Origin of the sequence: Paramagnetospirillum marisnigri (genome assembly GCF_001650715.1) — a bacterium.
GTDB classification, from domain to species: domain Bacteria; phylum Pseudomonadota; class Alphaproteobacteria; order Rhodospirillales; family Magnetospirillaceae; genus Phaeospirillum; species Phaeospirillum marisnigri.
The window spans coordinates 57,672-114,916 of sequence record NZ_LWQT01000109.1 but is presented as its reverse complement, the minus strand read 5'-3'; the positions used below and the strand labels follow the sequence as shown (position 1 = coordinate 114,916).

At 65.4% G+C, this 57,245-nt stretch carries 49 protein-coding genes and 1 pseudogene (2 of these 50 cut by a window edge); 24 read left to right on the top strand and 26 right to left on the bottom strand.

Annotated elements, in window-relative coordinates:
- The 3 genes in view from A6A04_RS18975 to A6A04_RS18965 are tightly spaced (at most 44 nt apart) and all read right to left on the bottom strand, a layout consistent with a single transcriptional unit that may run on beyond the window.
- Positions 1-295, bottom strand: partial view of a CobW family GTP-binding protein gene (locus tag A6A04_RS18975; RefSeq protein WP_068495584.1) — the 5' end (the start) only. It extends 746 nt beyond the left edge of the window; 295 of the gene's 1,041 nt are visible here — the first part of the coding sequence; its start codon is at positions 293-295; its stop codon lies off the left edge, out of view.
- A complete protein-coding gene (gene hisI / locus A6A04_RS18970) occupies positions 292-690 on the bottom strand; it encodes a phosphoribosyl-AMP cyclohydrolase (RefSeq protein ID WP_068495583.1) in 399 nt (132 codons plus the stop codon). Before hisI ends, A6A04_RS18975 begins: the two co-directional genes overlap by 4 nt.
- A gap of 44 nt (positions 691-734) precedes the next feature.
- A complete protein-coding gene (locus A6A04_RS18965; protein WP_068495582.1) occupies positions 735-1,658 on the bottom strand; it encodes a zinc ABC transporter substrate-binding protein in 924 nt (307 codons plus the stop codon).
- Positions 1,659-1,726: 68 nt separating this feature from the next.
- Here A6A04_RS18965 and A6A04_RS18960 point away from each other — a divergent pair, with 68 nt between their 5' ends.
- The 5 genes from A6A04_RS18960 (at position 1,727) to A6A04_RS18940 (ending at position 7,106) form a co-directional block, all read left to right on the top strand.
- Complete coding sequence (locus tag A6A04_RS18960; RefSeq protein WP_068495581.1) at positions 1,727-2,209, top strand: Fur family transcriptional regulator; 483 nt, start codon at positions 1,727-1,729, stop codon at positions 2,207-2,209.
- Positions 2,206-2,991 carry an ATP-binding cassette domain-containing protein gene (locus A6A04_RS18955; RefSeq protein ID WP_068495580.1) on the top strand — a complete coding sequence of 262 codons (786 nt, stop codon included), beginning with the start codon at positions 2,206-2,208 and terminating at the stop codon, positions 2,989-2,991. The genes A6A04_RS18960 and A6A04_RS18955 overlap by 4 nt, the downstream gene beginning before the upstream one ends.
- Positions 2,984-3,772 carry an iron chelate uptake ABC transporter family permease subunit gene (locus A6A04_RS18950; RefSeq protein WP_068495683.1) on the top strand — a complete coding sequence of 263 codons (789 nt, stop codon included), beginning with the start codon at positions 2,984-2,986 and terminating at the stop codon, positions 3,770-3,772. Before A6A04_RS18955 ends, A6A04_RS18950 begins: the two co-directional genes overlap by 8 nt.
- A 90-nt stretch (positions 3,773-3,862) precedes the next feature.
- Positions 3,863-5,020: a hypothetical protein gene (locus tag A6A04_RS18945; protein WP_068495579.1), complete on the top strand. Its 1,158-nt coding sequence runs from the start codon at positions 3,863-3,865 to the stop codon at positions 5,018-5,020.
- Between the two features lie 118 nt (positions 5,021-5,138).
- Positions 5,139-7,106: an ATP-binding protein gene (locus A6A04_RS18940; protein ID WP_156612693.1), complete on the top strand. Its 1,968-nt coding sequence runs from the start codon at positions 5,139-5,141 to the stop codon at positions 7,104-7,106.
- A 21-nt stretch (positions 7,107-7,127) separates the two neighbouring features.
- Here the strand turns inward: A6A04_RS18940 and A6A04_RS18935 are convergent, their stop codons facing one another.
- Complete coding sequence (locus tag A6A04_RS18935) at positions 7,128-8,966, bottom strand: efflux transporter outer membrane subunit (protein ID WP_082915067.1); 1,839 nt, start codon at positions 8,964-8,966, stop codon at positions 7,128-7,130.
- Between the two features lie 67 nt (positions 8,967-9,033).
- Entirely contained in the window at positions 9,034-9,489 is a 456-nt protein-coding gene (locus A6A04_RS18930; protein ID WP_245651297.1) for a hypothetical protein, read from the bottom strand.
- 95 nt (positions 9,490-9,584) lie between these two features.
- Between A6A04_RS18930 and A6A04_RS18925 the strand changes: the two genes are divergently transcribed.
- Positions 9,585-10,568, top strand: coding sequence for a bile acid:sodium symporter family protein (locus A6A04_RS18925; RefSeq protein WP_068495576.1), 984 nt, complete (start codon positions 9,585-9,587; stop codon positions 10,566-10,568).
- Here the strand turns inward: A6A04_RS18925 and A6A04_RS18920 are convergent.
- Complete coding sequence (locus A6A04_RS18920; protein ID WP_068495575.1) at positions 10,565-11,803, bottom strand: MFS transporter; 1,239 nt, start codon at positions 11,801-11,803, stop codon at positions 10,565-10,567. The genes A6A04_RS18925 and A6A04_RS18920 overlap by 4 nt on opposite strands.
- Before the next feature lie 124 nt (positions 11,804-11,927).
- Between A6A04_RS18920 and gor the strand changes: the two genes are divergently transcribed.
- Together gor and A6A04_RS18910 are read left to right on the top strand one after the other, a co-directional pair.
- Positions 11,928-13,280 (top strand): glutathione-disulfide reductase, encoded by a 1,353-nt coding sequence (gor, locus tag A6A04_RS18915; RefSeq protein ID WP_068495574.1) that lies wholly within the window; start codon positions 11,928-11,930, stop codon positions 13,278-13,280.
- Positions 13,277-14,152 (top strand): radical SAM protein, encoded by an 876-nt coding sequence (locus A6A04_RS18910; protein WP_068495573.1) that lies wholly within the window; start codon positions 13,277-13,279, stop codon positions 14,150-14,152. Before gor ends, A6A04_RS18910 begins: the two co-directional genes overlap by 4 nt.
- 135 nt (positions 14,153-14,287) lie before the next feature.
- On the opposite strand, the gene A6A04_RS18905 is transcribed toward A6A04_RS18910, so the two are convergent.
- On the bottom strand, positions 14,288-15,463 hold the full coding sequence (locus tag A6A04_RS18905; RefSeq protein WP_068495572.1) for an amidase: 1,176 nt from the start codon (positions 15,461-15,463) through the stop codon (positions 14,288-14,290).
- A gap of 123 nt (positions 15,464-15,586) precedes the next feature.
- Positions 15,587-17,263 carry a sensor domain-containing phosphodiesterase gene (locus A6A04_RS18900; RefSeq protein WP_068495571.1) on the bottom strand — a complete coding sequence of 559 codons (1,677 nt, stop codon included), beginning with the start codon at positions 17,261-17,263 and terminating at the stop codon, positions 15,587-15,589.
- A gap of 258 nt (positions 17,264-17,521) precedes the next feature.
- On the opposite strand from A6A04_RS18900, the gene A6A04_RS18895 reads away from it, so the two are divergent.
- From A6A04_RS18895 to A6A04_RS18870, 6 genes are all read left to right on the top strand, one after another.
- Positions 17,522-18,676 (top strand): ABC transporter substrate-binding protein, encoded by a 1,155-nt coding sequence (locus A6A04_RS18895; RefSeq protein WP_068495570.1) that lies wholly within the window; start codon positions 17,522-17,524, stop codon positions 18,674-18,676.
- A 96-nt stretch (positions 18,677-18,772) separates the two neighbouring features.
- Positions 18,773-19,648, top strand: a complete 876-nt coding sequence (locus A6A04_RS18890; protein WP_068495569.1) for a branched-chain amino acid ABC transporter permease — start codon at positions 18,773-18,775, stop codon at positions 19,646-19,648.
- Between the two features lie 4 nt (positions 19,649-19,652).
- On the top strand, positions 19,653-20,600 hold the full coding sequence (locus A6A04_RS18885; RefSeq protein WP_068495568.1) for a branched-chain amino acid ABC transporter permease: 948 nt from the start codon (positions 19,653-19,655) through the stop codon (positions 20,598-20,600).
- The gene (locus A6A04_RS18880) at positions 20,597-21,358 is read left to right on the top strand and encodes an ABC transporter ATP-binding protein (RefSeq protein ID WP_068495567.1); all 762 of its coding nucleotides are present in this window, start codon (positions 20,597-20,599) and stop codon (positions 21,356-21,358) included. Before A6A04_RS18885 ends, A6A04_RS18880 begins: the two co-directional genes overlap by 4 nt.
- The gene (locus A6A04_RS18875; RefSeq protein WP_068495566.1) at positions 21,358-22,068 is read left to right on the top strand and encodes an ABC transporter ATP-binding protein; all 711 of its coding nucleotides are present in this window, start codon (positions 21,358-21,360) and stop codon (positions 22,066-22,068) included. The genes A6A04_RS18880 and A6A04_RS18875 overlap by 1 nt, the downstream gene beginning before the upstream one ends.
- Positions 22,069-22,211: 143 nt before the next feature.
- Complete coding sequence (locus tag A6A04_RS18870; protein ID WP_068495565.1) at positions 22,212-23,036, top strand: FTR1 family iron permease; 825 nt, start codon at positions 22,212-22,214, stop codon at positions 23,034-23,036.
- Between the two features lie 135 nt (positions 23,037-23,171).
- Here A6A04_RS18870 and padI read toward each other — a convergent pair whose 3' ends face one another.
- The 5 genes from padI to padE all read right to left on the bottom strand — a co-directional run bounded on the left by padI (position 23,172) and on the right by padE (position 28,013).
- The gene (gene padI, locus A6A04_RS18865; RefSeq protein WP_068495681.1) at positions 23,172-24,584 is read right to left on the bottom strand and encodes an NADH-dependent phenylglyoxylate dehydrogenase subunit beta; all 1,413 of its coding nucleotides are present in this window, start codon (positions 24,582-24,584) and stop codon (positions 23,172-23,174) included.
- Positions 24,585-24,589: 5 nt separating this feature from the next.
- Positions 24,590-25,840: an NADH-dependent phenylglyoxylate dehydrogenase subunit epsilon gene (gene padH, locus A6A04_RS18860; protein ID WP_068495564.1), complete on the bottom strand. Its 1,251-nt coding sequence runs from the start codon at positions 25,838-25,840 to the stop codon at positions 24,590-24,592.
- A gap of 8 nt (positions 25,841-25,848) precedes the next feature.
- The gene (gene padG / locus A6A04_RS18855; RefSeq protein ID WP_068495563.1) at positions 25,849-27,051 is read right to left on the bottom strand and encodes an NADH-dependent phenylglyoxylate dehydrogenase subunit alpha; all 1,203 of its coding nucleotides are present in this window, start codon (positions 27,049-27,051) and stop codon (positions 25,849-25,851) included.
- 111 nt (positions 27,052-27,162) lie between these two features.
- A complete protein-coding gene (gene padF / locus A6A04_RS18850) occupies positions 27,163-27,444 on the bottom strand; it encodes an NADH-dependent phenylglyoxylate dehydrogenase subunit delta (RefSeq protein WP_068495562.1) in 282 nt (93 codons plus the stop codon).
- Entirely contained in the window at positions 27,441-28,013 is a 573-nt protein-coding gene (gene padE, locus A6A04_RS18845) for an NADH-dependent phenylglyoxylate dehydrogenase subunit gamma (RefSeq protein WP_068495561.1), read from the bottom strand. Before padE ends, padF begins: the two co-directional genes overlap by 4 nt.
- Before the next feature lie 540 nt (positions 28,014-28,553).
- Between padE and A6A04_RS18840 the strand changes: the two genes are divergently transcribed.
- On the top strand, positions 28,554-31,169 hold the full coding sequence (locus tag A6A04_RS18840) for a bacteriohemerythrin (RefSeq protein ID WP_068495680.1): 2,616 nt from the start codon (positions 28,554-28,556) through the stop codon (positions 31,167-31,169).
- Here A6A04_RS18840 and A6A04_RS18835 read toward each other — a convergent pair.
- The 9 genes and pseudogenes from A6A04_RS18835 to A6A04_RS18795 all read right to left on the bottom strand — a co-directional run bounded on the left by A6A04_RS18835 (position 31,166) and on the right by A6A04_RS18795 (position 41,430).
- Positions 31,166-32,008: a hypothetical protein gene (locus A6A04_RS18835; RefSeq protein WP_068495560.1), complete on the bottom strand. Its 843-nt coding sequence runs from the start codon at positions 32,006-32,008 to the stop codon at positions 31,166-31,168. The genes A6A04_RS18840 and A6A04_RS18835 overlap by 4 nt on opposite strands.
- On the bottom strand, positions 32,005-32,658 hold the full coding sequence (locus A6A04_RS18830) for a 4Fe-4S dicluster domain-containing protein (protein ID WP_068495559.1): 654 nt from the start codon (positions 32,656-32,658) through the stop codon (positions 32,005-32,007). Before A6A04_RS18830 ends, A6A04_RS18835 begins: the two co-directional genes overlap by 4 nt.
- On the bottom strand, positions 32,655-33,518 hold the full coding sequence (fdhD, locus tag A6A04_RS18825) for a formate dehydrogenase accessory sulfurtransferase FdhD (RefSeq protein ID WP_068495558.1): 864 nt from the start codon (positions 33,516-33,518) through the stop codon (positions 32,655-32,657). Before fdhD ends, A6A04_RS18830 begins: the two co-directional genes overlap by 4 nt.
- Positions 33,515-36,259 carry a molybdopterin-dependent oxidoreductase gene (locus A6A04_RS18820; protein WP_068495557.1) on the bottom strand — a complete coding sequence of 915 codons (2,745 nt, stop codon included), beginning with the start codon at positions 36,257-36,259 and terminating at the stop codon, positions 33,515-33,517. The genes fdhD and A6A04_RS18820 overlap by 4 nt, the downstream gene beginning before the upstream one ends.
- A 255-nt stretch (positions 36,260-36,514) precedes the next feature.
- Entirely contained in the window at positions 36,515-37,447 is a 933-nt protein-coding gene (gene paaX, locus A6A04_RS18815; RefSeq protein ID WP_068495556.1) for a phenylacetic acid degradation operon negative regulatory protein PaaX, read from the bottom strand.
- Positions 37,448-37,546: 99 nt separating this feature from the next.
- The gene (locus A6A04_RS18810) at positions 37,547-38,341 is read right to left on the bottom strand and encodes an ABC transporter permease subunit (protein ID WP_068495555.1); all 795 of its coding nucleotides are present in this window, start codon (positions 38,339-38,341) and stop codon (positions 37,547-37,549) included.
- Positions 38,338-39,243: an ABC transporter permease subunit gene (locus A6A04_RS18805; protein WP_068495554.1), complete on the bottom strand. Its 906-nt coding sequence runs from the start codon at positions 39,241-39,243 to the stop codon at positions 38,338-38,340. The genes A6A04_RS18810 and A6A04_RS18805 overlap by 4 nt, the downstream gene beginning before the upstream one ends.
- Positions 39,240-40,370 (bottom strand): ABC transporter ATP-binding protein, encoded by a 1,131-nt coding sequence (locus A6A04_RS18800; protein WP_068495553.1) that lies wholly within the window; start codon positions 40,368-40,370, stop codon positions 39,240-39,242. Before A6A04_RS18800 ends, A6A04_RS18805 begins: the two co-directional genes overlap by 4 nt.
- Positions 40,370-41,430, bottom strand: a pseudogene (locus A6A04_RS18795) (polyamine ABC transporter substrate-binding protein). The gene A6A04_RS18800 and the pseudogene A6A04_RS18795 overlap by 1 nt, the downstream one beginning before the upstream one ends.
- A 217-nt stretch (positions 41,431-41,647) precedes the next feature.
- On the opposite strand from A6A04_RS18795, the gene A6A04_RS18790 reads away from it, so the two are divergent.
- From A6A04_RS18790 to A6A04_RS18770, 5 genes are read left to right on the top strand one after another with little or no spacing between them, the layout of a single operon-like run.
- Positions 41,648-42,115, top strand: a complete 468-nt coding sequence (locus A6A04_RS18790) for a MarR family winged helix-turn-helix transcriptional regulator (protein WP_068495552.1) — start codon at positions 41,648-41,650, stop codon at positions 42,113-42,115.
- A 36-nt stretch (positions 42,116-42,151) separates the two neighbouring features.
- The gene (gene hcrC / locus A6A04_RS18785) at positions 42,152-42,634 is read left to right on the top strand and encodes a 4-hydroxybenzoyl-CoA reductase subunit gamma (protein WP_068495551.1); all 483 of its coding nucleotides are present in this window, start codon (positions 42,152-42,154) and stop codon (positions 42,632-42,634) included.
- Positions 42,631-44,943, top strand: a complete 2,313-nt coding sequence (hcrA, locus tag A6A04_RS18780) for a 4-hydroxybenzoyl-CoA reductase subunit alpha (RefSeq protein WP_068495550.1) — start codon at positions 42,631-42,633, stop codon at positions 44,941-44,943. Before hcrC ends, hcrA begins: the two co-directional genes overlap by 4 nt.
- Positions 44,940-45,914, top strand: a complete 975-nt coding sequence (gene hcrB, locus A6A04_RS18775) for a 4-hydroxybenzoyl-CoA reductase subunit beta (RefSeq protein ID WP_068495549.1) — start codon at positions 44,940-44,942, stop codon at positions 45,912-45,914. Before hcrA ends, hcrB begins: the two co-directional genes overlap by 4 nt.
- A gap of 3 nt (positions 45,915-45,917) precedes the next feature.
- Positions 45,918-46,931, top strand: coding sequence for an XdhC family protein (locus A6A04_RS18770; RefSeq protein WP_156612692.1), 1,014 nt, complete (start codon positions 45,918-45,920; stop codon positions 46,929-46,931).
- On the opposite strand, the gene A6A04_RS23500 is transcribed toward A6A04_RS18770, so the two are convergent.
- Positions 46,897-48,798 carry a methyl-accepting chemotaxis protein gene (locus tag A6A04_RS23500; protein WP_068495548.1) on the bottom strand — a complete coding sequence of 634 codons (1,902 nt, stop codon included), beginning with the start codon at positions 48,796-48,798 and terminating at the stop codon, positions 46,897-46,899. The genes A6A04_RS18770 and A6A04_RS23500 overlap by 35 nt on opposite strands.
- Before the next feature lie 163 nt (positions 48,799-48,961).
- Here A6A04_RS23500 and A6A04_RS18760 point away from each other — a divergent pair, with 163 nt between their 5' ends.
- From A6A04_RS18760 to A6A04_RS18750, 3 genes are all read left to right on the top strand, one after another.
- On the top strand, positions 48,962-50,173 hold the full coding sequence (locus A6A04_RS18760) for an NnrS family protein (protein ID WP_068495547.1): 1,212 nt from the start codon (positions 48,962-48,964) through the stop codon (positions 50,171-50,173).
- A gap of 17 nt (positions 50,174-50,190) precedes the next feature.
- A complete protein-coding gene (locus tag A6A04_RS18755; RefSeq protein ID WP_322096826.1) occupies positions 50,191-50,916 on the top strand; it encodes an SAM hydrolase/SAM-dependent halogenase family protein in 726 nt (241 codons plus the stop codon).
- Positions 50,917-51,020: 104 nt separating this feature from the next.
- Positions 51,021-51,848, top strand: a complete 828-nt coding sequence (locus tag A6A04_RS18750) for an MBL fold metallo-hydrolase (protein WP_068495677.1) — start codon at positions 51,021-51,023, stop codon at positions 51,846-51,848.
- Positions 51,849-51,854: 6 nt separating this feature from the next.
- Here the strand turns inward: A6A04_RS18750 and A6A04_RS18745 are convergent, their stop codons facing one another.
- The 3 genes from A6A04_RS18745 to A6A04_RS18735 form a co-directional block, all read right to left on the bottom strand.
- On the bottom strand, positions 51,855-52,514 hold the full coding sequence (locus A6A04_RS18745) for an OmpA/MotB family protein (protein WP_068495546.1): 660 nt from the start codon (positions 52,512-52,514) through the stop codon (positions 51,855-51,857).
- Positions 52,515-52,527: 13 nt separating this feature from the next.
- Positions 52,528-53,325 carry a motility protein A gene (locus A6A04_RS18740; RefSeq protein ID WP_068495545.1) on the bottom strand — a complete coding sequence of 266 codons (798 nt, stop codon included), beginning with the start codon at positions 53,323-53,325 and terminating at the stop codon, positions 52,528-52,530.
- Positions 53,326-53,580: 255 nt separating this feature from the next.
- A complete protein-coding gene (locus A6A04_RS18735) occupies positions 53,581-56,295 on the bottom strand; it encodes a bifunctional acetate--CoA ligase family protein/GNAT family N-acetyltransferase (protein ID WP_068495544.1) in 2,715 nt (904 codons plus the stop codon).
- A 204-nt stretch (positions 56,296-56,499) separates the two neighbouring features.
- Here A6A04_RS18735 and A6A04_RS18730 point away from each other — a divergent pair, with 204 nt between their 5' ends.
- Positions 56,500-57,245, top strand: the 5' portion of a protein-coding gene (locus A6A04_RS18730) for a bifunctional enoyl-CoA hydratase/phosphate acetyltransferase (RefSeq protein ID WP_082915065.1). 649 nt of this gene lie beyond the right edge of the window; only the first 746 of its 1,395 coding nucleotides appear in the window; it begins with the start codon at positions 56,500-56,502; the stop codon falls past the right edge of the window.

The window sequence follows — 57,245 nt, the reverse complement described above, 5'->3', positions numbered from 1 at the left end:
TTTCGATCACCACCCTGCCGAACTCCGGCACCTCGCCCTTGACCCGCTTGATGAACAGGTCGCGCATGCCCTCCACCAGATCACCGCGCACGGTGCAGCAGAGGCAGCCCGATTGCAGCAGGACCACATCCTCGGCGACCTCGCGCACCAGCAGATGGTCCAGGCCGACGGCACCGAATTCATTGATCAGGACGGCGGTATCGGACAAACCCGGCTGGGCCAGCAGATGGTTGAGCAGGGTGGTCTTGCCGCTGCCCAGGAAGCCGGTCAGGACGGTGACGGGGATGAGGCTCACTTCTTGTACAGCTCCTCGGGGGAGACCTGGACCATCGCCACCTCGGTCAGGCCGTCGGGGCGGGCGGCGGTGTAAAAGCAGGTGCGGCGGCCGGTGTGACAGGCGACGCCATCCTGGTCGACCTTCAGCAAGATGGTGTCGCCGTCGCAATCGATCAGGAAATCCACCAGCCGCTGCTGCTGGCCCGAGGTCTCGCCCTTGCGCCACAGGCCCTGGCGCGAGCGCGACCAGTAGCAGACCCGACCGGTGGCCAGGGTCTCGGCCACCGCTTCGCGGTTCATCCAGGCCATCATCAATACTTCACCGGTATCGAATTGCTGGGCGATGGCCGGAACCAATCCGTCGGCGTTGAAAGCGAGCTGTTGCAGGGTGGCGGCGGGGTCGACGGCGGACATGGGGGCTACCTCGTGATTCTGTTGCCCCTGATATAGTGCATCCCTCAGCGGCCGGAAAGGCAATCGGCGATCGCATTGCCCAAGCCGGTCATCAGGGCCACATAGGCGTCGGGGCCTGGCTCGATCCGGGTTCCCTCGGGGTCAAGCTCGCCGATACGGACCCCGGCGGCGTCAGCCAGGGTCTTGGCAGCCTCGGCCCCGTATCCTGGCTCGCGGAAGACACAGGCGGCATTGGCGGTTTTCAGGCGATCGCGCAGGCTGGCCAGCCGCTTGGCGCTCAAGGGGCGCTCGGGATCGACGGTCATGGCTCCCGCCGGGGACAGGCCGTAACGCTTCTCGAAATACTGCTGGGCGTCGTGGAACACCACATAGGGCTTCGAGGCCACCGGGATCAGGCGCGCGGCCAATTCGGAATCCAGCCGTGTCAGGCGGGAGCGGGTCTCGGCGGCATTGGCGTCGTACAGGGCGGCATGGGCGGGGTCCAGACTCTTCAGCCGGATGGCGACGGCATCCACCAGCCGGGCGGCATTGTCGGGATCGAGCCAGACATGGCTGTCGGTTTCGTCATGGTCGTCATGGTGGTGATGCTTGGGCTTGGCATGGCCGTGGGCCTCCCACACGCCGCCCTCGCGGCTGTCCAGTACCAGCATGCCGGGCAAGTCGCGCATGGAAATGCGGTTCCTGACCTTGGCCAAGGGCTTGGCTAGCCAGGTCTCGAAGTCCTTGCCGACCCAGACCACCAGGTCAGCCTGTTCCAGTGCTCGCAGATCCGACGGCTTCATGGCGTAGCCATGGGGGGAATTGACCCCAGCCACGATCAGGCCGGGCTCGGCCACCCCCTTCATGACCGAGGCCACCAGACCGTGCAGCGGCTTGATGCTGACCAGAACCCGCGGCGAGGGCTCGGCCATGGCCGGGGTGGCGGCCATCAGGGCCATCAGGGCGGCGGTGATCAGGCTCTTTCGCATTGGGCGGCTCCATGCGATGATGGGGACTTGTCGATATGTTATAATATAACAGTCCGGACTTGCCAAGCATGAGCTTTCCCCTTGCCCAGCACGACCATGGCGCCTGCATCCGCGCCGCGCTCGACGCGGCCGAGGCCGAATGCCGCCGCCAGGGCGCGCGGCTGACCCTTATCCGCCGCCGGGTCCTGGAACTGGTGTGGAGCAGCCACCAGCCGGTAGGGGCCTATGCCCTGTTGGAAAGCCTGGCCCGGGAAGGCTGGTCGGCGGCGCCGCCGACGGTTTACCGGGCGCTGGACTTTCTGCTGCGTCATGGATTGGTTCATCGCATCGCCCTGCTGAACGCTTTTGTCGGCTGCACCCATCCCGGCCAGCCCCATGCCGGGGCATTCCTGTTGTGTAAGGTCTGTGGTGCCGCCGCCGAACTGGATGACGCGCCGGTGGTCAAGGCCATCGCCGAGGCGGCGGCGGGCCTGGGATTCTCGGTGTCTCGCCAGACCATCGAGGTTGAAGGCGTCTGCCCTGGCTGCCGGGACAAGGACCCGGCACCATGAGTTCCGCGGCACTGGTGACGTTGCGCGGAGTCTCGGTGGCCTATGGCGGCCATGTGGTTCTCGATGCCGTCGACCTGACGGTGGAGCGGGGACGGATCGTGACGGTGGTGGGCCCCAACGGGGCGGGCAAGTCGACCTTGCTCAAGGTGGCCCTGGGCTTGATCCTGCCTGATGCCGGAATGGTGGAGCGCCCGGCGGCCTGCATCGGCTATGTGCCGCAGCGGCTTCAGGTGGAACGCATCCTGCCCCTGTCGGTCCGGCGGTTCCTGGCCATGGGGGTGGGGCAGGGGGGCATGAACTCCGTGCTGGAGGCTGGGCTGGAGCGCGTCGGGGCCGGGCATGTGCTCGGCAGGCAGGTCGCCGATCTGTCGGGCGGTGAGCTGCAGCGGGTGTTGCTGGCCCGCGCCTTGCTGCGCAAGCCGGACCTGCTGGTTCTGGACGAGCCGGTGGGCGGCGTCGACATGGCGGGGCAGGCGGAACTCTATGACCTGATCGCCGGGGTTGCCCGCGACGAAGGCGTGGGGGTGTTGATGGTGTCGCATGATCTGCATGTGGTGATGGCCGCCACCGACGAGGTGGTATGTCTCAACCGCCATGTCTGCTGTGCCGGCCATCCCGAGACGGTCAGCCGCCACCCCGAATATCTGGCGCTGTTCGGGCCCCGGGTGGCGGGCAGCCTGGCCATCTATACCCATGCCCATGACCATGGCCATTCCGCCGACGGCTCCATCCTGCCCCTGGATGGCGGGCATCGCCACGGCCCGGAGTGCCGCCATGGATGAATTCCTGATCCGTGCCCTCGCGGCCGGGCTCGGGCTTGCCGCCGTCGCCGGGCCGCTGGGCTGTTTCGTGGTCTGGCGCCGCATGGCCTATTTCGGCGATGCCCTGGCCCACTCGGCCTTGCTGGGCATCGTGGCCGGATTGCTGCTCGGAATCGTGCCCCTGTTGGGGGTGATTGCGGTCTGCGTCGCCGTGGCCCTGATCCTGGCGGCCCAGGGCAAGGATGGGTCCATCGCCTCGGATAGCCTGTTGGGAATTCTCGCCCATGGCGCCCTGGCGCTGGGGCTGGTGCTGCTGTCCACCCTGGACAAGGTGCGGCTCGACCTGATGGGCTGGCTGTTCGGGGATATCCTGGCGGTGGACTGGCCCGACGTGGGACTGGTCTGGGCGGGAGGCCTGGCTGTCCTGGCGCTGTTGGCCCGCCACTGGCGCTGTCTGGTGGCCATCGCGGTGGATGAGGATTTGGCCCGGGTGGATGGTCACGACGTCAGGCGCGGGCGTCTGGTGCTGATGCTGATGGTCGCCCTTTCGGTGGCGGCGGCCATCAAGGTGGTCGGTGTCATGCTGGTCACCGCCATGTTGGTGATTCCCGCCGCCGCCGCCCGGGGAGCGGCCCGCACCCCCGAGCAGATGGCCCTGGGCGCCGCCCTGATCGGGGGGCTTGCGGTGGCGGGCGGACTTGCCATCAGCTGGCAATGGGACACCCCTTCGGGCCCCAGCATCGTCACCGTGGCCGCCGCCTTGTTCGGAGTGTCGAGAATAATGAGCGCAAGTTGTCGCTAATCCAGCCGAGCGACCGGCGGCGACTTGCCGAAGGCCTTCGGCAGTGCCAATATCCATTCAAGTTTATTGGGCTGGGGCGTGCATCGGACGATGACTGACGAGAACCGCAAGGCGAAATTCGAAAGTAAGGTTGCGGAGCTGTTGGCGGTGACGTCGGGCCTGTCAGTCACTCATATCTTCATGCTGCGCCGTATGACCCAGGCCGATCCCGAAACCAGTTCCTGGGCCAATGAGCGCGAACTGGGGGTGGTGTTCGACACCATTCTCGACCGGGCCGTCGCCGCCATGGATGTCGAGGTCCTGGGGGCCGCCGCCGATCAGCAGTTCGATACGCTGCTGCCTCCCGGCGATGAGGACCAGCGCGACAAGGAGCGCTGGCAGCTTTTCGACATCACCAAGAAATACCTGGGCAAGCGCAAGAAGGTCGAGGTGGTGGTGGAGGTGCCCCCTCCGGTCACCGAGGAAGAGGTCGAGGAACCCATCGACCACAGCAGCTTCAAGTCCATGTTCGACGAGACCATCGCCCGCTATACCCGCCGGTCGCTTCTATGTCTGGTGGTCGGTCCCAATCATGGCAGCCTGCGCCCCTTCATCCCGGTTCCCTTCATCGCCGCGCCCGGTTTCGCCGCCTGTTACGAGACCCTGCTGCGGAAGTTCGTCCTGCCGGATCTGCGGGCCACCAAGCGCATCCTTGCCCTGCAGCAAAGCCGCACCTGGGACGAGACCGGCAGCAACCGTCTGATCGGCATGATCCAGTCGGGTGGCGCGGGCAATCCCATCCTGGATACCTGGGATTCCCGTTGGGCCGCCTATGGCTCGGAAGGCATCGGCACCAAGCACAAGAAGGGCGAGAATCCCTGGGAGGTCTTTACCGAGGCCGCCAAGGCGGGAAATTACACGCCGCCCAATATTTCCGACATTCCGCTGCTGCATTCGGTGATCCGCTGGGAACCCGAGTCCATGCTGGACGCGTGGCGCGAACTGACCTTGCTGTACCAGCAGGAATTCCACCCCAAGAGTCGCCACGATCAGGCCCGTGAAGGCGCTGTGCGCGACTGCATCGTGCGCCGCATTCGCGAATTGCCCAAGCGGGCGGGCGACATGCTGGCCATCAAGGCATTTTTCGAATTGCCCAAATGCGATCGAATGTTCTTGCGAAAGTTGATGCATTCGGTGGGTGGGACAGATACCGAGCGAAATCGTGTGGCGCCGGGTCTGGTGCATTTCTACAATAATCTGCCGCCGTGATTCCTATACTGAAGTGGCGCGCATAATCCCTATCGGAGCTTTGTTCCCTCGGGTAGAATTGCTCTGCTTCCTGGGCGCGGTGGGGTTTTCCATCCATGGGTTATCGTAAGGTGATGTGGTGAGGGGACAGCGTGTCTGGACCTTGCTTCCCTTTGCTGTGGCTGCTGTCGTTACGGCACTGGCCTCTCTTGCCCTGATCGAGGTTTATCGGCTTCAGGTGGAGCGCCGGGCCGAAACGGCGCGGGCCGAAGTGGTTGAAAGGCTGGGGGGACTGCGGGCCAGGCTCGAAAGCGCCCTGACCGAGCCCTTGCTGGTGACGCGGGGCTTGCAGGCCGATCTGGTCGAGCATGGCGACATGTCCGACGAAGAGTTCTCGCGGCTGGCGGCGGTGCTGCTGGCCGATTATCCCGCCATCCGCAATCTGACCCTGGCGCGGGGAACCGTGATTGCGGCGGTTTACCCCGAAGCCGGCAACCGCGCCGCCTTGGGGGTGGATTATCGCTCGCGCCCCGACCAGTGGGGCACGGTGGAGCGGGCCATCAAGACGCGCCGGCCGGTGCTGGCTGGGCCGGTCACCCTGGTGCAGGGTGGCGTGGCCCTGATCGGCCGGGTTCCGGTGTATCTGCCGCGTGCCGACAAAACGGAGTCGGACTTCTTTGGCCTGATCAGTGTGGTGATCGATGTTCCCGTGGCTTTTGCCACCGCAGGCGTCGACCAGGAGACTCTTCCCATCCGTCTCGCCATTCGCGGGCGCGACGGTCTTGGCGCCGCCGGTGGCATGATCTGGGGGGACGAGGCGATCTTCTCCGACAGTCCCATCGAGATGGACGTGATGCTACCCGGCGGCAGTTGGCAGTTGGCGGCCCTGCCCAAGGGCGGCTGGGACGCCGACCATGCCGAACTCCAGGTGACACGCCTGCTTGGCATCATCTTGGCGCTGATCGTCGGCTTGGCTTCGTTCGGGACGGCCTTCTATATCCGTTCGCTGCGGTCGGCCCGCTGGAGGGCCGCCGAGAGCGAGGAGCGCTATCGTGCCCTGGTGGAAACCTCTCCCATGGCGGTCTGCGTCCATCGCGACGGCGTCATCATCTTCGCCAATGAGGCGGCGGTGCGGATGGCGGCGGCCAGATCGGCCGAAGACTTCGTCGGCGTGAACATCTTCGAACAGGTCCATCCCGATTTCCGGCCGCAGGCCCTGTCCCGGGTGCAGGCGCTGATGTCCGATGGCGGGGCGCTGCCCAGCATGGAAACCAGATTGCTGACTCTCGATGGGCGCGGCATCGATGTCGAGATCGTATCGGCGCGGGTGACCATGGATGGCCGTCCGGCCGTGCTGTCACTGATCAACGACATCACCCTTCGCCACCAGGCCGAGGCCGAGCGCGAGAGTCTGGTGCAGAATCTGCGGCGATCCAACGAGGATTTGCTGCAATTCGCCTATATCGCCAGCCATGACCTGCAAGAGCCGCTGCGTAATGTCTCGGGCTATGTGCAATTGCTGGGGCGGCGCTATCGCGGGAAATTGGACAAGGATGCCGACCAGTTCATCGATTTCGCGGTGGATGGGGTCAAGCGCATGCAGGAGATGATCTCGAGCCTGCTGGACTATTCACGGCTGAATTCCGAGATGGATGCCCGGCGGCCCATCGAGAGCGACGCGGTGCTGGAGCGGGTGCTGAGCGACATGAGCGCCGCCATTGCCCGACAAGGCGGCAGGGTTGAGGCAAGAGGCCTGCCTCGGGTTCTCGCCCACGAATCGGAACTGGCCCGGATTTTCCAGAACCTGATCGGCAATGGTCTCAAATACGCCCGTTCTGGCGTGCCTCCGGTCATTGCCATATCGGCGCGGCGATCCGGTCCCGAATGGACCATCTCGGTGGCTGATAATGGAATTGGTATCTCCGAGGAATACCACGACCGGATCTTCACTATGTTCCAGCGCCTGCATGCCCGCGATGCCTATGGTGGCACCGGGATCGGTCTGGCCATCTGCCGCAAGCTGGTACAGCACAATGGCGGCCGCATTTGGGTGGAATCGCGGGAAGGCGAGGGCAGTACCTTCCACTTCACCCTTCCGGCGGCGTGATCCTCCGGCCATTGGCCGTAATCAGTTGGCTTCCGAGGTGAAGGTCGGCTTGCTGCTTTCCACGGCAGGCCCGATGGGGGCGGCGGTCGCCGTCACCGCCGGGGCCTTGACCGGCGCGATCGGGGACGATGACGGGGCCGGTGGTGGGGTGATGAGTTCCAGGGTCATCGGCCCCTGGGGGAGCTGCTTCGGAGCCACCGGCTGCTGTGGCGCCGGGATGCTCAGTTGCAGGGGGGCGGGAGCGGCCACGGGTGCCGGAGCGGGAGCGGCCACGGGAGCCGAAGCGGGAGTAGCCACGGGCGCCGGAGCGGGAGCGGCCACCGGAAGAGCGATGGGCTCCCGCGCGGGAACCATTGAAACCGCAGGAGCCGCGACGGGAATGGAAGTGGTCGGTTCCTTGGCTGTGCCCTCGGCGGTCGGCGCGGGTTCCTCGGGGCGTTCCATGCCGCCGCCAAGGGCCTTGTACAAGGCCACCACGGAACTGAGGCGGCCGAAGCGGGACTGGACCTGGGCATCCTGGGCCTGGAAGCGGGTGCGTTGGGTCTCCAGCACGTTCAGATAGTCCACCATGCCCAGGCGGAACGCCTCCGAGCTGAGACGGTAGGCATCCATGGAGGCCTGCAGCACTTCCTGCTGCGCCACTTCCAGATCGCCCTGGAGGCGGATGGACGCCAGGGCATCCTCGACGTCGCGCAAGCTGGTCAGGATGGTCTGCTGATAGGTTTCCGCCAGTTCGCCATAGCGGGCCTTGGCATAGGCAATGTCAGCCTCGGTCTTGCCGCCGTCGAAGATGGTGGTGGCGACGGTTCCCGCGATGGTCCAGTAGATGGCGGCGGGCGAGGCGATGCTGTCGAACAGCTGGCTGGCCCAGCCACGATCGCCGCTGAGCGAGAAGGTCGGCAGCATCTTGGCGCGCGCCACGCCGATATTGGCATTGGCGGCTACCAGATTGGCCTCGGCCTTCTTGATGTCGGGGCGGCGCAGCAACAGGTCCGATGGCAGGCCTGGCACCAGTTCCGGCAGCGACAGGCTCATCAGGCTGTTGCCCTTGATCTTCAGCGTGGCCGGAGGCTTACCCAGCAGGATGGCGATCTTGTTGAAGGCACGTTCCCGCTGCAGGGTGATGGGCGGAATGGTGGCCTCGCCCTGGGCCAGCACGTTGCGCTGCTGCGCCAGTTCCAGTTCCGAGCTTTCGCCCAGGCGGACCCGCTCGCGCACGGCGGCGTGCATGGTCTTCATGTTTGCGATGTTGTTCCGGGCCACTTCCTCGCGGTCCAGGCTTTCCAGATACTGGAGATAGGTACCCACCAGGTCCGAGACCATGGTGATGGCCAGTGCCTCGCGGTCATGGACGTTGGACAGGGCGGTGGCAAGGGCGGAGGCCTCGGAGGCGCGCAGCTTGCCCCACAGATCCACTTCATAACTGGCGGAAAGGCCGATGGAGGTCAGGCGGTGGGTGCGATTGGTATTGCCGGTGATCAGGGTGCCTTGGCCGCCGGTGGGGGAATCGGCGCTGCGCTTAGCGTTCAAGGTCACGGACGGAAACAGCGACGCGGCGGTGCTGCCCGCTTGGGCCTCGGCCTGGAGAATGCGTTGGGTGGCGGCCTTGATGTCGCGGTTATTGGCCAGCGCTTCGTCCACCAGGGCGTTCAATTCGTCCGAGCCGAACGACTTCCACCATTCCGAGAGCGGACGGGGAAGATCGGGCGAGGGATCGGGGAGCGGGTTGCGATAGTTCGCGGGAATGTCCTGCTTGGGCCGCTCATAGGTCGGAGTCAGGTTGCAGGCGGACGGCACCAGGACCGCCGCCGTCAGCAGCGCCCATCGTCCCACCCGATACATGACCCTGTCGCCGCCCATCCTGTCCCCTGGCTTCCGGCTTGCGCACCGTTCGTACCACACCCTGGCCGAGGCCGAAAGAGGTCAGTCATTTCGGGCTTACATCCTTGCACTTGGCCCGCAGCACGTTGGAGACCAGGCATTCCGTGGTGGTGTTCCACACTCGCAGGATCAGGAAGGTCCCCTTCTCGCGATAGTCGAGGATCAAATTCTGGAAGGCAAAGCGCTCCAGGACCGGCTTCTTGGTGATGTCGCGGAAGACCAGAAGTGGGCAGCCCTTGGCCCTTTCGCAGATGGCGACCGATTCCAGGCTGATCAGGATGGTGCTATCGCTTCGCGCCACCCGGGCGGTGAGCGGTCGGCCCGCCGCCTTGGCCTTGGTGAAGTAAGTCGCGCCATAGCGTTCGGCCGCCGCCAGTTCACTGGTGGACAGGTCGAAGGCGAATTCCACGAAAATCCGCTGGCCCAGGATGGTTTCGGCCCGGGCGGTCGCGGGAAGCAAAGTCATGGCGGCGAGCGCCAGCATGGGCAGGATGCGTGACACGCGGCTTGACCTCGACAGCAAACGGGTAATGATCGCACGGGCCGGTTGGCGCCGCCAGCCTCCGGTACTGGCGTCATCCATCATCGAGGTCGGCCGTGCTCCGTCTGCTTGCCCGCATCGGCATCGATGCCTTCCTGATCGGTCTGGTCGGCATGGTCGGGCTGGCTTGGCTGCTGCCCGATCTGGGGCGTAGCGGCGGCTGGCTGGCCATGGATGTGGTCGCCACCTGGGGCGTGGCGCTGGTGTTCCTGCTCTATGGCCTGACCCTGCCGCCGGAACGGCTGAAGGCCGGCATGCTGAACTGGCGGCTGCATCTGCTGGTCCAGCTCTCCACCTTCGTCCTGTTCCCGGTGCTGATGCTGGCTGTGGCCAAGGCCCTGGATCAGCGGGTTCATGCCGATCTGCTGCTGGGCTTCTTCTTCCTGGCGGCGCTGCCGTCCACCATCTCGTCCTCGGTGGCCATGACCTCCATCGCCGGGGGCAACGTGGCGGGCGCCATCTTCAACGCCACCCTGTCCAGCCTGATCGGGGTGGTGGCGACGCCGCTCTGGGTCAACTGGTACCTGTCCACCAGCGGCGGCTCCCTCGATCTTTCCCTGGTGCTGACCAAGATCGTGCTGCTGGTGCTGCTGCCCATCGCCCTGGGCCAAGCCCTGCGGCCCTGGCTGCATGGCTGGGTCGGGCGCAATATGGGCTGGCTCAAGCCCCTGGACCGCATCACCATCTTGCTGATCGTGCTGAACTCCTTCGCCGATTCGGTGGCGGGGGGTATCTGGGAGCGTCACGGTCCCGATACCCTGGCCTGGGTGGCGGGGGGCGCGGCCGCCTTGTTCTTCCTGGTGTTCGGCTTGCTGAGCCTGGTCTGCCGCCTGCTGGGCTTCAATCGCGAGGACGTCATCGCCGGGGTGTTCTGCGGCACCAAGAAGTCATTGGCCACCGGTGTCCCCATGGCCAAGATCATGTTCGGCGCCAGCCCCATCCTGGGCATGGTGATCGCGCCCACCATCCTCTACCACCTGATCCAACTGGTGGCGGCGGGCATGATCGCGCGCCGGTATCAGCGCCAGCATCAGGGCTAATGTTTCTGGCCCGCTGGCAGCAGGGCCGCGCCGCCGACCGCGAGAGCCGCCACCACCGTAGCCATGGCGAAACTTCCCGAGAAGCTGCCCCAGGCATCGGCCATCAGCCCGGCCAGGGCGGGGCCGACGATCTGGCCCAGGGCGAAGGCCACGGTGATGGTGCCGAAGGCCGAGGCCGCCTGGTCCGGCCCCAGATAGTCGCCCACGGCGGCGGCCATGATGGAGGGAATCGCCCACAGCGCCAGACCGAACAGGATGGTGGAGGCGTAGAGGAAGGGCTCGGGCAGCGGCAACGCCACCATCAGGTAGGACAGGGCCTGGAACGAAAAGACTACCATCATGCCGCGCCCCCGGCCGAAACGGTCGGACAGGCCGCCGAACACCGGCCCCGAGGCCAGGGACAGCAGGCCGATCCAGGACCAGAACTGCCCGGCGGTGGATTCGGGAAAGCCGCGTTCCTGCACCAGGGCGGTGACGATGAAGGTGGCGTAGATCACATAGGTGAAGCCGAAGGCGGCATAGAGTGCTCCGAGATGGGCCAGGATGCGGGTGCGCGATACCATCGGCTGAGCGGCGCAGGCCGGCGCTCCCGGTATGACGCCCACCCCTCCGACCGGCTCTAGCCCCAACTCCGAGGGGTGGTTGCGCAGGGCGATGGCGTCGATCACGGCGGCCACCAGCACGATGCCTCCGATCACCATCCACGACATGCGCCAGCCCTCTGCCCCCTGGGCGGCGTTGATGGCGGGAACCATGACTCCGGTGGCCATGATGGCGACGCCCGAGCCGATCACCACGAATCCGGCGGCGCGGCCGCGCACGCGGCGGCCGAACCAGTGGGCGATCAATCCCATCACCGGCACATTGGCGGTGCCGCTGCCGAAGCCGGTCAGCAGGTACAGCGCCAACACGGCGACAAAGCCCTCGGCACGGGACACCAGGATCATGGAAGCGCCCACCAGGGCCAGTCCCAGCGCCACCGCCCGGCGCGCTCCCAGGTGGCGGACCATCAGCCCGCCCATGGAGACGGCGGCCATGTAGCCGATGAAATTGCCGGTGGAAATCCAGCCCATCTCGGACCGGGTCAGCGGCAGCGATAGGCCCATGGAGGGCAGCAGCATGCCGAGCGCGAAGCGGCCCATGCCCAGGCAGGCGAAGGTCGTCACCGCCCCCGCCAGCACGACCAGCCAGCCGTAATGGAACGGCAGTCGCGCCGCCAGCCCCTGTTTGGGCATTGTTGAGCCTCCCAACAATTTTTCCAAGCTTGGCACGGCGGCGAGCCACTGCCAAGCCGCATTGAGCTTCCCGGAATTGGCCCCACTTGATAGCCTGTAACCGCCACCGCCGGAGAGACGCATCATGCCCACCAGTTCATTCGACCTGATCGTCCTTGGGGCCGGTTCGGGGGGCGTGCGCGCCGCCCGGATGGCGTCCCAGGCCGGGCGCAAGGTGGCGGTGGTGGAGGAAAGCCGCCTGGGCGGCACCTGCGTCATGCGCGGCTGCGTGCCCAAGAAGCTGCTGGTGTTCGGATCGCGCTTCGCCGACGACTTGGCCGATGCTCAGGGCTATGGCTGGGACATCGACAATGCCCGCTTCGACTGGGCCCGTCTGGTGGCGGCCAAGAATGCCGAGCTCAACCGGCTGGAAACCATCTATGGCCGCATCCTGCGCGACAGCGGCGTCACGGTGGTGGAGGGGCGGGGCCGCCTGCTTGATCCCCATACCGTCGAGGTCGGCAACCGCAGACTGACGGCGCCCCATCTGCTGATCGCCACCGGCGGCCATCCCTCGCTGCCCCGGCTGCCGGGCATCGAGCACGCGGTGACCTCCAACGAGGCGCTGGACCTGATGCAACTGCCCGAGCGCATGGTGGTGGTGGGCGGCGGCTATATCGCGGTGGAATTCGCCGGCATCTTCAGCACCCTGGGAGTCGCCGTCACCCTGGTGCTGCGCGGCGATGGGGTGCTGCGCGGCTTCGACCAGGACTTGCGCGCCGCCCTGGCCGAGGAGATGGCCCGGCGCGGCGTCGCCATTCGCGCCGAGACCCAGGTGCGCTCCATCGAGCGGACGGGCAAGGGATACAGCCTGCGCCTGTCCGAGGATGAGGTGATGGAGACCGATCTGGTGCTTTACGCCACCGGCCGCCGTCCCAATACCGCCGGTCTGGGCCTTGAGGAGGCCGGAGTGGTGCTGGACGGGCAGGGCGCGGTGGTGGTGGATGCCTATTCCCGCACCAGCGTCGACCATATCTGGGCGGTGGGCGACGTCACCGACCGCATGAATCTGACTCCGGTGGCCATTCACGAGGCCATGGCCTTCGTGCGCACCGCCTTCCAGGGCCAGCCCACCGCCATGGACTACGCCAATGTGCCCTCGGCGGTGTTCAGCCAGCCGCCCCTGGCGACGGTGGGACTGACCGAGGCCGACGCCCACGAGAAATTCGGCGCGGTGGATGTCTATCTGTCGCGCTTCAAGCCCATGCGCAACATCCTGGCCGGGCGCGAGGAACGCACGCTGATGAAGCTGGTGGTGGACCCCGAGTCCGACCGGGTGCTGGGGGTGCACATGCTGGGGCCGGATGCGCCCGAGATCATCCAGGGCTTCGCGGTGGCGCTGAAATGCGGCGCCACCAAGGCCCAGTTCGACGCCACCGTCGGCATCCATCCCACGGCGGCGGAGGAGTTGGTGACCATGCGGGACAAGCGGCCGTGATCGACTACGATTTCCCCCTGTGGCGGCCGCCCTCGGAAGGCGACAACCTGATCATCCAGGCCACATTGGGGTGTCGCTACAACCAGTGCAGCTTCTGCTCCATGTACAAGACCAAGGACTACCGCGCCCGGCCGCTGGGCGAGGTCTTCGCCGACATGGACGAAGCCGCCCGCGACTGGCCCGAGGCCCATCGGGTATTCCTGGCCGATGGCGACGCCTATTGCCTGCCCACCGAGACATTGGTGGCGCTGTGCGACGGGCTGGCGGACCGGTTTCCCGCCCTGCAACGCATTTCGGCCTATGCCACGCCCTTCGATATCCTGAAGAAGTCCGACGAGGACATCGCCCTGCTGAAGTCCAAGCGGCTGGGTCTGGTCTATCTCGGCATCGAATCCGGCTCCGACGCCTTGCTGAAGCGCATCGCCAAGGGCTCGTCGCGACAGATGGAGGATGCCCTGGCCAAGGCGCGGGCCAATGGGCTCAAGGTCTCGGCCACCGTCATCCTCGGCCTGGGCGGCCAGCGCGACTGGCAGGATCACATCGATGCCACCGCCGACCTGGTCAACCGGGCGCCGCCGGTCTATCTCTCCACCTTGCAACTGGGCCTCGAAAGCAGCGTGGCGCCGCGCTTTTTCGAGCGGTGGGGCGACGGCTTCCAGTGGCAGGACGACCGGGCGGTGATGCTGGAACTGCGCCGCCTGATCGAGCGCCTCGACCCCCCGGCGCCGGTGATCTTCCGCTCCAACCATGCCAGCAATACCTTGCCCCTGGCCGGAACCCTGCCCCGGGACAAGCCTAAACTCCTGGCGCAGTTGGATGCCGCCCTGGCGGGGCAGGTGGCGTTGCGGCCGCGCTGGATCAGGGGGCTGTAGGAAGGCCCCCACCCCGACCCTCCCCCGGCTTGGCCGGGGGAGGGGGTAAATCGAAGCGGCCCCCACCCCAAACCCTCCCCCGGCCGGGCCGGGGGAGGGGGGACCCGCGTAGCGGGTGGGAGGGGGCTTGGTGACTCAGGCCTTCCCGATGCGCTTCGCCGCCGCCAGCAGGAGAGCATCGCCGCCACGCGGGCCGATCAGCGAAATGCCCAGCGGCAGGCCGCCCACCGTGCACAGCGGCAGGGTGATCTGGGGGCAACCGGCCATGCCGGCGATGGCGGTCAGCGCCACCATGCGACTGCGGACTTCCCACAGCACCGAGCGCGGGCTGTGCAGCGGCGGCGCGGTGACGGGCGTGGTGGGCAGGGCGAGGACGGCATTTCCCTCCAGCGCCTCGGCGATCCAGCGCCGCGCCCTGAGGCGGAAGCCGCGCGCGGCGGAGACGGTGCGGTTGGAGACCTTAGAGCCGCGCAGGAAATTGTCGGCCACCTCGAATCCCAGGCGGGGATTGTTGAGGTTGATCCATTCGCCGTATTTCTCCCATGCCTCACGGCCCTGGATGGCGTTCTGGTGTTCGAGCCAGTCGAGCAGGGGAACCGGCGAGATGCGGGTGCCGCGTGTCACCGGGGCGACGGCCTCGGCCAGGCGGGGCAGAACGGAGTCGAAGGCGGCCACGACCGCTGCGTCGCAGGCTTCCAGGGCATCTTCCAGTACCACCACCTTGGCGGGGCGGACATCCTTGACCTTCTTGCGCAGCAAGACCTCGCCCATCAAGGCGAGATGATCGGGATCGTCGGCCATCAGGCCAACGGTATCGAAAGTGTTGGACTGGCCCAGGGTGGCTTCCATGGAGATCGCCCCCAGGGTCGGGCGCAGGCCCCAGATGCCGCAGAACGAAGCGGGGACCCGGGTCGATCCGGCGGTATCGGTTCCCAGAGCCAACTGACACAGCCCGCCCGCCACCGCCGCGGCGGAACCGCTGCTGGACCCGCCGGGGACATGGCCGGGGGCACGGGGGTTTTCCGGGGTGCCGTAATGGGCGTTGTCGCCGAAGATGCCCTTGCTCAATTCGTCGGTATGGGTCTTGCCCACCAGCCGGGCGCCGGATTCCAGCATGGCGGCCACCGCCCAGGCGGTGTGCTTGGCCGGTTCGGCCAGGCGGCGCCAATCGGGATTACCCGCGCCGGTGACATAGCCCTGAACGTCGAACACATCCTTGGCGGCGAAGGTCAGCCCGGCCAGGGGGCCGGTCTTGGCCCCATCGATATAGACATCGCCCCCCAGGGCGAAAGCATTCAACGGATCATGCATGATGGAGACCCTCGCGGAAGGCTGCCTGTGTACCTGCCGGGTGGAGAAGGGGGCAGGCATCGGCACGGTTGGCTGGCAAAATAGACCCAGCCCGTTCCGTGGTCCAGTGGAATGGGACCCGGTCTATTCCGCCGCCGAGGTCCGCTCGTCGGTCTTCAGGTGATCCTTGAAGTACTTGATGCGCTTGGCGCCGTCGACGCTGGGCGGCGCGAAGAAATAGCCCTGGGCATACTCGATGCCCACGTCGCGCATGATGTCCATCATCTGGCTGTCCTCGACGCATTCGGCGATGGTGGTCATGCCGAGGTCGTGGCTGAGGCTGGTCAGCGCCCGCAGCACCGACCGGCCCCGCTTCTCGCGCGCCTCGTGGAGATAGGACGGGTCGATCTTGACGTAATCCACCGGCAGGATCTTCAGGATGTCGAAGGCGGCGCCGCCCGAGCCGAAATCGTCCAGCGACAGGCGCACGCCGAGGCGCTTGATGCGGGCCAGCAGTCGCCGCGCCTCGTCCAGGTTATAGATCCGGGCGGCGTCGGTGATTTCCAGCACGGTGCGGGCCAGCAGCGGCTTGTTCTGTTCCAGGATCTTCAGCAGGGCGTGATAGAAGGCCGGATTGCCCAGCGAGGTGCCCGAGACGTTGATGGCGATGCTGGCCAGGGACGATACGTCCATGGCCGCCTTCATGGTGCCCAGCGCCTTGTTGACGGCGATCAGGTCGAATTCGCCGATGACGCCCACATCGGTGGCGAAGGGAATGATCTGCGACGGGTTGAAATAGCCCGCCCCGTGGGAGATGCGGCCAAAGGCCTCATAGGCCAGCACGGCGCCGGAATGGATGTTGACCATGGGCTGATACAGGAAGACCAGCTTCTCGCCCTTGATCATCTTGCGGAAGTTTCGCACCCGCGCCAGGGTATCGGCGCTGGCAACCTGGGCGCCCTCGGACAGTGACTTGATGGTGAATTTCGAGGCCTCGCGCACGAAGCCGTTGATGATGAATCCCAGCGCCTTGCCGATATCCTCTTCCGACAGGGCCTTGTCGTCCATGTCCATGGTGGCGGAGTGCATCTTGATATTGGCGCCCTTGACCCGGCCGCCGAACTGCTGGACCACATCCGCCACCCGCTGCTGCACCGCTCCGGCCGTGACCTTGGAATCGTGGACCAGCCCGAAGGCCCTGTCGTTGAGCGGCCCGGCCGAGGTCTGGCGGACCGAACATTCCTCCAGAGTGTGCAAGATGGTGGTCAGGAAACTTTGCAGGGTGGCTGGTTCGATGGATTTCAGGTTCGAACTGGACAGGTCGAACAGGGTCAGGGTGTATTCCTGACCCAGGCGGTTGGCCTCGTTGAGGCGCTGCTGCACCATTTCCACGAAGCGGACCTTGGGGTCGGCGGTGGTCGCCTGATTGGAATCCTCGGCCACCGGCGAGACCCGCGACATCACCAGATGGTAGCCCTTGGGGAACTGGGGCAGCTTGATGCCGCCCATGCGCATGCGCGATACAGCCCCGGTGGAGCCCACCATGGTCAGGGGCGTGTGGTCCAGCCGCCCGGTATTGCGCAGCCGCAGCAGCGCCTCGGTGAACTTCTTGCGGTCGCGGGGAAAGATGAAGTCGGCCAGCGGCTTTCCCACCAGTTCGGCGTCGGAGATGCCGTACAAGGCCTCTCCCGCCCCGGCGGAATAGGTGACGACATCCTGGTCGTCCATTTCCAGCAGCAAGTCGGCCCCCGCGAAGGCGAAGGCGATGAACCGGTCCCGTTGCTGCTTCAGTTTCTCGATGAGAACATTGTCACTGCTCATGACCCCCGGGGCCCGTCGGCCACCGTCTCCCCATTCCGGGTACTCTTCCCCAACCAAGACGTTACAAAAAGTTACGTTTTGTTGCAAGTCAATTACGCTGGTGGGCGGGTAGGGCATACCTTTGCATTTTTTCATTCAGCAAATCGGTACTCATTTGCGTAATTTTTTGTGGCGTTGGCGGTTGCTCTCAGGTTAAATAGGCTCTTAGATAAGCTACGCGGCGCCATAAGCCGTGAGCTGCTTCTGGGAGGAAAATGAATGCGTAACCTCGTCAAGTGGGGCGCGACCGCCATGGTCTGCGCCGGAGTCGTAGCCTTGGCCGGTCAGGCCTCTGCCGCCGAGCCCATCAAGATCGGCGCTTTCCTGTCCGCCACCGGTCCGGCGTCGTTTCTCGGCGAGCCCGAGAAGAAGACCTTGGAAATGTATGTCGAGAAGATGAACAAGGCGGGCGGCGTCATGGGACGCAAGCTCGAACTGGTGGTCTATGACGACGGCGGCGCGGGCGATAAGGCCTCCACTTTCGCCAAGCGCCTGATCGAAAGCGACAAGGTCGACGTCCTGATCGGCGGTTCCACCACCGGCACCACCATGGCGGCGGTTCCCCTGGTGGAGCGCGCGGGCATTCCCTTCATTTCGCTGGCGGGTGGCGTCAACATCGTCGAGCCCGTGAAGAAGTGGGTGTTCAAGACTCCCCACACCGACCGCATGGCCGCCGAGAAGGTCTTCGGCGACATGAAGAAGAAGGGCATCAGCAAGATCGCCCTGATTTCCGAGGATGCCGGTTTCGGCAAGTCGGGCCATGACCAGTCGATGCTGGTGGTGAAGAACTACGGCATCGAAATCGTCGCCGACGAGGTCTATTCGCCCAAGGATCCCGACGTCACCGCCCAGCTTACCAAGATCAAGAACACCCCCGGCGTCCAGGCGGTGTTCAATTTCGGCTTCGGCCAGGGACCGGCCATCGTCACCAAGAACTTCAAGCAGCTCGGCATGACGGTGCCGCTGTACCAGTCCCACGGTGTCGCCTCCAAGGACTATATCAAGCTGGCCGGTGAAGCCGCCGAGGGCGTGCGTCTGCCCGCCGCCGGTCTGGTTGTTCCCGATCAGCTCGCCGCCACCGACCCGCAAAAGCCGGTGGTGACCGCGTTCAAGAAGGAATACGAGGCCGCCTTCAAGTCGGACGTCTCCACTTTCGCGGGCCATGCCTATGACGGCCTCCAGATCTTCCTGGCCGCCGCTGCTCGCGCCGGTTCGGTGGACAAGGAAAAGGTCCGTGACGAGATCGAAAAGACCTCGGGCTATGTCGGCACCGGCGGTCTGGTCTCCATGACCGCGACCGACCATATGGGCCTGTCGCTCTCGGCCTTCCACATGGTGGAAATCCGCAAGGGCGATTGGGTTCTGAGCGACTGATCCTAAACTGTTTCGGTGGTTTCCGCCGCGTCTTCGGGCGTGGCGGGGCCGCCGGTCAATCCGACCTAGTGTAACTAGCGTGGGGCCGGGGGAATTATGTTCGCCGCATTCCTGCAATACCTGTTTTCCGGGCTGACCTCGGGCGCCATCTACGCCTTGGCGGGCCTTGGCTTCGCCATCATCTACAACGCCAGCCACGTGATCAACTTCGCCCAGGGCGAGTTCATCATGATCGGCGGCATGGCCTCGGCCACCCTGGTGGCGGCGGGAGTTCCCATGCCGCTGGCCATCGTGTTGGCCCTGCTTATCTCCATGGCGGTGGGCGTGGCGTTGGAGAAGTTCGCCATCGAACCGGCGCGCAATGCCGATGTGGTGACCATCATCATCATCACCATCGGCGCCTCCATCTTCCTGCGCGGCGCCACCCAGATCATCTTGGACAAGGAATTCCACTCGCTGCCCGCCTTCTCCGGCGAGACCCCCATCGGCGTCATGGGCGCCACCCTGATGCCGCAAAGCCTGTGGGTGTTCGCGGTGGCGGCGGTAATGATCGTCGGCCTGTGGTGGTTCTTCAACCGCACCATGTTCGGCAAGGCCATGCTGGCCACCTCGCACAACCGCCTGGCCGCCCAACTGGTGGGCGTCGGCGTCAAGAAGGTGCTGCTGGCCAGCTTCGCCCTGTCGGCCCTGCTGGGCGCGGTGGGCGGCGTGGTGGTGACCCCCATCACCTTCACCAATTACGAAGCCGGCATCATGCTGGGCCTGAAGGGGTTCAGCGCGGCGGTGCTGGGCGGGTTGGGCAATGGCGGCGGCGCCATCATCGGCGGCCTGATCGTCGGCATCGTCGAGGCGCTGGCCTCGGGCTATCTGTCGTCCGCCTACAAGGACGCCATCGCCTTCGTCATCATTCTCTTCGTGCTGTTCTTCATGCCCAACGGCCTTTTCGGCAAGCGCGGCACGGATCGGGTGTAAAGCAATGAACCTCAAGACACCAAGGACCGGGGGATTGGCGCTGCTGGCGATCGTGGTCGCCGCCGCTCCCATCGGCTTCACCAACAGCTATTTCTATGATGTCGGCGTCAACGCCATGTTCAACGCCATCGTCTGCGTCGGGCTGAACCTGCTGATCGGCTATGCCGGCCAGATCAGCCTGGGCCATGCCGGGTTCTTCGCGCTGGGCGCCTATGGCTCGGCGCTGCTGACCACCATGTACAACGTGCCGCCCATCGGCGCTTTGACCATCTCGGCCCTGGTGGTGGGACTGCTGGCCTTCGTGGTCGGGCGTCCCATCCTGAAGCTGAAGGGCCATTATCTGGCCATGGCGACGCTGGGCATCGGCATCATCATCCATATCGTGCTGAAGACCGAATCCAAGTTCACCGGTGGTCCCGACGGCATGAGTCTGGACAATTTCAAGATGTTGGGCTTCACCGTCATGGGCGACCGCATGTGGTACTGGGTGGCAGGGGTATTGCTGATCCTTGCCGTCTGGCTGGCCTTGAACCTGATCGACAGCCCCGTGGGCCGGGCGCTGCGCGCCGTGCACGGGTCCGAGGTCGGCGCCGAGGTGGTCGGCGTCGACACCTCCAGCTACAAGGTGCTGGTCTTCGTGGTCTCGGCGGTGTTCGCCTCGGTGGTGGGCTCGCTGTTCGCCCACAAGAACGGCTTCATCACCCCCGATATCGGCAGCTTCTTCGGCTCGGTCCATCTGGTGACCATGGTGGTGCTGGGCGGCATGGCCTCGGTATTCGGCGCCGTGGTCGGCGCGGTCATCCTGACCCTGCTGCCCCAGGTGCTGGCCTCGGTGGAACAGTACGAGGCCATGATCCTGGGCGTCATCATGATGGGGACCATGATCTTCATGCCCAAGGGCCTGCTGCCCAGCCTGCTGGCCAAGCTCAAGAGCAGGGAGGCGGGGCGATGACACTTCTCAAGGTCGAGAACCTGTCCAAGGAATTCGGCGGCGTCCATGCCGTCGAGGACCTGACCTTCTCGGTGGAGCCCGGGCATATCCACTCCATCATCGGCCCCAACGGGGCGGGCAAGACCACCCTGTTCAACCTGATCACCGGGGTCTATACGCCGAGCGCGGGCCGGGTGCTGTTCCAGGACCGGCTGGTCTCGGGGCTGAAGCCCTATGAACTGGCGGCCATGGGCATGAGCCGCACCTTCCAGAACCTGCAGATATTCTTCAACATGCAGGCCATCGAGAATGTGATGGTGGGCGCCCATCTCCACCTCAACCGGGGCTTCCTGTCATCCTTCCTGCGGCTGCCCGCTGTGGTGCGGGGCGACCGCGAGTGCCGCGCCCGTTGTACCGAACTGATGGAATTCGTCGGCCTGGCCAAGTATCTGGATGCCGACGCCGCTTCCATGCCCTATGGCGCGCTCAAGCGCCTGGAAATCGCCCGAGCCCTGGCGGCCAAGCCCAAGATGCTGCTGCTGGATGAACCGGCCGCCGGTCTCAACGCCACCGAATCGCGCGAGATCGACGAGGTCATCAAGCGGGTGGCGGCGTCGGGCATCACCGTGGTGCTGGTGGAGCATGACATGAAGATGGTGATGGGAATTTCCGATCACATCACCGCCCTGGATTACGGCCGCAAGCTGGCCGAGGGCACGCCCGCCGAGGTGCGCGCCAATCCGGACGTGGTCAAGGCCTATCTGGGAGCACATGCGTGATGGGGACGCTTCTCGAAATCTCCGGCCTGACCAGCCATTACGGCCGCATCCAGGCGCTGAAGGGCATCGACGTCACCGTGGCGGAAGGCGAACTGGTGGCCCTGGTGGGCGCCAATGGCGCGGGCAAGACCACGCTGTTGCGCTGCATTTCCGGTGTCCAGCCGGTGAGTGGCGGTTCGGTGCGTTTCGACGGCGCCGACATCACCACTCTGGTGGCCGAGAAGCGGGTGGGGCTGGGAATCAGCCAGTCGCCGGAAGGACGGCAGGTGTTCGGCCCCATGTCGGTTGAGGATAATCTGCGCCTGGGGGCCTATCTGCGTTCGGGGCCGGAAATCCAGGCCGACATGCAGCGCATGTATGACATGTTCCCGATCCTCTACAAGAAGCGCGAGCTTCCCGCCGGGACCCTGTCGGGAGGGCAACAGCAGATGCTGGCCATTGCCCGCGCCCTGATGGGCAAGCCCCGGGTTCTGTTGCTGGACGAGCCCAGCATGGGACTGGCGCCGCTGCTGGTGGAGGAAATCTTCCGCACCATCGTCGCCTTGAAGGAGGCGGGCACCACCATCTTCCTGGTGGAGCAGAACGCCTATGCCGCCCTGGCCATCGCCGATCGCGGCTATGTGCTGGAAACCGGCTCGGTGGTGCTCTCCGATACCGGCCAGGCCCTGATTTCCAACGAGAAGGTCAAGGAAGCCTATCTGGGCCTGTAGACGCTTTCGCTGGCATGTCTTGACCGGGGCCGGGCGGCGACGTCCGGCCCTTATGGTTTCCTGGGGGCGATTTCCCTTTACAGGGCTGGTCTCGGCATAAATAATGCGAATGCGACGCAATAACAGCAAGAATTGGGGTCTTCATGTTGGCCGCTACCATCATCGTCTTTCGCGAGGTTCTTGAAGCCGCCTTGATCATCGGCATCGTGCTGGCCGCCACCAAGGGGGTTGCCGCCAGCCGCCGCTGGGTCGGTCTTGGCATCGCCATCGGGGTTTTGGGCTCGGCGCTGTTGGCGCTGGGGGCGGAACGTCTGAGCGGCGCCATGGACGGTGTCGGCCAGGAACTGTTCAACGCCGCCATTCTGGGGCTGGCGGTGGCGATGCTGGCCTGGCACACGGCCTGGATGCAAAGCCATGCCCGCGAACTGGTGGCCGAGATGACCGGCGTCGGTCGGCAGGTCACGGCGGGCGACCGGCCGCTTTGGGTGCTGGCGGTGGTGGTCGGCGTGGCGGTGCTGCGCGAGGGCGCCGAGACGGTGCTGTTCGTCCTGGGGACCACGGCATCGGCGACCGAGGGACCGCTGGCCACCCTGGCGGGCTGCGTCCTGGGGCTGGCGGCCGGGGCGGCCATGGGCAGCCTGCTCTATATGGGGCTGGTCCGCATTCCGGTTCGCCGCCTGATCGGCGTCACCACCTGGCTGGTGATGCTGCTGGCGGCGGGCATGGCGGCCCAGGCGGTGAACTTCCTGGACGCCGCCGGATGGCTGGACCTGTCGTCGCAGCCGGTGTGGGACAGTTCGGCCCTGCTGCAGGAAACCAGCCTGCCCGGCCGTCTCGCCCATACCCTGATCGGCTATGTCGACCGCCCCAGCATGGCCCAACTGCTGGCCTGGGTCGCGACCTTGGGCGGCATTCATCTGTTGTCGCGCGGCGTCGCCGCCCGGACCTCCAGAACCGTCCACGGCTAGTGTCGGTCAGAGTTTGATGGAGTCTGTACTTTCTTTCGTCACCCCCGGACTTGATCCGGGGGTCCATGGATGGCCGGATCAAGTCCGGCCATGACGTTTAGCGGAGAAGCTTCCACTAGACCGGGCCGCTCACGGCTAATTGCGGGCGATTTCCTGGCGCAGCGGAGCTTGGGGAATTTCGCCTCCGGCCGGAGTGGAGGATCCGGCCGGAGGCCTCCGCGCCGCGGGCGGCGGCGGCGCATTCGCCGCCATGATCCGCAGCAGCGCGACCTGCTCGTCCACCTTGGCCTGAATATGGGCGAGCTGGTCGGGAGTCAGGTGACGGTATTTGCCGATCATCTTGACATAGGTCTCGACCGGCAGGGCGTTGTCGGGCGAGCGGGTGAAGCGCATTCCCTCGGTGTTGGTGTATTCCCACAAGGTGACGAAATTGGTCTCGACGCTCAGGCGGCAGGCCTCGATCACCTTGGATGACGGGATGCGCCAGCCGGTGGGGCAGGGGGAATAGATATGCAGGTAGGAGAAGCCCTCGAACGAGGCCGCGATGGCCTTGTCCAGCTTCTCGTACAGGTCCTCCATGTAGCCGGTGGACGCGGTGGCCACATAGCGGCACTTATGGGCGGCCATGATCATGGGCAGGTTCTTGGCGTCCTGGGTCTTGCCCTTCTGCTTCTCGCCCACCGGGGTGGTCGAGGTCCACGAGCCATAGGGCGTGGTGCCGGACCGCTGCATGCCGGTGTTCATATAACCTTCGTTGTCGACGCAGACATACAGGATCTTGTCGCCGCGCTCGGCGGCGCCCGAGACGGCATGAAAGCCGCAATCGGCGGTGCCGCCGTCGCCCGCCAGGGCCATGACCACGATGTCCTTGCGCCCGACCCGGTCGTACTGGCGGCGGATGCCCGCCAGCATGGAGGCGGTATTGGTCAGCAGCGGATGGAACACCGGCACCTTGGTGCCGGTCTTGCCGTTATAGCCCACCGAGCCCATGCCGGGGATGCAGCCGGGCGGGGTGGCCAGCACCGAGTTGCGGCCGATCTTACGCATGGCGTGGCGCATGATCAGTTCGGAATTGCAGCCCTGGCAGCCCGACAGGCCGGGGACGAACAGGTCTTCCTTGTCGCCATAGGTGTTGAAGATGCTGCCCGCCTTGCGCAGCTCCAGCGCCCCGGTGGGGCAGGCCTTGGCGCAGGCGGGATCGCCGTCGCACTGGTCGCATTTGGCGACGCGGCCCACCGCCAGGTCCACCGAAATGCCGCCATAGGCGCAACCAGCGGTGCAGAGCAGACAGTCGATGCATTTGTCGGAGTCCCAGCCGATCACGCCGGAAGCGCCATCCTTGGCCAATGCCCCCGAGGGGCAGACCATGGCGCATTTGGGATCGCCGCACTGGCGGCAGATGGCCAGTTCAAAGGCGCCGTCCTTGGCGCCGGGAACGATGGAGAGACGAGTCGCCCCTTGCTTGGCCTCGGCGCAGGCCGTCATGCAGTCGCCGCAGCCGTCGCACAGGCTGGCCTTGAAGGCGATGGTATCGAACGCGGCACCCATGGCCATTACCTCCACTGCTCGCTCATGATCCGCCGCCCGGTTTCCACCGGTTTGGCCAGGAAGGCGTCCTTGCAGGCCGACAGGTCGAGCTTGCGCCGGATCAACTCGCCCATGATGCCGACATCGAAGGGCTGGTCGACGCTGGCATAGCCCACCAGCCGGTTGTCTTCGAGCACCAGGCGGCGATAGCCGTCCGCGTCGCTCTCGGCCACCTCGACCCCGTCGCGGGCGGCGGCCTGGCCGATGGACAGCGCCACCCGGCCAAAGAAGCGGTAGGTGTTGACCGGGATGCCGCCGGGATAGGACTTGACGCCGGGGTCGCTCGCCATGCCCGCGCCCGCGATGCGGCCCTGGTCCACGGCGGTGGGGATGATGCCGATCAGGGCCGTCTTGCCGGTATGGAAGTCCATGGCCTGGGCCACGTCGCCCGCCGCCCAGACATCGGGGGCGGTGGTGCGCATGGTCTCGTCCACCAGCACGCCCTTGTCCACCTGCACCCCCGAGCCTTCCAGCCAGCCGGTCACCGGCTTCACGCCGGTGGCCACCAGCAGCAGATCGGCCTTCAGGGCGCGGCTGTCCTCAAGGTGTACCAGACAGGAATGGCCGCCATCCTCGGGCTCGACCGCGACGACCTTGCACGACAGGAATAGTTTGACCCCGTGGTCGTCGAAGGCGCCTTCGATGCGCTCGGAGGCCTTGGGGTCGAAATAGCCGGGCAGAACATGGGCCTGCATCTCCACCACCGAGACCGACAATCCGGCCTCGGCCATGGTCTCGGCGGCGTGCAGCCCCACCAGTCCGGCCCCCAGCACCACCGCGTGGCGGGCGCCGCCCATGGCGGTGCGCAGTGCCTTGGCGTCGTCCAGCGAACGCAGCACATGGAATTTCACGCTATCCAGGCCCTTGACCGGCGGTATGGCCGGAGCGGCTCCGGTGCCGATCAGCAGGCGCTCGAAGCGCCAGGTCTCGCCGCTCTCCAACGTCACTGTCCGGGTCTTGGCGTTGAGGCCTGTGGCGATGGCGTTGGGCACGAAGGCGCAGTGATTGGCCTCGAAAAAGGCCTGATCCCGCAGCAGTACCGCGTCCGGCTTGGAACGGCCCGACACCACATAGGGCAGGATGGTGGGGGAATAGGGCAGGTGGGCATCCCGCGTGATCATGGCCATGGAGCCCTCGGGGTCCATATGGCGGATGGAGCGCAGGGCTTCCAGGGCGGCGTGGGAGGAGCCGACGAGAAGATATTTGGCTTCGGGCATGCTTGACCTCAATCGTTCTCGTTCAGCCAGACCGGCGCGGTTGCCATCTCGCCCGCCGCCAGCCGCAAGGTGCGGTCGATGGCGCTGGCGAAATGCTCGACGGTGATATCGGCTCCGGCCAAGCCGCCGATGAAGCTCATGGCGGGAATGCGTTGGGGCAGGTGGTAAAGCGCGCCCAGCACTTCCTGGAACACCGGGCCGGAGTTCCAGCCGAAATTGACGGCGCGGTCCACCACGCCCACCGCCTTGACCTTGGACAGCGCCTTGGCGATGCGCTGGATCGGGAAGGGGCGGAAGGTCTTGATTTTCACCAGTCCTATGCGGTGGCCATCCAGGCGGGCCTCGTCCACCGCATCCTTGGCGGCGCCGGTCATGGAGCCGATGGTGACCAGGGCGGTCTCGGCGTCCTCCATGCGGTATTCCTCGATCAGCGGCGACCAGTACCGGCCGGTGCGGCGCCCCCAATCGGCATGGGCTTCCTCGATGATGGAGAGAGCCGACTGCATGCCGGCGCAGATGCCCTTGCGGTAGCGCACGAAGGTGGCCGGTCCGACACCGCCGGCGCCGCCGGTCAGCGGGTCCACCGCCATGGGGCGTTCCGGGTCAAGGCAGGCATGCCAGTTGACGTCCTTCTCGCCCAGGAAGGCATCCACCACCGCCTGGTCGGGCAGCTCCACCCGCGCCACGCCATAGGACAGGTAGTTGCCGTCGTGATTGACGTTGACCGGCAGCATCACGTCGGGATGCTCGGCCACCTTGTAGGCGATGGGGATGGTGTCGCAGATTTCCTGCTGGGTCTCGCAATACATATGGATCCAGCCGACTTCCTTCACCGTCATGGCGTCCTGCTGGCCGCCCCAGACGCAGGTGGGCGACACCGCGTCGCGGGTGACCAGCGACACCACCATGGGCAGGCGCAGGCCCGGCGTGCGGAAATAGGGCTCGAACATATAGGCCAGCCCCTGGGCCGAGGTGGCGGAATAGGTCCGCGCCCCGGCCAGGCAGGCGCCGTGCAGCACGGACAGCACCGAGTGCTCGCCCTCCACATCCATCAGATCGGCGTCCATCTTGCCCTCGGCGATGAACTTGGCCAGATACTCCACCAGCGAGCTTTGCGGCGTGATGGGGTAGACCGCCACCATATCGGGGCGAGAGAGGCAGGCGCCCCAGGCCGCCGCTTCGTTGCCGTCGCAGACGATGGTCTTGCTCATGATTTATGTCCCTCAGTTGCCGGGCGCGAACTCCGTTCGCTTGGCTTTCGCGCCACGAGGCGCGCCGGGCCTTGCCCGCAACTCCCTTCGGTCGGCTTCGCCTTGCTCATCTCAGCCCTCCGTCTCTTCGACCATGGCGATGGCGCGATGGGGGCATTCCTCGGCGCAGATGCCGCAGCCCTTGCAGGTGTCGTAATTGACGTCGAACCAGGTCGGACGCTCATGGATGCACTGCACCGGGCAATACAGCCAGCAGGTGGCGCATTTGACGCAGCGGTCGCGGTCCACCACCGGCCGCATCGCCCGCCAGTCGCCGGTCAGCATGGTGGTGTATTCGGTGGCGATGGGACAGAGATTGTCGGGGGCGTTGCGGATGGTGGTGGGGGAGCTCATGCCGCCTGTTCCTTGCCCAGGGTGACAACGGTGGTCTCTTCATAGCCGCGTCGCACCGCCTCGATATTCTGGCGCAGCCCGGCGTCGCGGAAATCGGTCTCGGCCAGGGCATGTTCCAGCGATGCCACCGAGACCAGACCGGTGGCCTTGGCGAAGGCGCCCAGCATGATGGTGTTGGTGATCTGGCGCTTGAAGATGTCCATGGCGATATGGATGGCATTGCACACCGCCACCTTGCCGAGATGGGGGGGAAGCACCAACTCGTCGGCGTGCTTGCTGGTGGCCATCACCAGGGTGCCGCCCATGGGCATGCCCGCATAGACATCGACGGCGCGAGCGACGGTCGGATCGATCACCACCACGATATCCGGCGCATAGATATTGGTGACCCGGCGAATTTCCGTATCGGAAAGACGCAAGAAGGCCACCACCGGGGCGCCGCGGCGTTCGAAGCCGAAGGCCGGGATGGCCATGACGTGTCGGCCTTCCTCCACCAAGGCGGCGGCAAGTATGGCCGAAGCCAGGACGGCACCCTGGCCGCCCCGACCATGAAGGCGTACTTCGTGCATGCCTTCTCATCCTCCCTCTTGCCGGATCATTGGCGTCCGGCCTAATTAGGTATTAAGGTACATAATTACATATTTGGAAGTCAAAGCTAAAATCTGTATCGCTTTCGATGGTCTGCAGCCTCGTGAGTGCGATACAAAAAAGGATGGACCTGGACGGGAAAAAACGCCATCTTTGCGCCCAACGTATAGTTTCTAATCCTTTGGGATAGGGTGCGGGTCAATGAACAGCCTTGAGAGTGTCGCCACGGACGCGCATCGCGGAGAGTTGGGGCGTCGTTTGCTCCTTGCCCTTGTATGCGGCCTTGCCCTTGCCATCACCGTGGTGTTCTCCCCTGCCGTAGGTTTGGTCGACCTGCGCTCGGCCCCGACGCGAACGGCATCCGCAGCGCCTTGAATCCTCGCAATTTAGTAGCGATCTATCCTTCGGAGAGTGGGTGTTTCGTTAACGCTCCCGTGATATATAGGTAGAATGACGTAACCGGATGGGCGGGAACCCTTTGCGGGATCGTCACTTCTTCGCCGCCATGCTTGGAGGAGCGGGTGCCGCTGCTGCGTAAGATCGAAGTAACCACCGGCGTCTGGTGGATCGAGGCTCCTCAGGCCGGGGTCTTTATTCTCTGCGGCTGTCCCGCCGATGCGGTCAAGCATCTGATGAAGCGGGGACTGATCGTCTCGACCGAGTCCAATGGCGTGCCATTCGAGACCGGCCCCAACGCCATCTTGCTGTCCGATGCCATGGTGCAGAACGGCAACTTCTCCAATCTGGCGGAGTTTCCGGTGCTGCAGATGCTCTATCGCCAGGGCATGATCCTGCCTAACCACCCGGGAAACACTGGCTGCAAGCCCTTGCTGATCGGCAGTGCCGATCAGGTCCAGGCCCAGATGCAGTACATCTATCGCGGCAATTACGGGCTGGTCACCGAGGAGGAGATCATCGAGGCGGGGGCGACGCCCGAACGGGCCCGCGAGCTGATGCGGATGAAGCTGCGCTTCGCCTTCGGCCAAATCCGCCATCCCGGTGATCTGCTGGACACTTTGGTGGTGGACACCGACCCGGTGGAGATTCGCAACGGGGTGCATGTGCGGCGCATGCTGTTCAACGTCTTCGAGTTTTCCTATCAGGGCGAGACGGCGGTGGTGGATTTGAACCTGCCGTCGTTCGAGACCTATGAGGCGCCTTATCCCCTTGGCTTCTATCGCCTGCGTCGCGAGTATTTCGCGGTGATCCATTGCGGCGAGGGGGATGGCTGGGACATCAACCGTCCCAGCATGGCCTCGATCCTGATGTTCCAGGGCAAGGTCTATCTGGTGGATGCCGGGCCAAACATCCTTTACTCGCTCAACGCGCTGGGGATCGGCGTCAACGAGATCGAAGGTATCTTCCATACCCATTCCCACGACGACCACTTCGCCGGACTGACCACCCTGATCCGTTCGGACCACAAGCTGAAATACTACGCCTCACCGCTGGTGAAGGCCTCGGTGGCCAAGAAGGTTGCGGCCCTGCTGTCCATCGAGGAAGAGGCGTTCGGCGATTATTTCGACGTCTGTGAACTGACCGAGGGGGAGTGGAACCATATCGAGGGGCTGGAGGTGATGCCGGTTTTCTCGCCCCATCCGGTGGAAACCACCATCATGCGTTTCCGCGCCATGTGGGAGAACGGCTACCGCACTTATTGCCATATGGCCGATATCGCGCGGTTGTCGGTGTTGCAGGGGTTCATCACCGAGGATCCCAAGGTGCCGGGCATCAGCCAGGCCATGTATGAGCAGGTCATCAAGGATTATTCCGAACCGGCCGATGTGAAGAAGATCGACGTGGGCGGCGGCATGATCCATGGCGACGCCTATGATTTCCGCGACGACGCCTCGGGCAAGATCATCCTGGCCCATACCTCGCAGCGCAATACCCGGGCCCAGAAGGCCATCGGCTCGTCGGCCTCGTTCGGCACCATGGATGTCCTGATCCCGTCCAACCACGATTTCATCTGGCCCTATGCCTATGAGGCGCTGGATGCTTATTTCCCCGGCATTCCCCGCCACCAGATCCGGGTATTGCTGAACAACCCGGTGGTAACCTTCAATCCCGGCACCATCCTGGTGAAGGAAAGGTTGGTCAACGACCAGATCTATCTGCTGCTGTCTGGCAGTGTCGAGATGATCCCCATCGAGATCGAGATGCGTTCCGTGCTCTCGGCGGGGGCCTTGATCGGCGAGTTGTCCGGCCTGTTCGGCGCCGCCGCGTCCGAGACCTATCGCGCCGCCAGTTTCGTGCAGGCGCTGGCTATTCCCTGTTCGCTGTATTCCGAATTCGTGCGGCGCAACGACGTTTTCCATGGTGTCTCGCGGCTGGTGGAGCATCGCGAATTCCTGATGCGCACCAGTCTGTTCGGCGAAGTGGTGTCGTCCAAGTCTCTGAACCGCATCGCCCAGTCGATCAGCACCTGCACGATCAAGGCCGACGAGGTGATCGATGTCGGCAACGATATGGTGGGGATGATCAAGTCGGGCAGCGCCGGGCGTTTCCTCGGCGACCATATGTTCGAGACCCTGAAAAGCGGCGACTTCTTCGGCGAGGAAACCGCGATCTTCAATACCCCCAGCCTGCTGCGGATTCGCAGTCTGGAGCCCTGCGAGGTGTTCAAGGTTCCTGCCCATTCCCTGCGTGACATTCCCTCGGTGCGTTGGAAGTTGTTCGAGGCCAGCACCAAGCGCTCGCGCGCCATGGTCGAGGCGGGCGAGCATGCCCGGGTGCTGATCAAATGGCATGACGAGTATTCAGTGGGGGTGCAGCGCATCGACGCCCATCATCGCCGTCTGTTCGAGATCGCCAATTCCGTGCTCGATCTGATGGAGCGGCGTTCGCCCCACGCCGATGTGGCGGAAAACATGGGGCTGCTGTGTGAATACGCCCGCTTCCATTTCGGCGAGGAAGAGGGATTGATGATCCGCTACAAATATCCTGATTTGCCCGGCCATCGATCGCGCCATGCCAAGCTGATGCAACAGCTTGAGGAGATGCAGGAGTCCATCGCCAAGGGACTGGGCTACAGCGAGGTGGAGATTCTCACCTTCCTGCAGGAATGGATCGTCGGCCACACCCTGTCCGACGATCACCGCGCCGCTGTCTTCCTCAATTCCAAGGGATTGTATTAGGCCTCGACCACCCGGCTGAGGCCCCGCCCGCGCACCGGGGTATGGGTGATGCGCGGCCCCCTGGTAAAGGCGGCGCGGGTCACCAGCAAGGCCTTCAATCCCCAACCCGAGGCGGCCGACAGCACGCCCCCGGCCGCCGCCATCGCTCCCAGATCGAACGCGAACGCCACGGCCAGCAGCGCTAGACCGGCCCAGCCCGCCTGACGCGCCAGCCGGGCGGGACGGGCGGTGAACACCTCCTGGCTGGCCTGGGGGGCGCCATCCTTGGCCAGCCCCTTGAGATAGGCGGCCAGCGCCACCTCGCGCGCCAGACCCGCCGCCAGGGCGGCGATGATCAGGATGGGGGGTGGCGAGACCAATAGCAGGAGCAGGCCGCTGCCCTCGGCCAGGCCGGTCACGACGATCAGCGGCAGGGAGCGGGGATGCTTCCAGGCGGGGATGCCCCGCGCCGCGCGCAGGATGCGGGCCTGGCAGTACAGGAATCCGGCGGCCAGCCCCGCGATGACGGGCAGCAGGACAGGGGGACCGAACAGCACATATCCGGCGGTGGCCAGCGCCAGCGGCCCGGCCAGGATGCCTTCGCGGGTCATCCACGATGTCTGGGGATGGAAGAAGACATTCAGCGCCCGCCAGGGCTTGCCGATCTCCAGCCAGACCAGGGACAGGCCCGCCATGACGAAGCCCAGGCCGACCACCAGGGGGATGGTGATGTCCAGGCCCAGGACCGAGGCCGCCACCGCGCCCAGCAGCATTCCGGTGCCGGTGCCGCCGCCGATGAAGTTGCCCGCCGCCCGCAGGTCCCAGAAGCGCTGCCGCTTGGCGGTGTTGATCTGTTTCATGGCTGTTCCTTGTCCCACAGGTAATAGAAGCCCGGTCCGGTGCCCTCGTCCTCATGCATGCGGAACCACTGGTTCTCGGCGATCAGGCGGGTGACCGCGCTGTCCTTGTCATGCAGATCGCCGAAGCGAAGCGCCCCCGACAGGCAGGCATTGACGCAGGCGGGGGTGGCCTCGGGGTCGCGGCCGGGCAGCTTGCCCGCCGCCACCCCGCTATCGATGCGGTCGATGCAGAAGGTGCATTTGGTGGCGACGCCGATCCTGGCCGGGTCGAACTTGATCCGTTCGCTGTCCACCGCCGATCCGCCATAGGCGAACTGGGCCGAATCCACCTTGTAGCGGGCCTCGTAGGGACACGAGATGGCGCAATAGCCGCAGCCGATGCAGATATCGTAGTCGATGGTCACCAGCCCATCGGCGCGCTTGGCGGTGGCGGTCGACGGGCAGACCTCGGCGCAGGGGGGCTGGTCGCAATGCTGGCAGCCGGTGGGGACGAAAACCCGGCTGACCTCGGGATAGTCCCCCGCTTCCAGGTCGAGGACGCGGCGCCATTGCACGCCGGGGGGCGTGCCGTTGGTCTCCTTGCACGACGCGGTGCAGGTCTGGCAGCCGACGCAGCGGCGCAGATCGGCGACCATGACATAGCGGGTCATGACGGCTCTCCCCGGCGGATGCGCTGCGGCCCGGCATAGAGGACGTGGCGGTTCTGGCGGGCGAATCCCAGCAGGGTCAGGTCGAGATCGCGGGCCAGTTCGATGGCGGTCAGGGTCGGGGCGCTGATGGCGGCCAGGATGCCGATGCCGACGCTGGCGGCCTTTTGCACCATTTCCGAACTGGCGCGGCTGGTGATCACCACCGCGCCGCTCCCCAAATCCTCTCCCCGGGCGGCCAGGGCGCCGATCAGCTTGTCCAGGGCGTTGTGACGGCCCACATCCTCGCGCGATAGCGACATTCGGCCCTGGGCGTCGATCCATCCTGCGGCGTGGGTGGCGCCGGTCCAGCGTTGCAGATCCTGGGCGGCGGCCAGATCGACGAAGCCGCGCTGGATGGCCTGGGGCTCCAGGCTGGCGCGGCTGCGCACCGGGGCCATGGGGCGGAACACCTGGGCCAGGCTTTCGGTGCCGCACAAGCCACAGCCGGTGCGCCCGGCCAGCGAGCGCCGTCGCTGCTTCAGGGCGTGGAAGCGGCGCTCGGGAATGCGCATCTCGACCCTGATTCCGTTGGCGACGGTGGAGACGCTCAGGTCCAGGATGTCGCCCGGCCGTGTCACGATGGCCTCGGTCAGGCTGAAGCCCAGGGCGAAGTCTTCCAGGTCCGCGGGCGAGGCCAGCATCACCGCATGGGACAGGCCGTTATAGTCCAGGCTGACCGGCAGCTCGGCGGCGGCCCAGTCCAGCCCGTCCTCGGCGATGCCGGCGCACCAGCGCTCCACCACCACCTCGGCCATGGCGGCGGTGGCGGGCGGGCTGTGGCCCTCGGCGGCGAGGGGGTGATCCATGCTGGCGGCGCTCATGGCTCTTCTCCCACGTCCAGCTTGCGCACCGCCACCCGCACCACATCGGCGCCCGAGCCGGTGGCGTCGGTGAGGTCCAGTGACATCTGCGAAATGGCGTTGAGCGACGGGAAGGCGAGGTCCTTGGCGAAGGGGGTCTTCCAGTGCTGGAACTGGCCGGGAATGACGATGGTGTCGGGGCGGCAGCCCTGGACCAGGGCGGCCTTGCCCCGGGTGGAGCCAACCACTGAACTGACCTCGACCCGGTCGCCGTCCTGGATGCCCAGCTTGCGGGCGGAGGATGCGTTGATGATCACCGAGCCGTGGCCGCGCAGATTGCCCGCTACCTCGTTCATCAGCGGGATGCCCGCATTGTTGCCGGTGGTGTAGGGCATGGTCTTGGTGGTGATGCCCCAGAACGGGAAGTCGGCCGGGTCGGCGCCCGCCTTTTCCACCGCCTTCACCCAGCGGCCGGGCACGTCGTGCCAATGGGGAATGCCCTGGTATTCCTCCAACTGCTCGTCCCACCAGTAAATGCCGGCCTCGTGCAGGCGGCGGCCCAGTTCCTCGCCCACCCGCATCAGCCGTTCCTGATAGGGCAGTTCATAGCGCAGATTCTGCTCCACCATGGTGGGGTGCAGGTACCAGTCGTCGCGGGTGAAGGGCACCACGAAGAAGCCGTTCTCCTTCATCCAGTCCAGGTCCTTGACCTCGCTTCCGCCGGTCAGCGAGGCAGTGGCGGCCTTGCACACCGCGTCCCAGATCTCGTCAACGCCGTGGGCCTGGTCCTCGGCCAGGCTGAAGTCGAAGCCCTCGCCTTTCAGCGGCACCAGCGCCGCGCCCCGGTTGATGGCTTTGTTGTAGCCCTCCAGCAGGCCGGTGCGGCGGGCCAGTTCGGTGGTGATCCAGGTGAAGTCGCGGGATTCGCCCATGGGCTCGACGGCGGGCTGGCGCAGCACGAAGCCGTGATGGGCCCAATGCTGCTCGACGAATTTGGTGCCGCCCGCCCGGATCAGCTGGGTACTTTCCAGGTCGGTGGCCTCGGGCAGCAGCACATCGGCCATGTGGTTGGTCTCGTCCATGGTATAGGCGAAGGCCACCACGAACGGCATCTTGGCCATGTTGTCGGTCAACTGGCTGGTGTCCCAGAACGACACCGCCGGATTGGTGCGATAGGCGATCCACACGTCGGGGGGCTCGGGGGCTTCCCACTCGCCGGGGGCCTCCTTCAGGAACATCCAGGCCAGATGGGTCGGCCCCAAGGCTTGCGCCCAGGATGAATCGCCGACGATGGGGATCAGGGTGGTATGGGCGTTGCGCCCCTTGGGCTTGTCGGCCCATTTGCCCTTGGTGGTGCTGTTCATCTGGGCGTTCATGAAGCCGTCGACGCCCGGCTTGACGCTTTTCAGACGGTTCTCGAAGGGGCGGTTGAGCCGCACCGTGGTGCCCAGCGTGCCGCCCGGCACTTCCAGCGCCCCCACCAAGGTGGCCAGCACCGTGCGCGCCCAGCAGCATTCATAGGCGCCCCAGCCGTTGTTGACGGTCTTGCCCAGGGTCACCGCCACCGGGCGGAAGGGCAGGGTCTTGCCATCCACCTCGATGGTCTGGCCGACGCAGGCATTCTCCAGGTATTCCAGCGCCACACCCCGGATGGTGGCGGCGGGAACGTCGCAGACCTGGGCCGCCCAGTCGGGGGTATAGGGCGCCATGGCGTCCACCAGCACGGCGAAGCTGGGCCGCGCCGGAGCTGAGTCGTGCGTCGCGGTCTCGCCGTCGGGGAGCTGGCTGATGGCGCGGGTGACGGTGAAGCTGCCCTCCAGCGCTGGAACGGCGCTCGCGTGGTCGAACGGCACCGGCCCCCCGCTGAGTGTGTCCCAGATCAGCGGCTTGGCGGTGTCGGGATCGCGCAGGTAATAGCCGTCCGGCCCCACCAGATAGGGCGAGGCGGTGCGGGATCGCAAGAAGTCGAGGTCGAGGGCCGCGCGTGGCGCCTCGTGCAGCATCACGTTCAGCATGGCGAACATGAAGGCGGGGTCGGTCTTGGGCCGGATGGGCACCCATTGGGCGGAACAGGCGCCGGTGGGCGACAGATGCGGCTCCACCTGTACCCGCTTGATGCCGCGCACCCGGGCATCGGCATGGCGGCGCACGGCGCAGGGGCCGCCCGACACCTCCACATTGGTTCCGAACGAGACGATGAAATTGGTGTGCACCGTATCGGCGCAGACGGTGAAGGCGCGATGCCAATACTCGCCGTAGAGATGTTCGGAATGGACGCATTTGACGCCCTGGCCCGAGCCGAAGCTGAAGTCGATGGGCCCCCAGGCCGCCAGCAGGGCGGGCAGGGTGCCCATGTAATTGGCCGGGGTGCCGCCATGGCCGAAGGTGGCGGCAAGGCGCGGCATGCCCTGGGCGTTGAGCAGTCCGGCCTCGCGCAGGCTCCGCAGCTTGGCCGCCACCATGTCCAGGGCCTCGTCCCACGAAATGGCGACGAAGCCTGGGTCCTCGTGGCGCCCCTTTTTCGGGTTGGTGCGTTTCATGGGGGTCAGGACCCGGTTCGGATTATAGGTCTTCTGCACCAGGCCATAGGCCTTGACGCAGGGCCGCCCATCGGCGGGGTGGATGCCGACCCCGGCATGGTTGGGAGAAACCGATACCGCCACGCCATCCTCGACCGTGACGCACATCAGGTCAGGACCGGCGACGCAGTTGTAGCAATAGGTCGGGACCGATTTCCGTTGGACGGATACCTTATCCAGCATGGGTTTGACTCCTCCCAGCGCCTGTCGGCGTTATGCATTTTTTACAAACGTAATGCAAAAAATGCGCAAGAGTCAAAAAATTTGCGCAATATTAGCCAAGGGGAGGGTGGGCCTACCCAAAAGGGATGGGGGCGGCCCAATAAGGGCTCGTTGGAGTTCCTCCGGTGGGAACGGCGGCCGGGACGGCCGCGCTCCGATCTGTGTCGGAGCGCGGGCATCTTGCCCGCTCAGGGTCGAGTGAAGCGCCGAGGGATATCAGTCGGCGGACTGAAGGCCGCCGAAGCGGGTGAAATAGCTGGGATGGGCCTCGGGCACCGGGCCTTCGGCGGTTTCCAGCATGGTCATCACATGGGTTTCGGCCGCGGCCTGGACCAGGCGATAGAGATTGCGGCACAGCGCGCGTGCGGCGGTGCCGGGCCAGTTGGCGGGCAGCAACTCGTCGGGCAGCATGGGATCGCGCAGCAGGGCGCGACGATAGCCGTGCATCAGCAGGGTGCGGACCACGAAGCACAGTTCCGGGTCCAACTCGCCATTGGCCGACAGGCTTTGCCACAGCGGCCGGAAGATATCGAGGAACTCGTCGTAATCGGCGGCGAGGCGCTTCAGGTCCCAGCAGCCATGGATCATGGCTTCCAGCGCGGCGGTGGAGAAACCGGCCTCGGTGCCCCCCGTCATCACCACCGCCTGATCCGATACGCCGAGATCGGTCAGGATCTGGCGCATGACGCCCTTGTCGGGGTCGGGATGCAGCATGATCCCGGGCGCCAACTGTCCGAATCCCGTCCAGCCGAGATTGCGCCGGATCATGTCGCGGGTGTCGGGATCAAGTCCGGCCGTGTTGGTGATGACCAGGGTCCAACCACCATCCCAGGGCTGGCTGACATGGAAATAGATGCGGCTGTTAGCGGCCTCGAAGCGGCGGCGGCCCTGCTCGGTCAGGCGGTAATAGCTGCGCCGTCCGATCTGGCTCGACGCCAGCCACTCTTCCTTGGACAGGCGGAACACCGAGGTCCGCACGATGCGCTCGTTCAGGCCCAGCGGCTCCACCAGATTGATGACGCTGCCCAGCCAGGCCGAGCCGCCGTGATGCAGAATGGCGTCGCCATAGACGGTGATGATCAGGGATTTCGCCTTGGGGCGAAGCCGATCGAAGACTTGGGCAAGGATATCACCAAGGCGGCGGTTCATCAGGCAACCTGATCAAGGGAAAAACGGCTGCCACATCCTAATGATGATGCGTCACAGGGCAACCGGGATTTTGTATCATTTAAGGGATAGCAGGCGGATTCAGCCCGTGCGGGCCTCGTCCTTCCTCAATGCCACCCGGCCCGCCACCACCATGGCCACGGCCACCACCGCCACCACGATGGTGGCGAGCGCGTTGATCTCGGGGCTGACGCCCAGGCGAACCTTGGAAAAGATCACGATGGGCAGCGGCGTGGCGCCGGGGCCGGAGACGAAGGCGGAAATCACCACGTCGTCGATGGACAGGGTGAAGGCCAGCAGCCAGCCCGCCAGCAGCGACGGCGCGATCAGCGGCAAGGTGATGGTGAGGAAGACCTTCAGGGGCCGCGCCCCCAGATCCATGGCGGCCTCCTCCAGCGAGCGGTCCATGGTGGCGAGGCGCGAGCGCACCACCACGGTGACGAAGGCCAGGCTGAAAGTGGCATGAGCCAGGACGATGGTGGTGACGGAGCGACCGGCGGGCCAGCCGAAGGCGGCCTCCATGGCGACGAACAGCAGCAGCAGCGACAGGCCGGTGATGACTTCCGGCATCACCAGCGGCGCGGTGACCATGCCGGTGAACAGGGTGCGGCCGAAGAAACGGGTGAAGCGCACCAGCACCACGGCGGCCAGGGTACCGAGAACGGTGGCCAGGGTGGCGCTGGCCAGGGCGACCTTGAGGCTGAGCCAGGCGGCGTCCAGCACCTTCTCGTCATGCAGCAGTTCGCCATACCACTTGGTGGAAAAGCCGCCCCACACCGTGACCAGCTTGGAGGCGTTGAACGAAAAGACGATCATCACCGCGATGGGGATGTAGAGGAAGGCATAGGCCAGGATCAGCAGGCCGCGCAGGATCATCGCCCCGTCCTCCCCTCGGCCTTCTCCTCGGCCTTGGTCCTGGCGTTCTGGATGATCATGATCGGCGCCACCAGCAGCACCAGCATGGCGATGGCCACCGCCGAGGCCACCGGCCAGTCGCGATTGTCGAAGAACTCGGCCCACAGCACCTTGCCGATCATCAATGTGTCGGGGCCACCCAGCAGGTCGGGAATGACGTATTCGCCCACCGCCGGGATGAAGACCAGCAGCGATCCGGCGATGACGCCGGGCATGGATAGCGGCAAGGTGACGGCGAGGAAGGCCTTGAACGGGCGGCAGCCCAGGTCGGCGGCGGCTTCCAGCAAGGTCAGGTCCATCTTCTCCAAGGTGGCGTAAAGCGGCAGCACCATGAAGGGCAGGTAGGAATAGGTCATGCCGATGATCACCGCCAGATCGGTCTGGAGGATCTGCAGCGGCTCGGAAATCACCCCGGCCCACAGCAGTACCGCGTTCAGCATGCCCTCGGTCTTCAGGATGCCGATCCAGGCATAGACCCGGATCAGGAACGAGGTCCAGAACGGCAGCGCCACCAGCAACAGCAGCGACTGGCGCCAGGCCAGCGGCGCCCGGGCGATGGCATAGGCGGCGGGATAGCCCAGCGCCAGGCAGGCCAGGGTGGAGATACCGGCGATACGGATGGAATTGAGATAGGCCGACAGGTAGAGGTCGTCGCCGAACAGCATGCCGTAATTGGCCGGATTGAAGTGGAAGGCCAGGTTTCCGGCCTCGTCCCACTCCCACAGCGGCAGATAGGGCGGCGCCCCGGCCGAGGGTTCCGACAGGCTGATCTTCAGCACGATCAGGAAGGGCACCAGGAAGAACAGCGCCAGCCAGGCATAGGGCGGCAGCCCCACCAGGAAGCGCCCGAATCGCCCGGTCATTTGGTCAGCACCAGCGCGTTGGCCGGATGCCAGCCGAGATAGACCTTGTCGTCCCAGGTCAGCTTCTGCTCGTCGGTGTGGCGGCGGTTGGTCTGCAGCGCCTCGATCTTGTGGCCCGAGGCGAGGCGGACATGGAAGATGGAGACATCGCCCAGATAGGCGATATCCGAGACCACGCCCTCGGCCCAGTTCAGGCCCTCGGCGGGCATGTCGCGGGTGATGGCGACCTTTTCGGGGCGCACCATGACGGTGACGGGGGTGCCCGCCGCCAGCGGCGCCGCGTGGTCGATGGTGAGGTCATGGGCCAGTTCGGGGCAGTGGACCACCAGGCGGCCGTCGCGGTCTCCCGCCACCCGGGCCTCGAACATGTTGGCGGCGCCGATGAAATCGGCGACGAAGCGGCTTTCCGGGTATTCGTAGATGTCGATGGGAGTCCCCACCTGCTGGATGCCGCCCGCATTCATGACGCCGATGCGCGACGACATGGTCATGGCCTCTTCCTGGTCATGGGTGACCATGACGAAGGTAACGCCGACCCGGTCCTGGATATTGACCAGCTCCAACTGGGTCGCCTCGCGCAGCTTCTTGTCCAGCGCGCCCAGGGGTTCGTCCAGCAGCAGCACCTTGGGTTCCTTGGCCAGGGCGCGGGCCAGGGCGACGCGCTGGCGCTGGCCGCCCGAAAGCTGATGCGGCTTACGGTTGGCGAACTTGCCCATCTGCACCAGATCCAGCACCGCCCTGGTCCGCTCGGCGATCACGTCCTTGGGCAGCCTGTCCTGCTTCAGGCCGAAGGCGATATTGCCCTCCACCGTCATATGGGGAAACAGGGCATAGGACTGGAACATCATGTTCACCGGCCGCTCATAGGGCGGCACGTTGGTGATATCGATGCCGTCGATGAAGATGCGGCCCTCGCTGGGCGTCTCGAACCCGGCCAGCATGCGCAAAAGCGTGGTCTTGCCACAGCCCGACGCTCCCAGCAGCGAGAAGATTTCCCCCTTGTGGATGGACAGGCTGACCCGGTCCACGGCGGTGAAATCGCCGAACCGCTTCGAGACTGCCTCGAAGCGGATCAGCGGCTTGGCCTGGGGATCGGTCCAGGGAGCGAAGGCGGGCTGGCTTGCCATTACTTGCCGGTTTTCACGCTGGTCCACAGGCGGGTGCGTTCGCGCTCCTTGGTCAGTTCGGCGGGCGGAACCTGGAATTCCTTGGCCACCACCTCCGCCGGGGGATAGATCACCGGATCGGCCAGGATTTCCTTCTTGATCAGCGGCTTGGACGCGGTGACCGCGTTGGCGTAGCCGGTGGTGTTGGTGATCTCGGCCATGATCTCGGGCTTCAGCAGGAAGTCGATGAAGGCATGGGCGTTGTCGGGATGGGGCGCGTCCTTGGGAATGGCGGCGGCGTCGATATTGACCACGGCGCCTTGAAGATGCCCAGCTTGACGCCCTTGCCCGCCTCATTGGCGCGGTTGCGGGCCTGGACTAGATCGCCGACATAGCCGTGCGCCATGCAGGTGTCGCCGTTGGCCATGTCGTTGATGTATTTGGACGAGTGGAAATACTTCAGTGACGGCCTGATCTTGGCGACCGCCTCGGCGGCGGCCTTGAGGTCCGGGGTCTCCAGGCTGGCGCCATTCTTGCCGAGATAGAGCAGGGCGGCGGGGAACACCTCGGTGGGGGCGTCCAGCACGCTGACGCCGCAGCCCTTCAGCTTGGCGACTTTTTCCGGATCGAACAGCACCGACCAGGAATTGAAGGCCAGACCCGGCGCCGCCTTGGCGGCTTTGTCGATGTTATAGGCGATGCCGGTGGCGGAAATCTGATAGGGCACCGCATAGGCATTGCCGGGATCGGCCACGGCGGCCAGGGTCTTCATGACCTGGGGGTCGAGACCGGCATAGTTCTTCAGCTTGGCGGTATCCAGCTTGCGGTACAGGCCCGCCTTGATCTGGGTCGCCAGGAAGGGCGAAGCCGAGGGGAACACAACGTCATAGCCGCTCTTGCCCGCCTGCAGCTTGGCGGACAGGATCTCGTTGCCGTCATAGACGTCGTAATTGACCTTGATGCCGGTGGCCTTGGTGAATTTCTCCAAGGTATCCGGCGCCACATAGTCGGACCAGTTGTAGACGTTGACGACTTTCTCTTCCTCGGCCAAGGCCGCGGTGGAGACCAGCACCAGTCCCATGATCAAGGCGATACGCATCGAAAGCCCCCTGTTCGGCTGAATCGTGGCGGTGCGGATATTTCAGACCCCACCCGCCCGTTGTCAACCATGATCCTGCCCCCGGATGGGGGCTCATGGCAAAAGGACGGGGGATAATTGTTGACCAGGCAAACAATCCTGTTGCCAAATTCGTTGACCTAGTAAACAATATTCTCGGGATTTGCCGGAGTGGGCCGCCATGAAACTTGCTCAGATGAAGACCGTCGAGGACGCCGCGCCCGGGGTCGCCCATGGCTGCATGGATGATGAGCTGGGATTCCATCTGCGGCGCTCGCAGGTGGCGGCCTTCAAGCATTTCGGCCAGACGGTGACGGCGGCGGAAGGTATCACCCCCGGCCTTTATGGCATGCTGCAGGTGATCGCCAACAATTCGGGCCTGACCCAAAGCGCCCTGGCCGAGGCCATGGACGTGGACCGCTCCTCCATCGTCAAGGTGGTCAACCAGCTGGAGGACAAGCGGCTGATCGTGCGCGACGCCTCGCCCACCGATCGCCGCAGCTATTGCCTGCGCCTGACCAGTTTCGGCCGCAATGAGCTGGCCCGCATCGAACAGGCGGTGACCGCCCAGGACCGCGAGTTTTCCAAGGCCTTGAGCGAGGCCGAGCGCCATACCCTGATCGGGTTGCTCAAGCGGCTCTACAAATAAGCAAGCAAGCCCCGAAATGGGGCGGGGAGGACGACCGTGAAAAGCATTCTGCGATTGACCCTCAACGGGCGCGCCCGCGAGGACCTGGTGCCCGACAACATGCTGTTGCTGGATTACTTGCGCGAGGCGGTGGGCCTGACCGGCTCGAAGCAGGGCTGCGACGGCGGCGAATGTGGCGCCTGCACCGTGCTGGTGGACGACCGGCCCCGGCTGGCCTGTTCCACCCTGGCGCATCAGGTGGCGGGGAAAAGGGTCGAGACCGTGGAGGGGCTGGCGAAGCAGGGGGTGATTTCCCGGCTCCAGGCCGCTTTTCACGAAAAGCTGGGCACCCAGTGCGGCTTTTGCACCCCCGGCATGATCATGGCGGCCGAGGCCCTGCTGCGTAAAAATCCGCATCCGTCGCGCGACGAGATCAAGGCGGCGCTGGCGGGCAATCTGTGCCGCTGCACCGGCTATGTGAAGATCATCGAATCGGTGGAGGCCGCCGCTGGCGCCTCCTGCCGGGAGGCGGCGGAATGAGCGTGAAACTCCCCAAGAACGGCACTGTCGGCGCCCGCACCCCCCTGGTGGACGGGGTCGAGAAGGTCACCGGCAAGGCCAGGTACACCGCCGATATCGCCGCCAAGGACGCCCTGGTCGGGCGAATCTTAAGGAGCCCGGTCGCCCATGCCCGTATTCTCTCCATCGACACCACGGCGGCCGAGGCGCTGGACGGCGTCATCTGCGTCTGCACCGGGGCGGAGACGCCGGTTCCGTTCGGCGTGCTGCCCATCGCCGAGAACGAGTATCCGCTGGCCCGCGACAAGGTCCGCTATCGCGGCGATCCCGTGGCCGCCGTCGCCGCCGTCGATGAACTGACCGCCGAGAAGGCCCTGGGCCTGATCAAGGTGGAGTACGAGGCGCTGCCCGCCTATACCACCGCCAAGGCGGCCATGAAGCCCGGCGCGGTGGCCATCCACGACGACAAGCCCAACAACATCCTGCGCGAGGTCCATGCCGAGTTCGGTGATGTGGAGGCCGCCTTCGCCGAGGCGGACCTGATCCGCGAGAAGGTCTACACCTTCGCCGAGGTCAACCATGTCCATATGGAGCTGAACGCAACCCTGGCCGAATACGATCCCGTCCGGGACATGTTGACGCTGAACACCACCACCCAGGTGCCCTATTACGTCCATCTCAAGGTGGCGGCCTGCCTGGAAATGGATTCCGCCCGCATCCGGGTGATCAAGCCCTTCCTGGGCGGCGGCTTCGGGGCGCGCACCGAATGCCTGCATTTCGAGATCATCGCCGGTCTGCTGGCCCGCAAGGCCAAGGGCAATGTGCGGCTGATCCAGACCCGGGAAGAGACCTTCATCGCCCATCGCGGCCGTCCCTGGACCGAAGTGAAGATGAGGATCGGCCTGAAGAAGGACGGCAAGATCGCCGCCCTGGCGCTGGAGGCCACCCAGGCGGGCGGCGCCTATGCCGGATACGGCATCATCACCATCCTCTATACCGGCGCCCTGATGCACGGGCTCTATCACATTCCGGCCATCAAGCACGACGCCTGGCGGGTCTATACCAACACGCCACCCTGTGGCGCCATGCGCGGCCACGGCACCGTCGACACCCGCGCCGCCTTCGAGGCGCTGTTGACTGAGATGGGAGATGAACTCGGAATCGACTCCCTGAAAATACGCCAGATCAATCTGTTGCCAGAAATTCCTTATGTGACGATGTATGCCCAGCGGGTCATGAGCTATGGCCTGCCCGAATGCCTGGAGAAGGTCAAGGCGGCCTCGGGCTGGGAGGCGCGCAAGGGCAACATGCCCAAGGGACGGGGACTGGGCATCGCCTGCTCGCATTTCGTCTCGGGCACCTCGACGCCGAAGCACTGGACCGGCGAGCCCCACGCCACTGTCAACCTGAAGCTGGATTTCGACGGCGGTATCACCCTGCTGACCGGCGCCGCCGATATCGGCCAGGGCTCCAACACCATGGCGACCCAGGTGGCGGCCGAGGTCCTGGGGGTGCGGTTGAATCGCATCCGAGTGATCTCGGCGGATTCGGCGCTGACCCCCAAGGATAACGGCTCCTATTCCTCGCGCGTCACCTTCATGGTGGGCAACGCCTCCATCGCGGCGGCCGAGGAGTTGAAGGGCATCCTGGTCAAGGCTGCGGCCAAGAAGCTGGACGCCTGCGAGGAGGATATCGAGGTCATTGATGAAATCTTCGTGGTCTCGGGCAGCCAGGACCCCGGCCTGACCTTCCAGGAGGTGGTCAAGGCCGCCCTGATCGACACCGGCACCATCACGGTGAAAGGCACCTTCACTTGTCCCACCGAGTTCCAGGGCGACAAGAAAATCCGGGGCAGCGCCATCGGCGCCACCATGGGCTTCTGCTATGCCGCCCAGGTGGTGGAGGCCAGCGTCGACGAGATCACCGGCCGCGTCACCGCCCACAAGGTGTGGGTGGCGGTGGATGTGGGCAAGGCGCTCAATCCCCTGGCGGTGGAAGGCCAGACCCAGGGCGGCGTCTGGATGGGCATGGGCCAGGCCCTGTCGGAGGAAACCCGCTATGACGATTCGGGCAAGATGATCCACGGCAATATCCTGGACTACCGGGTGCCGACCATGGCGGAAAGCCCCGATATCGAGGTCATCATCGTCGAAAGCATCGACCCCAACGGCCCGTTCGGCGCCAAGGAGGCGTCGGAAGGCATGCTGGCCGGGTTCCTGCCCGCCGTGCACGAGGCGGTCTTCGAGGCGGTGGGCGTGCGCGCCACCAAGTTTCCCCTGAGCCCCGAGACCATCACCGAACTGCTGGACGCCAAGGAGGCCGCGGAATGAACATCCTGCCCGATTTCAAGACGCTGCGCCCCGCCACCCTGGCCGAGGCGGTCGCCGCCCTGGCCGCCGATGGCGCCCAGGCCCTGGGCGGTGGCACCGACCTGCTGCCCAATCTCCGCCGGGGCCTGGGCAAGCCTGTCACCCTGGTTGACATGACCGCCATCGGCAATCTGAGCGGCATTGCCGTCCTGGCCGATGGGAATTTGCGCATCGGCGCCGGAACCAGTCTGGAAGCCATCGCCGAAAGCGAGGCGATCAAGTCCGGTTGGCCGGTGCTGGCCCAGGCCGCCGAACTGGTGGCCGGTCCCACCCATCGCGCCGCCGCCACCCTGGGCGGCAATCTGTGCCAGGACACCCGCTGCGTGTTCTATAACCAGTCGGAATGGTGGCGCTCGGGCAATGGCTATTGCCTCAAATACGAGGGCGACAAGTGCCATGTGGTGGTGAAGTCCGATCGCTGCTACGCCACCTATCACGGCGACGTGGCCCCGGCCCTGATGGTGCTGGGCGCCGAGGCGGAGGTGGTCGGCCCCACCGGCAAGCGGAGCCTGAAGCTGGCCGAGCTGTTCCGCGAAGTGGGCCAGCGGCATCTGACCTTGGAGAAGGGCGAGGTGCTGGCCGCCGTCATGGTGCCGCCCCTGGACGGCTGGCGCGCCCGCTATGTCAAGGTGCGGGTGCGTGACGCCATCGACTTCCCCCTGGCGGGCATTGCCGTGGCGCTGAAGCGTGACGGAGACACACTGAGCGGCCTGAAGCTGGCCATCACCGGCACCAATTCGGCGCCGCTGCTGGTCTCTACCGACTCACTGGTGGGTGGAACCTGGGACGCGGCGGCGGGCGAAAGCCTGACCCAATTGGTGCGCAAGACCTCCAACGTACTCAAGACCACCATCACCGGCGTCAAGTATCGCCGCCGGGTGTTGCTGGCCATGGCGCGCAAGGCGGTTGACGAGTTGTGGGCCGGAGCCTGAGCCATGTGCCTCGACACCATCCGCCCCGATCCCGCCGACATGGCCGCCGATGACGCAGAGGTGCTGGAGACGGCGTTGCGCTGGATGGGAGAGGGGCGGGCGGTTCGCCTTGCCGTGGTGCTGGCCACCTGGGGCTCGGCGCCGCGCGCCACCGGTTCCTATATGGCGGTGGCGTCGGACGGGGCCTTCGCCGGGTCGGTCTCGGGGGGCTGCGTCGAATCGGCGGTGATTTCCGAGGCCCGCGAGCTGGAAGACGGCGAGGCGCCCCGCGTCCTGTCCTTCGGGGTGGAGGACGAGACCGCCTGGCATGTGGGCCTGCCCTGCGGCGGCACCATCCGGGTGGCGGTGTTCCACCCTGTCAAGGCTCTGCTGGAGCGGGTGGTGGCGTGTCATTCCCGGCGCATTCCCACCGCCCTGGCTCTCGACCTCGCCAGCGGCGCCCAGAGTCTGGCCGAGGGCGACGAGGAGATCGGGCGGCTGCCCCAGCCCTCCGAGACCCTGTTCATCCGCCAGCACGAGGCGCCTTGGACCATGATCATCACCGGGGCGGTGCATATTTCCCAGATCCTGGCGGGCATGGCGCGTCAGGTGGGCTTCGCCGTCACCGTGCTGGACCCGCGCACCGCCTTTGCGCAAGGAGAGCGCTTTCCCGGCATCAGCCTGCTCTGCGGCGAGCCCGAGGAAGTGCTGGCGGCCATGACCCTGGACCGCCGCACCGCCCTGGTCAGCGTCACCCATGTGCCGCGCCTGGATGACGCCGCCCTGAAAATGGCCCTGGCCTCGCCCGCCTTCTATGTCGGCGCCCTGGGCAGCACCCGAACCCACGCCAAGCGGTGCCAGCGGCTGGAGAGCGCCGGGATCGCCACGGCCGATCTGGAGCGTATCCAGGCGCCGGTGGGCCTCGATATCGGCGCCAAGACCCCGGCCGAGATCGCGGTGTCGATCCTGGCCGAGGTCATCGCGGCGCGGCGGGGGAAGCCAATCAGGCGACCCGGAAGAACCCCATCAGCCGGTTGAGTTCCCGTGACTGGTCTTCCAGGGCATGGGCGGCGGCGGTGCTCTCCTCCACCAGGGCGGCATTCTGCTGGGTCATCTCGTCCATCTGGGTGACGGCGGAATTGACCTGATCGATGCCCGAGGCCTGTTCGGCGGAGGCCGAGGCGATCTCGGCGACGATGTCGGCCACCCGTTTGACGCTGCCCAGGATGTCGTCCAGGGTCTTGCCCGCGCCCTTGACCAGTTCCGCGCCCTGGGCGACCTCGCCACCGCTTTGGTTGATCAGGGTCTTGATCTCCCTGGACGCCTGGGCCGAGCGTTGGGCCAGGTTGCGGACTTCCTGGGCGACCACGGCGAATCCCTTGCCCGCGTCTCCGGCACGGGCAGCCTCCACCGCCGCGTTCAGCGCCAGCAGATTGGTCTGGAAGGCGATCTCGTCGATCATGCCGACGATATCGCCGATCTTCTGACTGGAGGTTTCGATCCGTCCCATGGCGGCGACGGCGTCGGTGACGACCTGACCGCCGCCCGCCGCGACCTCGCGAGCCGCCGATGCCAGTTGGCTGGCCTGCTGGGCATTGGCGGCGTTCTGGCGCACGGTGGCGGCCAGTTCCTCCATGGAGGCGGCGGTTTCCTCCAGGGATGACGCCTGTTGCTCCGAACGTTCCGACAGGTCCTGGCTGCCCGAGGCGACCTCGGCGGCGGCCGATCCGATCTGGGCCGCGGCGGTGTTGATGTTGGTGACGATATCCGACAGCCGGTCGGCGGTGCGGTTGACATCGGTTTTCAACTGGTCGAACACGCCTTCATAGGGATTGGTGATGCGCCGGGTCAGATCGCCGCGCGCCACCGATTCCAGCACCCCGGCCACATCCTTCAGCGCCACCTCGGTCAGGCGGACCAGAGTATTGACGCCTTCGCACAGGCTCAGGAGGAAGCCGTCCTTGCCCGCCAAATCGATGCGGCGGTCGAGATTGCCCTGGCTGGCGGCGCTGGCCACCTGGGCCACTTCGGCGACGATGGCGGCTTCGTGCTGGCGCTGGGCCTCTTCCGCCTGGCGCTGGGCCGCGTCGGCGGCCTTCTGCTCCTCCTCCATCCGGTGCTTTTCGACGGCGGCCTGCTTGAACACCTCGACCGCGCGGCCGATATCGCCGATCTCGTCCTTGCGATCGCTCCCGATCACCGCGACCTCGCGGTCGCCACCGGCCAAGCGGGCCATGACGGCCAGAATGGCGTTCAGCGGTTGAGTGATGGAGCGCACGATGACCGTCGCCAGTCCCATTCCCAGCAACAGGGCCAGACCGGCGGACACCAGCGCCATGGTCCGGCTGCTGGCGGCGGTGGCCATGCCCTTGTCGAATTCCTGCTTGGCGACCCGGTCCTGAAGCGCGATCAGGGCTTCCACTTCCGCCATGGCCTTGGCGAATTTCGGCCCGGCATCCTCGCGCATATTCTTCATGGAGCCGTCGAACTCACCCTTGGCCGCCAGGCGCAAGGTTTGGTCGCGGCTGGCCTGGTAGACGGGCAGGGCGGCTCCAAAACGTTCGGCAATGGTCTTTTCCTCGGGGGTGAGGTAGGTCGCCATATAATCCTTCAGCACCGACCGGGCGGTCTGGTCCAACTTGGCGACATCGGCGACCAGCGCATCCATCCGGTCCGAGGCGGCACCCGAGGCGGCGAAGACGGCATGGGTCCGCATGCGATGCAGCGCGTCGGCGATCCGGCTCAACTGGACCAGCGCCACCGTGCGGTCCTCGTACACGGTCCTGAGGCCGCCCAGGATGGCGGTCTGGCCGGAGACGCCAACCCATGTCACCACCACCAGGAACAGAGCCATCACGCCGGTCAGTGCCGCCAGCCTGCCGCCGATGCGAACGCTCGAAACCATGCCTATTCTCCATGCACAATGCCCTAGCCTGAACTATAGGCAATCCTGGACCAATGTCTTGGGTAAAATGCCCCCAAAGGATTGGGGGGCTTGACCCCGCTCAAGGTGAGAATGTTTCGCAAGGCGCAAGCTGCGACATCTTTCGCATCAAGGCAGCAGCGCCATGGCAACCATTCCCTTGCAGGAACCCGTCTATAAAGGCTCGGCCGGTCCGGTCTTCTTTGCCGCCGGGTTCCGCCCCTTCTTCCTGTTCGCCGCCGTCCAGGCCGCGATCATGCTGCCGCTCTGGCTGCTGGTGTTCTTCGGCATTTTGCCCCTGGGGGCCAACTGGAACCCGGTTGTCTGGCATGCCCATGCCATGGTGTTCGGCTTCGCTGGCGCCGCTATCGGCGGCTTCCTGCTGACGGCGGTGCCCAACTGGACCAATTCCCACCATGTCTCGGGTCGGCCGCTGATGCTGCTGTTCGGGGTGTGGTTGGCCGGGCGTCTGGCCACCGCCTTCGCCGGAGTACTGCCGCCGCTGCTGGTGGCGGCAATCGACCTCGCCTATCTGCCTATCCTGGCGGTGCTGCTGGCCAAGCCGCTGATGGCGGCGGGCAAGTGGCGCAACATCGCCTTCCTGCCCATCCTGGGCGTGTTGTGGCTGGCCGATCTGTGCGTCCATCTCGAAGCCATCGCCGGATTCTCCAGCGGGCTCAAGGGCGTCTATCTCGGCCTGTTCGTGGTGCTGCTGATGATCGTCATCGTCGGCGGGCGCATCATTCCGTCCTTCACCCAGAACTGGCTGCGCATGCAAGGCCAGCCTGTGACCATGCCGGACGGCGACTGGATCGAGAAGGGTGGCGCCGCCGCCAGCCTGATCCTGGCCGCCCTGGCCCAACTGGTCCTGCCCGGCTCGGCCCTGGCCGGTGCCCTGGCCCTGGTGGCCGCTCTGGTGCATGGCTGGCGACTGTCGCGCTGGCACGGCCTCAAGACTCTCTCCAACCCCATCCTGGGTGTGCTGCATCTGGGCTATGGCTGGATGGTGGCGGGATTCGCCCTGCTGGGCCTGTCGGCCTTCGTGTCGGGCCTACCCGCCTCGGCGGCGGTGCATGCGCTGACGGCCGGATCGGTGGGAACCATGGTGATCGGCGTCATGAGCCGCGCCGCCCTCGGCCATTCCGGCCGTCCGCTGCAACTGGCCCCGGCCACGGTCGGCGCCTATATACTGATATCGGTCGGCACCCTGCTGCGGGTGCTGGCGCCGGTGGTCGGTGGCGCGGTGGCGGAGCTGACCTGGGCCGGCGGGCTGGCCTGGACCGCCGGATGGTTGGTCTATGCCGTGGTCTATTTCCCCGTCACCACCCAGCCCCGCGCGGATGGCCGTCCGGGGTAAGGCCCAAGGGAGGTGCCATGGCGCCGATGATCGTAACCTTCACCGATTTCGGCGCCCAGGGACCCTATCTCGGCCAGATGGAGATGGCGATCCGCCGTCTGGCCCCCACCGTGCCGGTGGTTCATCTGTTGGCGGATGCCCCCATGTTCGATCCCAGGGCCGCGGCATACCTGCTGGCGGCACTGGCGGTGGACGTCCCGCATGATGCGGTGATGGCCTGCGTGGTCGATCCCGGGGTCGGTGGCTCGCGCGCGCCGCTGGCCCTGCGCCTGGACGGGCGTTGGCTGGTCGGCCCCGACAACGGGTTGTTCGAGCCCCTGATCCGCAGGGCGGTGGAGGTGGAGGCCTTCGAGATCGCCTGGCGCCCCGATCGGCTTTCCGCAACCTTCCACGGCCGTGATCTGTTCGCGCCCATGGCCGTCCGGCTGGCCGGGGGGGATGTCTCCGGGCTGCGGCCCGTGGCGACGCCGCGCCGGTTGGATTGGCCCGACGATCTGGCGCGGATCATCTATCTCGATCACTACGGCAATGCCTGGACCGGGCTGCGGGCCTCGCTCCTGACCGATGCGGGCCTTGCGCTGGGTGACAGCACCATTCCCCGGGCGAGGACCTTCGGGGATGTCCCCAAGGGCAGGGCCTTCTGCTACGAAAATTCAAGCAGTCTGGTGGAGATCGCGGTCAATGGCGGTCGCGCGTCTGAGCTTCCCGGCATTGAATTGGGGACAATCGTCACAATTTGTTGAAAATTAGCGCTAATTTTTTTGGTTCTGTGTGACCAAATACATATTGGTTGTGGAGGGTTTAAGACTAACCTGTAATCTGGGGAGCGGGGATGGAGAGCAAGGCCATGGAATTCACGGTGAAGTTTTGGGGGGTGCGCGGAAGCATCGCCTGTCCTTCGCCCGACCATGTGGTCTATGGCGGCAATACCAGCAGCATCTCCATCACTACCGAGCAGGGGGTTCTGGCCTTTGACGCCGGGACCGGCATCCGTTCGCTGGGCAGCCATCTCGGCAAGCTTGGTGCCACGCAGGCCCATCTGTTCTTCACCCATGCCCATTGGGATCACATCCTGGGATTTCCGTTCTTTGGACCGGCCTATAATCCCAATTTCAAGCTTCACATCCATGCCGCCCAGTTGGAAGGCAGCCCCAAGGGCATCCGCCATATCCTGTCCGCCCAGATGGAGACGCCCAATTTCCCGGTTCCGCTGGCGGCCATGCGGGGCATCGCCTCGGACGAGGATTTCGCCATCGGCACGGTGCATGAGCCTTATCCCGGCGTGGTGGTGCGCACCGCCCGCCTGCGCCATCCCAACGGCGCCTGCGGCTATCGCGTCGAGCATGGCGGTCTTGCCGCCGCCTATATCACCGATACCGAGCATGTGCCGGGCGAGCCCGACGCCAATGTCATGTCGCTGATCCAGGGCGTCGATCTGATGATCTATGACAGCACCTATACCGATGCCGAATTCCCCGCCAAGGTCGGCTGGGGCCATTCCACCTGGCAGGAGGCGGTGCGTCTGGCCAAGGCCTGCGGCGTCAAGCGCCTCGCCATCTTCCATCATGACCCCGAGCATACCGACGATGTCATGGCGGTCATCGAGGCCGAGGCCAAGGCGAGTTGGGACGGCGCCTTCTGCGCCCGTGACGGCATGGAAGTCCGCCTGGCCTGAGGGGCGCTATCTCGGATAGATGTGCAGTTCCACCCGGCGGTTGATGGCCTGGTTCTCGGGATAGGGCTTGCCGCTTTCGCTGCGGTTGGGAACCCTTGGCGCGGTGTCGGCCAGGGCGGAAATCTTCATGCGCGACTGGGCGACCCCCAGTTCGGCGAGCAGGCGCAGGGTCGCCAGGGCGCGCGCCGCCGACAGGTCCCAGTTGGAGGGAAACATCTGGGTCTTGACCGGCGTATCGTCGGTATGGCCCTGGATTTCCACCTGATAGCCCAGGAAGCGCTGCTGGTTGAGGGTGCCGACCACTTCCCTCATCAGTGGCAGGATCTCGGGGCGAACCTCGGCCGAGCCGGGCTTGAACACCGTGCCGCTGGCCAGATTGAGGACGATTCCCTTGTCGTCCTTGCCCACATCGACGCTTTCCTCGACGCCCGCCCCGGCGATCTCGCCCAGCAGTTCGGTCTTGAGGTCCTGCAGCGGCTTGGTGACTTCGCGGTTGCCCACATCCTTGGCCATGCCGGCCTGGACTTCCTCGTATTTGGCGGGATCGATCTTGGACATGGACACCAGCACGATGAAGAAAGCCATCAGCAGGGTGATCATATCGGCGTAGGAGAGCAGCCAGTCCTCGGCCGCTTCCTTGTTTTCCTTGTGGAACTTGCCGCTCATGGCCGTCGTCTCCCTACTTCTTCGGCGCCTTGTCGATGTCGAAGTGGATGGAGGGGTCGAGATAGCTGTTCATGGCGTCCTGGATGAAACGCGGATTGCGCCGGTCGGCCAGCAGGGACAGGCCCTCTGCCACCAGGAGATTGCGGAAGCGGACGATGGATTCGCGCTGATGGGTCTTTTCGGCGCTCGGCATGATGGCCAGGCGGGCGAACAGCACGCCGTAAAGCGTGCCCAGCAGGCCGACGGCCATGCCGGCGCCCAGCTTGGAGGGATCGCTGCCCATGGAATCCAGCATCACCACCAGGCCGATCAGGGTGGCGATCATGCCGAAGGCCGGGGCGTTGCTGGCCATGTATTTGAGGATTTCCACCGGCACCGTATTGCGCTGGAAGGTGGTTTCGATCTGGTTTTCCAGCATGTGGCGCACTTCGGGGCCAGTATAGCCGGAAATCACCAGATTGATGCCGAAGCCCAGGAAGGAATCCTGATTCTTGACGCTCTTGGCGTCGGTTTCCAGGGCGGAGATGCCGCTTTTCTGCATCAGATAGGCCCAGCGGACGATGCGGGCGACCTCATTGGTCAGCATGTCGCGGGTCATCTTGGGTGACGAGAAGATGCCCCTCACCTTGCCCAGCGCCGCCTTGACGTAGCGGGCCTCATAGGCCACCAGGGTCGCGGCCAGGGTTCCGCCCACCACCATCAGAATGCCGCTGAGATGGAGGAATATCTTGAAATTGGTGGTGAGTTCGAGGATCGAGCCAAGAAGCAGGAAGAGGCTCAGCGAGAACCCGATGATCGTTGGCAGCGACATTTCAGCTCGGTCCCCAGTTCTTCACGGTCGCGACACGCCCTTCTGGGCACCGGATGCTCTTATCCGGATGGATGTTTCACCCTTCACGAGCCAATCGCTGTGTGAATCAGCAAGCCACCCATCATTATTTGGGGCAGTTCACCTTTAAGAAGATTTAACTTCTGAAAGAATCGTTCCTCGGCCTCATTCTGGGGGAAGCCGTCACAAGGAGCAACACCAACGGAACGGTGGGGAGGTCGCTATACCTGGCGGGCCTCACGCGGTGGGGTCGGGGCCGGTGGGCGGCGGCTGGTGCAGATCCAGTTCCACCTCGACGATATCGCCATCGATGGTGCGCATGGGAACGAAGCCGAGATGCTGGACAAAGGCCAGCATGCGCTGGTTGTCGCGCAGGACTTGCCCGGCGATGGCGTGGGTGCCGCGGCTGCGGCTGTAGTCGATGATCTTGACCATCAGCCGTTTGGCCAGTCCGCCGCCCTTCAAATCGGAACGGACCACCACAGCGAATTCCGCCTTTTCATTGTCGGGATCGGTGACGGTGCGGACCACGCCCAGGGTTTCCTTGCCGCCATTCTCGGTCCTGGCCTCGCCGATGAAAGCCATTTCACGGTCGTAGTCGATCTGGGTCAGGCGCGCCATCTCGGTATGGGGCATCTCGTGGACCAGGCCGAAGAAGCGGAAACGGATGTCCTCGGGAGTCAGCTTGGACAGGAAGATGTGGTGGTTGGGCTCATCCTCGGGGCGGATCGGACGGATCAAGACCTCACGGCCGTCCTTCATGGTGAAGATTTCCTCCAGCTCCTTGGGATAGGGCCGGATGGCAAGACGTTCGGTGCCAGGCTTGGCCTTGGCCACGGTGATGCGGGCATCCAGGGCCAGCACGCCCTGGGAATCGGCGAACAGGGGATTGATGTCCAGTTCGACAATTTCGGGGAAATCGATCACCAGCTGCGACAACTGCACCAGGGCCAGTTCGATGGCCTGGCGGTTGACCGGGGCACGGCCACGATAGCCTTCCAGCAGCCGCGAAACCCGGGTGCGCGAAATGACCTCGGCCGCCAGGTTCATGTTCAGCGGCGGCAGGGCCATGGCGCGATCGGCGATGATTTCCACCGCGATGCCGCCCTGGCCGAACATGATGACCGGGCCGAACACCGGATCGGTGGCGACACCGGCGATCAGTTCCACCGCGCCGGGACGCCGGGCCATGGTCTGGACGGTAAAGCCCTGGATCTGGGCGGTAGGATAGACCTCCTTCACCCGGTCCAACATCTGGTAGGCGGCCTTCTCGACCTCGAAATCACCCTGCAGATTCAACATGACGCCGCCCACGTCGGATTTATGCAGGATGTCGGGCGACAAAATCTTCAGCGCCACCGGCCCGTTCATGGTCTTGGCGATGCGTCCGGCCAGGGCCGGGGTGGGGGCCACATGGGTCTCCACCGAGGGAATGCCATAGGCTTCCAGCACCGACTTGGCCTCGGGCTCGTTCAGGGTGCCGCCACCCTTGGCGATGGCGGCCTCGATCAGGAAGCGGGCGCGCCTGGTGTCGGGCACGAAGTCGGTGGGGGCCGAGGCCGGCACCTCCATCAGCAGTTCCTGGTTCTTGCGGTACTGGATCAGATGGGTGAAGGCCTGGATGGCGGCGCGAGGCGTCTCATAGGTGGGAATGCCCGCGCCGCTGAACAGATGGCGGGCATGGCGAACCGCCTCGGCGCCGACCCAACAGGTCATGACATTGGCCCTGGGCCGGTCCTTGCAGCTCTTGATCACCGCAACCGCCACGTCGCCGGGATCGGACAGGGCCGTGGGGGCGTGCATGACCAGCACCGCGTCCACCGCCTTGCATTCCGAAAGAATGGTCAGGGCCTTGACATAGCGTTCGCCATCGGCGTCGCCGCCGATATCCACGGGATTGATGTGCGACCAGGTGTTGGGCAGCACGGCGTTGAGCTTGTCGATCACTTCGTCGGGCAGGGCGGCCAGTTCGCCCCCCAGTTCGGACAGGTCGTCGGCGGCGATGACGCCGATGCCGCCGCCATTGGTGATCACCGCCAGCCGCTTGCCCTTCATGGGCCGGGCGCGGGCCAGGGTCTCGACCGCGCCGAAGATTTCCTCGATATCGTGGACGCGCAGCATGCCGGCGCGGCGCATGGCGGCATCAAATACCGCATCCGAGCCCGCCAGGGCGCCGGTATGGGAAGCGGCGGCGCGGGCGCCCTCGCGGGAACGCCCGGCCTTGATGGCGAGAACCGGTTTGTTGCGGGCGGCGGCGCGGGCGGCGGACATGAAATTACGCCGCTCGTGGATGGTTTCCACGTAAAGCAGGATGGCCCGGGTCATGGGGTCGCTGCCCAGATAATCCAGCACGTCGCCGAAATCGACGCCCTCGGTATCGCCCAGATGGATGAAGTGGGAGAAGCCGATCTCCTTGTCGCGGGCCCAGTCCAGAACGGCGGTGCACAGGGCGCCCGACTGGGAGACGAAGGCCAATTTGCCCGGCATGGCGCTTTCATGGGAGTAGCTGGCATTCAGGCCGATGCCGGGAACCAGGATGCCCATGCTGTTGGGGCCAAGGATGCGCATGTCGTTGGCCCGCGCCACCGACAGGGCTTCCTCCAGCTTGGTGCTGCCATCCTCGTTTGAGACCAGATGCAGCCCCGGAGTCATGATGCAGGCGGCTTTGGTACCGCGGGCCGCCAGGGTGCCGAGGATGCCGGGAATGGTCTCGGGCTTCTGGACGCAGATCAGGGCCAGGTCCGGGGCCTGGGGCAGGCAGGCCACGTCGGGATAGGCCAGTACCCCCGCCACCGAGGGATGGTCCGGCGTCACCGGCATCACCGGTCCGGCGAAATCGCCCTTGAGCAGGTTGCGCATGACCAGGGCGCCGATCGTCTTGGGCGAGGTCGAGGCTCCGACCACGGCGATGGACTGGGGACGGAACAGGGCCTTCAGATTGCGGGTGCTCATGGTGATTCCGGCGCAGTGTCCGTTGAACGGCTCTAACCTAAAGCATAGGCCGGGTGGTTGTGCGTCGCAACATCTTCCCGAGGCATGACCGCCATGTTTGTGCCGTGACCTTCGTCACGAACCGGTCATTGTACGTTCACGGGAGGACCGGTATATTTTGCGACGCAATATGTATCAGCCACAAGCTGTCGATGGAGCTTTCCCATGGTCGAGATGATGAACAACCGGGTTTTCGCCGAGATCAAGATCGGTGATTCGGCCACGCTGGAGCGCACCTGCAGCATGAAGGACGTCGAGCTGTTCGGTGTCGCCACCGGCGACCTGAACCCGACCCATTACAGCGCCGAAAGCGCCGAGAAGTTCGCCCATCACCGCAAGGTGGTGGCGCACAGCATGTGGGGCGGCTCGCTGCTGTCGGCGCTGCTGGGCAACGAACTGCCGGGGCCGGGCACCGTCTACCGCAATCAGGACCTGACGTTCCTCGCGCCGGTGGAAGTTGGCGATACCGTTACGGTGACCATCACCGTGGCGGAAAAAATTCCGCCGGCCGACATCGCCTTCGACTGCAAGGCGGTCAACCAGAAGGGCGAGACCGTCTATACCGGCCGCGCCCTGGTGATCGCCCCCACCGAAAAGGTCAGCCAGCCCAAGATGGAACTGCAGGAGGTGGCACTGCGCCGCCGCCACCATGTGTTCGAGGACATCATCGCGAAGTGTACCGATCTGGCCCCCATTTCGGTGGCGGTCTGCCATCCCTGTGACCAGGTCTCACTGGAAGGTCCGGTGGAGGCGGCCAAGCTGGGGCTGATCGATCCCATCCTGATCGGTCCGGAGGCCAAGATCCGCTCGGTGGCGGCGGAGTTCGGCTTCGACCTGACCGGGCTGCGCATCGTCGATACCCAGCATTCCCACGAATCGGCCGAAAGGGCGGTGGCCATGTGCCGCTCGGG

Bases quoted from the DNA above. Each gene is read 5' to 3' on its own strand.
- hisI (WP_068495583.1), bottom strand. From the start codon at position 690: ATGTCCGCCGTCGACCCCGCCGCCACCCTGCAACAGCTCGCTTTCAAC.
- A6A04_RS18965 (WP_068495582.1), bottom strand. From the start codon at position 1,658: ATGCGAAAGAGCCTGATCACCGCCGCCCTGATGGCCCTGATGGCCGCC.
- A6A04_RS18960 (WP_068495581.1), top strand. From the start codon at position 1,727: ATGAGCTTTCCCCTTGCCCAGCACGACCATGGCGCCTGCATCCGCGCC.
- A6A04_RS18955 (WP_068495580.1), top strand. From the start codon at position 2,206: ATGAGTTCCGCGGCACTGGTGACGTTGCGCGGAGTCTCGGTGGCCTAT.
- A6A04_RS18950 (WP_068495683.1), top strand. From the start codon at position 2,984: ATGGATGAATTCCTGATCCGTGCCCTCGCGGCCGGGCTCGGGCTTGCC.
- A6A04_RS18945 (WP_068495579.1), top strand. From the start codon at position 3,863: ATGACTGACGAGAACCGCAAGGCGAAATTCGAAAGTAAGGTTGCGGAG.
- A6A04_RS18935 (WP_082915067.1), bottom strand. From the start codon at position 8,966: ATGGGCGGCGACAGGGTCATGTATCGGGTGGGACGATGGGCGCTGCTG.
- A6A04_RS18920 (WP_068495575.1), bottom strand. From the start codon at position 11,803: ATGCCCAAACAGGGGCTGGCGGCGCGACTGCCGTTCCATTACGGCTGG.
- gor (WP_068495574.1), top strand. From the start codon at position 11,928: ATGCCCACCAGTTCATTCGACCTGATCGTCCTTGGGGCCGGTTCGGGG.
- A6A04_RS18905 (WP_068495572.1), bottom strand. From the start codon at position 15,463: ATGCATGATCCGTTGAATGCTTTCGCCCTGGGGGGCGATGTCTATATC.
- A6A04_RS18900 (WP_068495571.1), bottom strand. From the start codon at position 17,263: ATGAGCAGTGACAATGTTCTCATCGAGAAACTGAAGCAGCAACGGGAC.
- A6A04_RS18895 (WP_068495570.1), top strand. From the start codon at position 17,522: ATGCGTAACCTCGTCAAGTGGGGCGCGACCGCCATGGTCTGCGCCGGA.
- A6A04_RS18890 (WP_068495569.1), top strand. From the start codon at position 18,773: ATGTTCGCCGCATTCCTGCAATACCTGTTTTCCGGGCTGACCTCGGGC.
- A6A04_RS18885 (WP_068495568.1), top strand. From the start codon at position 19,653: ATGAACCTCAAGACACCAAGGACCGGGGGATTGGCGCTGCTGGCGATC.
- A6A04_RS18880 (WP_068495567.1), top strand. From the start codon at position 20,597: ATGACACTTCTCAAGGTCGAGAACCTGTCCAAGGAATTCGGCGGCGTC.
- A6A04_RS18875 (WP_068495566.1), top strand. From the start codon at position 21,358: ATGGGGACGCTTCTCGAAATCTCCGGCCTGACCAGCCATTACGGCCGC.
- A6A04_RS18870 (WP_068495565.1), top strand. From the start codon at position 22,212: ATGTTGGCCGCTACCATCATCGTCTTTCGCGAGGTTCTTGAAGCCGCC.
- padI (WP_068495681.1), bottom strand. From the start codon at position 24,584: ATGGGTGCCGCGTTCGATACCATCGCCTTCAAGGCCAGCCTGTGCGAC.
- padH (WP_068495564.1), bottom strand. From the start codon at position 25,840: ATGCCCGAAGCCAAATATCTTCTCGTCGGCTCCTCCCACGCCGCCCTG.
- padG (WP_068495563.1), bottom strand. From the start codon at position 27,051: ATGAGCAAGACCATCGTCTGCGACGGCAACGAAGCGGCGGCCTGGGGC.
- padF (WP_068495562.1), bottom strand. From the start codon at position 27,444: ATGAGCTCCCCCACCACCATCCGCAACGCCCCCGACAATCTCTGTCCC.
- padE (WP_068495561.1), bottom strand. From the start codon at position 28,013: ATGCACGAAGTACGCCTTCATGGTCGGGGCGGCCAGGGTGCCGTCCTG.
- A6A04_RS18835 (WP_068495560.1), bottom strand. From the start codon at position 32,008: ATGAAACAGATCAACACCGCCAAGCGGCAGCGCTTCTGGGACCTGCGG.
- A6A04_RS18830 (WP_068495559.1), bottom strand. From the start codon at position 32,658: ATGACCCGCTATGTCATGGTCGCCGATCTGCGCCGCTGCGTCGGCTGC.
- fdhD (WP_068495558.1), bottom strand. From the start codon at position 33,518: ATGAGCGCCGCCAGCATGGATCACCCCCTCGCCGCCGAGGGCCACAGC.
- A6A04_RS18820 (WP_068495557.1), bottom strand. From the start codon at position 36,259: ATGCTGGATAAGGTATCCGTCCAACGGAAATCGGTCCCGACCTATTGC.
- paaX (WP_068495556.1), bottom strand. From the start codon at position 37,447: ATGAACCGCCGCCTTGGTGATATCCTTGCCCAAGTCTTCGATCGGCTT.
- A6A04_RS18810 (WP_068495555.1), bottom strand. From the start codon at position 38,341: ATGATCCTGCGCGGCCTGCTGATCCTGGCCTATGCCTTCCTCTACATC.
- A6A04_RS18805 (WP_068495554.1), bottom strand. From the start codon at position 39,243: ATGACCGGGCGATTCGGGCGCTTCCTGGTGGGGCTGCCGCCCTATGCC.
- A6A04_RS18800 (WP_068495553.1), bottom strand. From the start codon at position 40,370: ATGGCAAGCCAGCCCGCCTTCGCTCCCTGGACCGATCCCCAGGCCAAG.
- A6A04_RS18790 (WP_068495552.1), top strand. From the start codon at position 41,648: ATGAAACTTGCTCAGATGAAGACCGTCGAGGACGCCGCGCCCGGGGTC.
- hcrA (WP_068495550.1), top strand. From the start codon at position 42,631: ATGAGCGTGAAACTCCCCAAGAACGGCACTGTCGGCGCCCGCACCCCC.
- hcrB (WP_068495549.1), top strand. From the start codon at position 44,940: ATGAACATCCTGCCCGATTTCAAGACGCTGCGCCCCGCCACCCTGGCC.
- A6A04_RS18770 (WP_156612692.1), top strand. From the start codon at position 45,918: ATGTGCCTCGACACCATCCGCCCCGATCCCGCCGACATGGCCGCCGAT.
- A6A04_RS23500 (WP_068495548.1), bottom strand. From the start codon at position 48,798: ATGGTTTCGAGCGTTCGCATCGGCGGCAGGCTGGCGGCACTGACCGGC.
- A6A04_RS18760 (WP_068495547.1), top strand. From the start codon at position 48,962: ATGGCAACCATTCCCTTGCAGGAACCCGTCTATAAAGGCTCGGCCGGT.
- A6A04_RS18755 (WP_322096826.1), top strand. From the start codon at position 50,191: ATGGCGCCGATGATCGTAACCTTCACCGATTTCGGCGCCCAGGGACCC.
- A6A04_RS18750 (WP_068495677.1), top strand. From the start codon at position 51,021: ATGGAATTCACGGTGAAGTTTTGGGGGGTGCGCGGAAGCATCGCCTGT.
- A6A04_RS18745 (WP_068495546.1), bottom strand. From the start codon at position 52,514: ATGAGCGGCAAGTTCCACAAGGAAAACAAGGAAGCGGCCGAGGACTGG.
- A6A04_RS18740 (WP_068495545.1), bottom strand. From the start codon at position 53,325: ATGTCGCTGCCAACGATCATCGGGTTCTCGCTGAGCCTCTTCCTGCTT.
- A6A04_RS18735 (WP_068495544.1), bottom strand. From the start codon at position 56,295: ATGAGCACCCGCAATCTGAAGGCCCTGTTCCGTCCCCAGTCCATCGCC.